This is a genomic window from Paeniglutamicibacter sp. ZC-3, assembly GCF_025847175.2.
GTDB lineage: Bacteria > Actinomycetota > Actinomycetes > Actinomycetales > Micrococcaceae > Paeniglutamicibacter > Paeniglutamicibacter sulfureus.
Genome location: NZ_JAOYTG010000027.1, coordinates 1 through 49150, shown reverse-complemented (window position 1 = coordinate 49150; position 49150 = coordinate 1). Strand labels below are relative to the sequence as shown.

50 protein-coding genes and 4 pseudogenes are annotated in these 49150 nt (G+C 62.9%); 30 read left to right on the top strand and 24 right to left on the bottom strand.

What is annotated here, in order from left to right; translation table 11 throughout:
- A pseudogene (locus tag OIU93_RS19225) lies at positions 1-399 on the top strand (TerC family protein); the annotation flags it as partial.
- 101 nt (positions 400-500) lie between these two features.
- Positions 501-884 (top strand): hypothetical protein, encoded by a 384-nt coding sequence (locus OIU93_RS19220; protein ID WP_264271668.1) that lies wholly within the window; start codon positions 501-503, stop codon positions 882-884.
- Between the two features lie 61 nt (positions 885-945).
- Here the strand turns inward: OIU93_RS19220 and OIU93_RS19215 are convergent, their stop codons facing one another.
- Positions 946-2049, bottom strand: a complete 1104-nt coding sequence (locus tag OIU93_RS19215; RefSeq protein ID WP_264271667.1) for a zinc-binding dehydrogenase — start codon at positions 2047-2049, stop codon at positions 946-948.
- A 113-nt stretch (positions 2050-2162) separates the two neighbouring features.
- Complete coding sequence (locus OIU93_RS19210) at positions 2163-3485, bottom strand: MFS transporter (protein ID WP_264271666.1); 1323 nt, start codon at positions 3483-3485, stop codon at positions 2163-2165.
- 139 nt (positions 3486-3624) lie between these two features.
- Between OIU93_RS19210 and OIU93_RS19205 the strand changes: the two genes are divergently transcribed.
- Positions 3625-5103 carry an NAD-dependent succinate-semialdehyde dehydrogenase gene (locus tag OIU93_RS19205; protein ID WP_264271665.1) on the top strand — a complete coding sequence of 493 codons (1479 nt, stop codon included), beginning with the start codon at positions 3625-3627 and terminating at the stop codon, positions 5101-5103.
- A 19-nt stretch (positions 5104-5122) separates the two neighbouring features.
- Here OIU93_RS19205 and OIU93_RS19200 read toward each other — a convergent pair whose 3' ends face one another.
- A complete protein-coding gene (locus tag OIU93_RS19200; RefSeq protein WP_264271664.1) occupies positions 5123-5851 on the bottom strand; it encodes a GntR family transcriptional regulator in 729 nt (242 codons plus the stop codon).
- A 59-nt stretch (positions 5852-5910) separates the two neighbouring features.
- Here OIU93_RS19200 and lhgO point away from each other — a divergent pair, with 59 nt between their 5' ends.
- From lhgO to OIU93_RS19185, 3 genes and pseudogenes are all read left to right on the top strand, one after another.
- A complete protein-coding gene (gene lhgO / locus OIU93_RS19195; RefSeq protein ID WP_264271663.1) occupies positions 5911-7161 on the top strand; it encodes an L-2-hydroxyglutarate oxidase in 1251 nt (416 codons plus the stop codon).
- A gap of 387 nt (positions 7162-7548) precedes the next feature.
- Positions 7549-8966, top strand: a pseudogene (gene pyk / locus OIU93_RS19190) (pyruvate kinase).
- 466 nt (positions 8967-9432) lie between these two features.
- Positions 9433-9750, top strand: a complete 318-nt coding sequence (locus tag OIU93_RS19185) for a DUF6457 domain-containing protein (RefSeq protein WP_264271662.1) — start codon at positions 9433-9435, stop codon at positions 9748-9750.
- 55 nt (positions 9751-9805) lie between these two features.
- Here OIU93_RS19185 and OIU93_RS19180 read toward each other — a convergent pair whose 3' ends face one another.
- The 3 genes from OIU93_RS19180 to OIU93_RS19170 form a co-directional block, all read right to left on the bottom strand.
- Positions 9806-12136, bottom strand: coding sequence for an FdhF/YdeP family oxidoreductase (locus OIU93_RS19180; protein ID WP_264271661.1), 2331 nt, complete (start codon positions 12134-12136; stop codon positions 9806-9808).
- Positions 12137-12558: 422 nt separating this feature from the next.
- The gene (gene crcB / locus OIU93_RS19175) at positions 12559-12957 is read right to left on the bottom strand and encodes a fluoride efflux transporter CrcB (RefSeq protein WP_264271660.1); all 399 of its coding nucleotides are present in this window, start codon (positions 12955-12957) and stop codon (positions 12559-12561) included.
- 1 nt (position 12958) lies between these two features.
- On the bottom strand, positions 12959-13465 hold the full coding sequence (locus OIU93_RS19170; RefSeq protein WP_264271659.1) for a CrcB family protein: 507 nt from the start codon (positions 13463-13465) through the stop codon (positions 12959-12961).
- A 309-nt stretch (positions 13466-13774) separates the two neighbouring features.
- On the opposite strand from OIU93_RS19170, the gene OIU93_RS19165 reads away from it, so the two are divergent.
- The 7 genes from OIU93_RS19165 (at position 13775) to OIU93_RS19135 (ending at position 18676) form a co-directional block, all read left to right on the top strand.
- Positions 13775-14413, top strand: a complete 639-nt coding sequence (locus tag OIU93_RS19165; protein WP_264271658.1) for an AmiS/UreI family transporter — start codon at positions 13775-13777, stop codon at positions 14411-14413.
- Positions 14414-14442: 29 nt separating this feature from the next.
- Entirely contained in the window at positions 14443-14727 is a 285-nt protein-coding gene (locus tag OIU93_RS19160; protein ID WP_264271657.1) for an FmdB family zinc ribbon protein, read from the top strand.
- Positions 14728-14778: 51 nt separating this feature from the next.
- Positions 14779-16035, top strand: a complete 1257-nt coding sequence (gene fmdA / locus OIU93_RS19155; RefSeq protein WP_264271656.1) for a formamidase — start codon at positions 14779-14781, stop codon at positions 16033-16035.
- Positions 16036-16456: 421 nt separating this feature from the next.
- The gene (locus tag OIU93_RS19150; RefSeq protein ID WP_264271655.1) at positions 16457-16705 is read left to right on the top strand and encodes a hypothetical protein; all 249 of its coding nucleotides are present in this window, start codon (positions 16457-16459) and stop codon (positions 16703-16705) included.
- A gap of 227 nt (positions 16706-16932) precedes the next feature.
- Complete coding sequence (locus OIU93_RS19145) at positions 16933-17664, top strand: GAF and ANTAR domain-containing protein (protein WP_264271654.1); 732 nt, start codon at positions 16933-16935, stop codon at positions 17662-17664.
- A 16-nt stretch (positions 17665-17680) separates the two neighbouring features.
- Positions 17681-17956, top strand: a complete 276-nt coding sequence (locus tag OIU93_RS19140; RefSeq protein WP_264271653.1) for a hypothetical protein — start codon at positions 17681-17683, stop codon at positions 17954-17956.
- Complete coding sequence (locus OIU93_RS19135) at positions 17957-18676, top strand: GAF and ANTAR domain-containing protein (protein WP_264271652.1); 720 nt, start codon at positions 17957-17959, stop codon at positions 18674-18676. It abuts the gene before it with no gap.
- A gap of 289 nt (positions 18677-18965) precedes the next feature.
- On the opposite strand, the gene OIU93_RS19130 is transcribed toward OIU93_RS19135, so the two are convergent.
- The 6 genes and pseudogenes from OIU93_RS19130 to OIU93_RS19105 form a co-directional block, all read right to left on the bottom strand.
- Positions 18966-19274, bottom strand: coding sequence for a hypothetical protein (locus tag OIU93_RS19130; protein WP_264271651.1), 309 nt, complete (start codon positions 19272-19274; stop codon positions 18966-18968).
- Positions 19275-19626: 352 nt separating this feature from the next.
- Positions 19627-20055 (bottom strand): Hsp20/alpha crystallin family protein, encoded by a 429-nt coding sequence (locus tag OIU93_RS19125; RefSeq protein ID WP_264271650.1) that lies wholly within the window; start codon positions 20053-20055, stop codon positions 19627-19629.
- Between the two features lie 685 nt (positions 20056-20740).
- A pseudogene (locus tag OIU93_RS19120) lies at positions 20741-21028 on the bottom strand (DUF4193 family protein); the annotation flags it as partial.
- 319 nt (positions 21029-21347) lie between these two features.
- Positions 21348-21536, bottom strand: coding sequence for a helix-turn-helix domain-containing protein (locus OIU93_RS19115; RefSeq protein WP_372342973.1), 189 nt, complete (start codon positions 21534-21536; stop codon positions 21348-21350).
- A gap of 355 nt (positions 21537-21891) precedes the next feature.
- The gene (locus OIU93_RS19110) at positions 21892-22185 is read right to left on the bottom strand and encodes a hypothetical protein (protein WP_264271648.1); all 294 of its coding nucleotides are present in this window, start codon (positions 22183-22185) and stop codon (positions 21892-21894) included.
- 14 nt (positions 22186-22199) lie between these two features.
- The gene (locus OIU93_RS19105) at positions 22200-22688 is read right to left on the bottom strand and encodes a DUF4383 domain-containing protein (protein WP_264271647.1); all 489 of its coding nucleotides are present in this window, start codon (positions 22686-22688) and stop codon (positions 22200-22202) included.
- A gap of 593 nt (positions 22689-23281) precedes the next feature.
- On the opposite strand from OIU93_RS19105, the gene OIU93_RS19100 reads away from it, so the two are divergent.
- A complete protein-coding gene (locus tag OIU93_RS19100; protein WP_264271646.1) occupies positions 23282-24013 on the top strand; it encodes a GAF and ANTAR domain-containing protein in 732 nt (243 codons plus the stop codon).
- A 258-nt stretch (positions 24014-24271) separates the two neighbouring features.
- On the opposite strand, the gene OIU93_RS19095 is transcribed toward OIU93_RS19100, so the two are convergent.
- Positions 24272-24493, bottom strand: a complete 222-nt coding sequence (locus tag OIU93_RS19095; protein WP_264271645.1) for a helix-turn-helix domain-containing protein — start codon at positions 24491-24493, stop codon at positions 24272-24274.
- Between the two features lie 553 nt (positions 24494-25046).
- Between OIU93_RS19095 and OIU93_RS19090 the strand changes: the two genes are divergently transcribed.
- Complete coding sequence (locus OIU93_RS19090) at positions 25047-25406, top strand: hypothetical protein (RefSeq protein WP_264271644.1); 360 nt, start codon at positions 25047-25049, stop codon at positions 25404-25406.
- Positions 25407-25487: 81 nt separating this feature from the next.
- Here OIU93_RS19090 and OIU93_RS19085 read toward each other — a convergent pair whose 3' ends face one another.
- Positions 25488-26366 (bottom strand): alpha/beta hydrolase fold domain-containing protein, encoded by an 879-nt coding sequence (locus OIU93_RS19085; protein WP_264271643.1) that lies wholly within the window; start codon positions 26364-26366, stop codon positions 25488-25490.
- Between the two features lie 458 nt (positions 26367-26824).
- Entirely contained in the window at positions 26825-27100 is a 276-nt protein-coding gene (locus tag OIU93_RS19080; RefSeq protein WP_372342972.1) for a MerR family transcriptional regulator, read from the bottom strand.
- Between the two features lie 179 nt (positions 27101-27279).
- Between OIU93_RS19080 and OIU93_RS19075 the strand changes: the two genes are divergently transcribed.
- From OIU93_RS19075 to OIU93_RS19055, 5 genes are all read left to right on the top strand, one after another.
- A complete protein-coding gene (locus OIU93_RS19075; RefSeq protein ID WP_264271641.1) occupies positions 27280-27702 on the top strand; it encodes an Hsp20/alpha crystallin family protein in 423 nt (140 codons plus the stop codon).
- A 141-nt stretch (positions 27703-27843) separates the two neighbouring features.
- Positions 27844-28335, top strand: a complete 492-nt coding sequence (locus OIU93_RS19070) for a J domain-containing protein (protein ID WP_372342971.1) — start codon at positions 27844-27846, stop codon at positions 28333-28335.
- Positions 28336-28707, top strand: a complete 372-nt coding sequence (locus OIU93_RS19065) for a hypothetical protein (RefSeq protein ID WP_264271640.1) — start codon at positions 28336-28338, stop codon at positions 28705-28707.
- 300 nt (positions 28708-29007) lie between these two features.
- Positions 29008-30129, top strand: coding sequence for a site-specific integrase (locus OIU93_RS19060; protein ID WP_264271639.1), 1122 nt, complete (start codon positions 29008-29010; stop codon positions 30127-30129).
- The gene (locus tag OIU93_RS19055) at positions 30126-30476 is read left to right on the top strand and encodes a helix-turn-helix transcriptional regulator (RefSeq protein ID WP_264271638.1); all 351 of its coding nucleotides are present in this window, start codon (positions 30126-30128) and stop codon (positions 30474-30476) included. The genes OIU93_RS19060 and OIU93_RS19055 overlap by 4 nt, the downstream gene beginning before the upstream one ends.
- 309 nt (positions 30477-30785) lie before the next feature.
- Here the strand turns inward: OIU93_RS19055 and OIU93_RS19050 are convergent, their stop codons facing one another.
- Positions 30786-31130 carry a hypothetical protein gene (locus OIU93_RS19050; RefSeq protein ID WP_264271637.1) on the bottom strand — a complete coding sequence of 115 codons (345 nt, stop codon included), beginning with the start codon at positions 31128-31130 and terminating at the stop codon, positions 30786-30788.
- A gap of 769 nt (positions 31131-31899) precedes the next feature.
- Between OIU93_RS19050 and OIU93_RS19045 the strand changes: the two genes are divergently transcribed.
- The 3 genes from OIU93_RS19045 to OIU93_RS19035 all read left to right on the top strand — a co-directional run bounded on the left by OIU93_RS19045 (position 31900) and on the right by OIU93_RS19035 (position 34921).
- Positions 31900-32952: a hypothetical protein gene (locus tag OIU93_RS19045; RefSeq protein ID WP_264271636.1), complete on the top strand. Its 1053-nt coding sequence runs from the start codon at positions 31900-31902 to the stop codon at positions 32950-32952.
- 396 nt (positions 32953-33348) lie between these two features.
- Complete coding sequence (locus tag OIU93_RS19040) at positions 33349-33669, top strand: PadR family transcriptional regulator (RefSeq protein ID WP_264271635.1); 321 nt, start codon at positions 33349-33351, stop codon at positions 33667-33669.
- Complete coding sequence (locus OIU93_RS19035) at positions 33662-34921, top strand: APC family permease (protein ID WP_264271634.1); 1260 nt, start codon at positions 33662-33664, stop codon at positions 34919-34921. Before OIU93_RS19040 ends, OIU93_RS19035 begins: the two co-directional genes overlap by 8 nt.
- A 94-nt stretch (positions 34922-35015) precedes the next feature.
- Here OIU93_RS19035 and pstS read toward each other — a convergent pair whose 3' ends face one another.
- From pstS to arsB, 4 genes are all read right to left on the bottom strand, one after another.
- A complete protein-coding gene (pstS, locus tag OIU93_RS19030) occupies positions 35016-36170 on the bottom strand; it encodes a phosphate ABC transporter substrate-binding protein PstS (RefSeq protein WP_264271633.1) in 1155 nt (384 codons plus the stop codon).
- A 120-nt stretch (positions 36171-36290) separates the two neighbouring features.
- Entirely contained in the window at positions 36291-37778 is a 1488-nt protein-coding gene (locus tag OIU93_RS19025; RefSeq protein WP_264271632.1) for an NAD(P)-binding domain-containing protein, read from the bottom strand.
- Between the two features lie 27 nt (positions 37779-37805).
- The gene (locus OIU93_RS19020; RefSeq protein ID WP_264271631.1) at positions 37806-38222 is read right to left on the bottom strand and encodes an arsenate reductase ArsC; all 417 of its coding nucleotides are present in this window, start codon (positions 38220-38222) and stop codon (positions 37806-37808) included.
- A complete protein-coding gene (arsB, locus tag OIU93_RS19015; protein WP_372342970.1) occupies positions 38219-39337 on the bottom strand; it encodes an ACR3 family arsenite efflux transporter in 1119 nt (372 codons plus the stop codon). Before arsB ends, OIU93_RS19020 begins: the two co-directional genes overlap by 4 nt.
- Positions 39338-39427: 90 nt before the next feature.
- Between arsB and OIU93_RS19010 the strand changes: the two genes are divergently transcribed.
- Genes OIU93_RS19010 through OIU93_RS18995 form a run of 4 tightly spaced genes read left to right on the top strand, consistent with a single transcriptional unit; the run spans position 39428 to position 42542 of the window.
- Positions 39428-39814 carry a metalloregulator ArsR/SmtB family transcription factor gene (locus tag OIU93_RS19010; protein ID WP_084636945.1) on the top strand — a complete coding sequence of 129 codons (387 nt, stop codon included), beginning with the start codon at positions 39428-39430 and terminating at the stop codon, positions 39812-39814.
- Between the two features lie 3 nt (positions 39815-39817).
- The gene (locus OIU93_RS19005) at positions 39818-40249 is read left to right on the top strand and encodes a low molecular weight phosphatase family protein (RefSeq protein ID WP_264271629.1); all 432 of its coding nucleotides are present in this window, start codon (positions 39818-39820) and stop codon (positions 40247-40249) included.
- A gap of 44 nt (positions 40250-40293) precedes the next feature.
- Positions 40294-41283 carry a thioredoxin-disulfide reductase gene (trxB, locus tag OIU93_RS19000; protein WP_264271628.1) on the top strand — a complete coding sequence of 330 codons (990 nt, stop codon included), beginning with the start codon at positions 40294-40296 and terminating at the stop codon, positions 41281-41283.
- Between the two features lie 2 nt (positions 41284-41285).
- A complete protein-coding gene (locus tag OIU93_RS18995) occupies positions 41286-42542 on the top strand; it encodes an MFS transporter (protein ID WP_264271627.1) in 1257 nt (418 codons plus the stop codon).
- Here the strand turns inward: OIU93_RS18995 and OIU93_RS18990 are convergent.
- The 4 genes from OIU93_RS18990 to OIU93_RS18975 form a co-directional block, all read right to left on the bottom strand.
- A complete protein-coding gene (locus OIU93_RS18990) occupies positions 42523-43128 on the bottom strand; it encodes a universal stress protein (protein ID WP_264271626.1) in 606 nt (201 codons plus the stop codon). The two genes, OIU93_RS18995 and OIU93_RS18990, sit on opposite strands and share 20 nt — an antisense overlap.
- 323 nt (positions 43129-43451) lie before the next feature.
- Positions 43452-44495, bottom strand: a complete 1044-nt coding sequence (gene glpX, locus OIU93_RS18985; RefSeq protein WP_264271625.1) for a class II fructose-bisphosphatase — start codon at positions 44493-44495, stop codon at positions 43452-43454.
- A gap of 140 nt (positions 44496-44635) precedes the next feature.
- On the bottom strand, positions 44636-45967 hold the full coding sequence (gene nhaA, locus OIU93_RS18980) for a Na+/H+ antiporter NhaA (protein ID WP_264271624.1): 1332 nt from the start codon (positions 45965-45967) through the stop codon (positions 44636-44638).
- An 86-nt stretch (positions 45968-46053) separates the two neighbouring features.
- Complete coding sequence (locus OIU93_RS18975; RefSeq protein ID WP_264271623.1) at positions 46054-47571, bottom strand: SulP family inorganic anion transporter; 1518 nt, start codon at positions 47569-47571, stop codon at positions 46054-46056.
- Positions 47572-47758: 187 nt separating this feature from the next.
- Here OIU93_RS18975 and OIU93_RS18970 point away from each other — a divergent pair, with 187 nt between their 5' ends.
- The 3 genes and pseudogenes from OIU93_RS18970 to OIU93_RS18960 all read left to right on the top strand — a co-directional run.
- Positions 47759-48151: a MerR family transcriptional regulator gene (locus OIU93_RS18970; protein WP_264271622.1), complete on the top strand. Its 393-nt coding sequence runs from the start codon at positions 47759-47761 to the stop codon at positions 48149-48151.
- A gap of 359 nt (positions 48152-48510) precedes the next feature.
- Positions 48511-48735 carry a hypothetical protein gene (locus OIU93_RS18965; protein WP_264271621.1) on the top strand — a complete coding sequence of 75 codons (225 nt, stop codon included), beginning with the start codon at positions 48511-48513 and terminating at the stop codon, positions 48733-48735.
- Positions 48736-48794: 59 nt separating this feature from the next.
- A pseudogene (locus tag OIU93_RS18960) lies at positions 48795-49150 on the top strand (hypothetical protein); the annotation flags it as partial.

The following is a 49150-nucleotide window of genomic DNA, read 5'->3' as shown; positions in this document are numbered from 1 at the left end:
GTCGACTCGATCCCCGCCATCTACGGGCTCACCGACCAGGCCTACATCGTCTTCACGGCGAACGTCTTTGCCTTGATGGGGCTACGCCAGCTGTTCTTTCTCATCGGCGGCTTGCTGGAACGACTGGTCTACCTCTCCCAAGGCCTTGCCGTCATCCTGGCGTTCATTGGCGTGAAGCTCGTCTTCCACGCACTGCACGTCAATGAGCTTGCCTTCATCAACGGCGGGCAGCCGCTGTTGTGGATTCCCGAAATCCCGATCTCCTTCTCCCTCATCTTTATTGCCGCCACGATCACCGTGGCCACCGTCGCGAGCCTGTTCAAGACCCGCGGCAACCAAAAGCGTCCCGCTGCACCCGCACCGAGCGACCCCTCCATCACGAAGGATGACTCCAAATGAGCATGTTCGCCAAACATACAGGCCTCTCCCAGTAAGCCCTGGACAAGTCCGGTACGACGAATCAGCCCAAGAACGCCGGCCAGAAAGACTGGTGTGCGATCGTGCGCACTGCAGCAGAAGCCGATACCCTGACCGGCGACGGACGCGCCACCGAGGCTTCTGCCGGCCGTCGGCCAGCTTCCCCCGAGACGTATCGTGCACAGCCGCACCGCTCCGATTCGCGTGTTCCATCCGGAGAGATCAGCAACGCCGACCGGGCGGCCATCGCGCGCTACGATTACCTCCTGGAAACCGCCAATCCGCACCAGATAGAGCAAATGCACCGCGAAGCCTTCGAACGCCTGACCCCGGCCCAGCGGGATCAAATCCAGCAGCGGATACGCACGGAACTTCCCACCAAGGACCATCCCCGAACCTCCGGTGCCGATGACCTGGCCCGAACCGCCATAGCCCTGCCGGCAGCGGCTCTGCTGGGGACAGAATGAGGGCGTTCGCACGTTGGCATGCGAACGCCCTCATTTCATTTTTCCCTGGCCCTACTTCTGGTTAGTTCCCTGTCTGAGGTCTTAGGGCGGCCTTTGTAACCGCGCCTGATGCTACATCGGCAAGTGCTTCGTTCACGTTCTCCAAGTCGTATACGGAGAGTATGGAAGCCAGATCGTGATTCTTGACCAGCTGCGGTAGTGATTTCACGTACTTGACGTAGTGTGCCGGCGAGAAGCCCCAGGATCCGAACACCTTGAGCTGCTTCTTGGTGATCAGGTGGGGGTTGATCGGAGTGGGGCCGTGATCCGTGTATTGCCCGAGCACCAGTACCTGGGCGTTTGGCCGCGCCAGGTCTATGGATTCGGCCACCGCGGATGGTATACCGGCGCATTCGATTACGACGTCTGCTCCCTGGCCGGCAATCTCGTGGAAAGCTGCAAGACGTGCTTCGGCGGTCGGGTAGGTATCCATATCGATCGCGATATCCGCAGCCCCTATCTTCAAAGCGACCTCAATACGCGAGGTTGGGCCACCCAGGATGATGACCTGGGCGGCGCCCATGGCCTTGGCGTACATGGCCGAAGCCAGACCCACCGGCCCGGCTCCCTGGACCGCGACGATCGAACCGGGTTCGATCGTAAGGTTTTCAACGACACCATGGATGGCGGTTGGTCCCGCGCAGCCTAGTGTGATTACCTCCTCGAAGCTGACGGTGTCCGGCAGCTTGATGATGGTCGTACCTGCTTCTAGGGATATGGTTTCTGCCCAGCCACCTTGAAGGTGTGGTGCATCCGAAGCTTTGCGGTTGATGCCGTAGATCTTGCGGTTGAGGCAGAGCGTAGGTTCTTTCAGCACAAGGCATTCGTAGCAGCTGCCGCAGGGAATGTTGTTGGCCCATACAACGCGGTCGCCCACCGACAGTGGTTGACCCTCAACGTCGGTGGTTAGTCCCTCGCCAAGTGCCCGGATATGGCCGACTCCTTCGTGTCCCATGGCCAGTGGCAGCGGCACGGAAAGGTGCCCGGTGCGCAGGTGGACATCGGTGCCACAGATTCCGCCGAGCGCAACATCCACCAGGGCGCCGCCGGGTGCTACGGAGGGCATTGGATACTCCTGCAACTCGACCGATTCATTGAATTCTTTCAACACAGCCACTTTGGGCATGGAACTACTCCATTCTTGGGGCCATTGACAGGTTTATTTTTTCCTGAAAGGCCCGCTGTCCATTAATTTGATTCTTGTAAGCGTATCGTCCGACGATTGCGCCTTCGCGACTGTTAGCCGGCCGAGACGGAAACGGCGTCGGCCTCCTGCGGGCTGCGGGGATCCTTGGCCCTGCGAGCCAGGGCAATGGCCACGAATCCAATGGCCGCGGCGACGGCAATGTACGTGGCTACGGCCATGGAAGAGCCGGTATTTTGCATCAGGTACGCGGCGATGAACGGAGCAGGAGCCGAGGTGATGATTCCACCGAGTTGATAAGCCAGAGAGCTACCAGTAAAACGAACTTCGGTCCGGAAAAGTTCAGGGATGAAGCTGGCTACAGCTGAATAGGCGGTTGCGTGCGCAATGGGCAGAGCCAGGATCATCGCAGCAAGAGCGCCCATCGGTTCCCCGGTGTTGACAAGCCAGAATACCGGGTAGATCAGAACAGCGACCAGGGCGGCACCGGCCAGCATGACGGTTTTCTTGCCGATCCGATCGGCGAGCATTGCGACCAGCGGGATGGTGAAGACCTGGATGCTGGCCGCGATGATCAGGGCAATAAAGACGGATTCACGGTTGAGTCCAACGTGAGCGGGACCGTAGCTGAGCAGGTAAACGGAAGAGATGTAGAAGATGATGTTCGGTGATGCCAGCGTCAGGGTGCCGAGGATTAGTGGCCACCATGCGGTGCGCAGCAACTCGAAGAGTGGAACTCGAACTTCACGCTTTTCCGACTTCATCTTGAGGAATTCCGGCGACTCCGTGATCCGCAAGCGGATGAACAATCCAACGAGGATCAAGAGGGCCGAAATCCAGAAGGGTACCCGCCATCCCCACGCATGGAAGGAGGCTTCGTCCATCTGCTGCATCAGCAAGAAGATGGTGGAGGAAAGAACCAATGCAGCAGGAACGCCCGACTGGGTCCAAGATGCGTAGAAGGCCTTCTTGTTCTTCGGCGCATGCTCCAGAGCCATAAGGACCGCGCCTCCCCATTCACCACCGACGGCCAATCCTTGGAGGAAACGGAGCACGACCAGGAGGATCGGGGCCCAGATGCCAATGGCATCGTAGTTAGGCAAGAAGCCGACGAGGAAAGTGGAGACACCCATCAGTATCAGGGACCACACGAGAATGGTCTTGCGGCTAACCTTGTCGCCGAAGTGGCCAAAGAGGATGCCACCAAAAGGGCGGGCGATAAAGGCGACGGCAAAGGTGGCGAGCGCTGCCAGGGTCCCGGCTGCAGGGGACAACTGGGGGAAGAACTGGTCATTCAGAACGAGGACCGCGGCAGTGCCGAAAATATAGTAGTCATACCATTCGATGGTGGTACCGATCATCGAGGCGGCTGCTACGCGTCTCGCCGGATGGCGATGCGTCTGCGCAACGTTGGGCATCTATTACTCCGCTCAGGTGGCTTCACAAAATATGTACTTTATGTCACAGCCATACTTCCTTGCATGTAACATGTATGTCAAGAACGCTGCTGAATTCAGTGTGAAAAATGTGCAATCTAGTATAGAAGGAAGATGTCATATGACTGATGCTCCATGGAAAAAGATTACCGGGAAGCTTGGAGAGATCGAGGTTCCGCTGGGGCTGTACGTCGATGGTGAATGGCGGGCAGCGGAGGGGGAAAGGGTCTTTTCCGTGCAGAACCCGGCAGATGAGACCGAGATTGCGGCTGTTTCCGATGCCAGCACAGACGATGCGCTCGATGCCCTGACCGCGGCGACCGGTGCCCAGGAGGCGTGGGGAAGCACCACGACGCGCCACCGTTCCAATATTCTTCGCAAGGTCTTCGAGCTGCTGGTCGAGCGCAAGGAGGAAATTGCTTGGGTGATGTCGGCTGAAATGGGCAAGCCGCTCACGGAGGCGCGTGGCGAAGTCCAGGTGTCGGCGGATTACTTCCAGTGGTTCTCGGAGCTGGTCACGCAACAGCAGGGCACCTACACAGAGTCGCCCACCGGCGGCTTCAAAATCATCACCACGCGCCAGCCGGTTGGCCCTTCCTACCTGGTAACCCCGTGGAACTTCCCGCTCTTCATGGGCGCGCGCAAGGCGGCTGCGGCCCTGGCCGCCGGGTGCACGATTATCATCAAGCCAGCTGCGCTGACACCGTTGGTGACCCACATGTTTGTGCAGGTCCTACACGAGGCCGGGCTTCCAAAGGGCGTGGTTAACCTTGTCACCACGAGTTCGTCGTCCAAGCAGTCGCAGGCCCTGATGTCGCGCACCGAACTGAAGAAGGTCAGCTTTACCGGCTCGACGGCAGTTGGCGTCACCCTGCTCAAGCAGGCGGCGGACAACGTGATGGCTACGTCGATGGAACTGGGCGGAAACGGCCCGTTTGTCGTTCTTTCCGATGCGGATGTGGAAGAGGCCGCCGCGGGTGCGGTGGTAGCGAAGTTCCGCAACGCCGGGCAGGTTTGCGTTGCCGCGAACCGCATCATCGTGGAGAAGTCCGTGGCTCCTGCCTTCCGGGAAAGCTTCTTGGCGAAGGTTGCCGAGCTCCGGGTCGGAGCAGGTACAGAAGACGGGGTTAATGTCGGACCTTTGGTCGATGAGAAGCAACGCAACAGCGTGCAGCGGCTCCTCAGCGACGCGGTGGCCGAAGGGGCGGAGATCATCTTCGGTGGCGACTCGACCGAGGGGCCAGGCTTCTTCATTAACCCCACGGTGGTCGCGAATGCTGGTCTGGACTCGACCATTGCCACGAGTGAGATTTTTGGTCCGGTTGCCTCCATCTACGAGGTCGAAGGCGACGACGCCGCGCTTGACTTGGCCAACCAAACGCCCTTCGGCCTGGTTTCCTATGTCTACACGCGGGACGTGAGCAAGGCGATCAAGGCCGCTGAGCGACTCGACAGCGGTATGGTCGGCGTCAACCGCGCAGTGGTGGCCGATCCGGCGGCACCGTTCGGTGGGATCAAGGCTTCTGGCTTTGGCAAGGAAGGTGGGCACGCGGGCATCGAAGAATACCAAATCGAAAAGTACATCGCGCTCAACATCTGACCTGCAAGGGGAGCCGGAGTCAGAGGGCACCTCTGCTTGGCTCGGACAACCAGGCGAATGAATGTTCGATGTCCGCCATAGCGAATTCGGGACGATTCTGGGTTTCCTGGTGAATCAGAATCCGTGCGGTATTCGTGATGTGTCTGAACACCGCACGTTCAACCGCCTGAGCATTGCCTTCTCGATAGCCGCTGATGATGTCGGCATGGTCATCGAAGCATTCCCTGGCAGAACGGGAGGTGGGGACGGTCCCGACGCCGGTGCTGAGAACAAAATCACGTTGTTCTTGAAGCATGATCAAGGCCTTTTCATTCCCTGAGCCGGCGAGCAAAGTTTGGTGAAAGTCTCTGTCCGCGCGCAGCACCGCGTCAGGATCACCTGACTCGGCAGCTGCCCGAAATTTTTCTACCGAGGATTCGAATTGAGCAGAAGAGAAATGGTTCTTTCGCATGGTTGCCAGCCGAGACAATGGCACTTCAAGCATCACCCTGATCTGGAAAACCTGGATCAAGGTCTCCACTGACGTATTGAGGACACGAAATCCTTTCTTGTCTTCGATACGTACCATGCCACGACGCGCGAGTTCCATGAGTGCCTCGCGGACCGGGGTGCGGGAAACGCCCAACTTAAGGGCGACCTCTGATCCCGTGTACAGCTGGCCGGGAATGAGTGAACCCTGGACGATTTCCAATCGGATTGAATCGACAGCTTGCTCAGTCAGGGTTGCGTTGCGATTGACGGATTCCATTTACCTATTATCCCAATTCAAGTAAGAGCCAAGACACATTCACAAGGAGAGACGTAGCAATGTCTACATATTCGTTCGGCGTCGTAGGCGCCGGAATAATCGGTGCGGCAGTGGCGAGAGAACTGACACTCCGCCACCCGGGCGCGCAGATCACCGTTATCGACAAGGCAAGCGAAGTCGCGTCCCACCAGACTAGCCACAATTCAGGGGTCGTCCACGCCGGTTTGTACTACCAGCCCGGAAGCCTCAAAGCCCGGCTGTGCAGGCGTGGCGTCGACCTACTGCGCGACTACGCAATTGCCAAGAACGTTCCCTACGAGGAGTGCGGAAAGCTCGTCGTAGCGCTCACCGCTGAGGAAGAGCGCAGGGTTCGAGATATCTACGCTAAGGCCATGGCCAACGGCGTACCTGATGTCGAGCTCATCGGACCCGAAAAGATCCGGGAAATTGAACCCAACGCCGTCGGACGCTTGGCACTGCATTCCCCGCACACCGCCATCATCGACTATGCGGCCGTTACGCGCGCACTGATCGACGACGTGACCAACGCGGGAGGGAAGCTCCTGCTGGACAGCGAGGTCACAGACATCTCCAATACCGGGGAAGAATGCACCGTGACCGTAGACCGCAATGGGCAGCTAACGAGGCACCGGTTTGATTACCTCGTTGTTTGCGCCGGCCTCCAGACTGACCGGGTCGCCCGTCTCGCGGGAGGGGCAACGTATCCCAAGATCGTTCCATTCTTCGGCCAGTACTCGATGCTTGCTTCGGAACACCGGAGCATCCTCAACGGACTCGTGTACCCGGTTCCTGACCCCGCATACCCTTTCCTCGGCGTACATCTCACCAAGCGAGTCGATGGCGAAATGCTGGTTGGCCCGAATGCGTTTCTTTCGTTTGGACGAGAGAACTACAAGGGCTGGGGCATCGGGATCAAGGACAGCCTCGACGTGGTGTTCAGCGTAGCCTTCTGGAGGTTTGCATCACGGAACATCAAGGCCGCCATCCATGAATTTGGCGCAGTGATTTCTCGCAAAAAGTTCCTTGCGGGCGCAGCCGCCTACGCCCCGAGCTTGGACGGAGCACAGTCCACCCCAATTACCCGCGGAATCCGCGCGCAGGCGATGGATGAAAACGGACAGTTGGTGGATGACTTCGTGATCGAGCAATTGGGTCGAGTCACCGCGCTGAGAAATGCTCCCTCTCCCGGTGCGACATCTGCGTTGGCCATTGCTGAGCATCTCGCCCAAAAAATCGATGAAACTTTGTCTAAAGTTACAGACGGCGTGCCGAAGAGCGACGCTCACTAACCTAGGGGTTTTACCGTGGCGCAGGAAACCGCTGATTTCCGTTCTTTGGGATTCAGCGGTTTCCTGATCTCTGGATCGTCGTTCACACCGTGGTCGCTGGTTTGAGTGCCGGGCTCCACACCTTTCGCTCGTTGTTCCCTTCTTGCGTCAGGCAGAAGGGCTGCCGATTCAAGCGGCAAGGGCGTCTGTGGCGCCATTGCCGCTTGAAGCATGTGAGGAGGGCTATGCCCGGCGTTTCATTTTCGTTGCTAAAGACGCTAAATGACATCCCCCGCCATGAAAACGACAGACTAAGAGAACAGACATCCCCTTCACCTTTCCCCGGAGCAGGCGATTGAACAAACAAATATCCGCCACCCTTACCCTGCACAAAGACAGCATCCATTCATGAGACGCGCCAAGATCGTTGCCACGATCGGTCCCGCCATCGGCAGCTACGCTGCCACACTCGCCGACCTGGAAGCGGGTGTCGACATTGCCCGGTTGAACATGAGCCACGGAGCGCACGACGTGCACGAGCAGACATACCTCAATGTGCGAAAGGCCGCAGAAGAATCGAACCGGTCCGTCGGGATCTTCGCCGACCTCCAGGGACCGAAGATCCGGGTCGGACGGTTCGCCAACGGGCCACACCACCTTGCCGCGGGACAGCGGTTCACCATCACCATCGACGACGTCGAAGGTGCCGCCCAGATCTGTTCCACCACCTTCAAGGGATTGCCCGGCGATGTGAGTCCCGGCGACATCCTGTTGGTTGACGACGGGAAAGTCGCGCTGCGCGCGACCTCGGTCACGGACACCGATGTGGTGACCGAGGTCGTGGTGGCGGGAACCGTCTCCAACAACAAGGGGATCAACCTTCCCGGGGTGGCCGTGAGCATCCCCGCCCTGGCCCCCAAGGACGAGGAGGATCTGCGTTGGGCGCTGCGCACCGGCGTCGACATGGTCGCTCTGTACTTCGTTCGGGATGCGGCCGACATCCTCCGGGTCCACGAAATCATGGACGAGGAAGGCAGACGCACGCCCGTCATAGACAAGATCGAAAAGCCCCAGGCCGTGGCCGCTCTGGAGGAAATCATCGACGCCTTCGACGCCATCATGGTTGCCCGCGGCGACCTTGGCGTGGAGCTACCCCTGGAAGAGGTGCCCCTGGTGCAAAAACGCGCCATCGAGCTGGCACGGCGACGGGCCAACCGGTCATCGTCGCCACCCAGGTGCTCGAGTCCATGATCGAGGCCCCCACACCCACCCGGGCCGAGGCATCAGACTGCGCCAACGCCGTGCTGGACGGTGCAGACGCGGTCATGCTTTCGGGTGAAACCAGCGTGGGCAAGTATCCGATCGAAACGATCCGCACCATGGCCAAAATCATTGAATCCACGGAGGACCACGGGCTCGAGCGCGTGCCCGCTCTGGGCACCATTCCGAAGACCCAAGGCGGTTCCATCACTAGGGCCGCGGTCGAGATCGCGAACCAGCTGGGCCCCACCTGCATTGCCACCATCACCCAGAGCGGCGATTCAGCACGCCGCCTCTCACGTCTGCGCCCCTCCAAGCCGGTATATGCGTTCACACCCTCCCTGGCCACCCTGAACGCCATGACGCTGACCTGGGGAATCCAACCGCGACAGGTCCCGATCGTGGAACACACCGACGACATGGTCGACCAAGTTGACCGGATGCTCCGCGAAAGCGGCCTGGCCTTGCCAGGGGACCTGGTCGTCATAGCCGCCGGATCGCCCGCGGGCACCGCCGGTTTCACCAACATTCTCAAGCTCCACCGCATCGTCGACAGGAATGACTGACGGATCAGTCCCCGGGAAACGCCGACTTCAATGCGGCACCCGACAACCCAGCCAGCGGCACCTGCACGCTGACTGAGCGCCGGCTCTCGTTGACGCCCACCGAACCGCTTCGACGACATCGGTAATATCGCGGGTGGCACCCTGCCGGAAGCGCGTTGTTCGAGCCAGGAAATGAGTCAGGGACGACGGGGCAAAGGTAATAACGACCTGGCCTCGGACATGTTTAGCTGCCGGCTATCCGGCGGGGAGTGTCGCGGTGAGCCATCGGCTTATGCGATTGGTTGTCAGTCGGCCACCCGGAACCGCGAAACAGATTTCTCGTGTTGCGATTCACGGCTCTGGAGGCCGGCGGGGCCCAGGCGAAATCGTTGCCACGGGCCGACGCAGCTGCTAAGCGTGGAGGGTTGGTGGATTGCCGGTCGGTTCCCCGGCCCGGGATCCACCTCCCGTAATAAAAGGAGCAGCCATGAGCGAACACGAGGATGAAAAGCGTGCCCTGGATCGTTGGAGCCACCGGCTTTCAAATGCCTTTAATATCCTGGACCTGCAGTCAGACAATGAATTGATCCTGGAATTGGCCGTGAAGTCGGCTCGCTCGGTGAGCCCGTCCGCCGGTCCGATCAGTGCGTTCTATGTCGGCTATGCCGCGGCTCTGGCGGCCACCAGTGGACACGTTGATGCCCAATCGGCGATGCGCTCCGCCGCGGAAAAGGCCATGAAGCTGTGCGAAGACGGCAAGGAGGCAGAGCCCGGCAATGGTGGTTGGTCGGAGACCGCCCAATAGCAACGCAGGGGACCGGCGTGCATTGTGGCGCCCGGCTCTCCTAGAACGCCGTTGACTAGTTGGTGGCCGGGGTTTTGGCCGTCGCGCCGTCATGGGCCGGTTCGAGGCGAACTATCGCCTGCTTGGACACCGGGGTGTTGCTTCCCTCCACCACGGATTCCAGCGGGATCAGTACGTTCGCCTCCGGGTAATACGCCGCAGCGCAGCCTCGGGCACTGGGGTAGGCCACCGCCCGGTAATTGCGCAACACGCGTTCCTTGCCATCGGCATGCTCCCCGTGGATGTCCACGTATTGGCCGTCGGCCAGCCCCAGTGCGGCCAGGTCCTCCGGGTTCACGAACACCACTTGGCGGCCCTTCTTGATCCCGCGGTAGCGGTCGTTGTACCCGTAGATCGTGGTGTTGAACTGGTCGTGGGACCGCAAGGTCTGCAGGATCAGCCGCCCCGGCGGGCACTGGACATGCTCCAGGTCGTTGACAGTGAACATGGCCTTGCCGGTGGCTGTGGGGAAGGTGCGTGAATCTCGCGGGCCGTTGGCCATCACAAAGCCGCCGTCCTGCCTTATCCGTTGGTTGTAGTTCTCGCAGCCTTCCACCACGCGGGAAATGTGGTCGCGGATGGTGTCGTAGTCATTCTCGAAACCGGACCAATCGACGTTGACCTTCTCGCGGAGGGTGGCCTGGGCCAGCCGCGACACGATGGCCACCTCGGAGAGGAGGTTCGCACCCACCGGCTCGACCTTCCCCCAGGACGGATGCACGGCACAGACGGTGTCTTCCACCGAGACGAATTGGATGCCGCCTGCCTGCCTGTCGATTTCCGTGCGGCCCATGGTGGGCAGGATCAGGGCTTCGTCGCCCACCACGGTGTGGGACCGGTTCAGCTTGGTGGAGATCTGGACGGACATCTCCAACTTCTCCATCGCGGCCTCGGCAGCGTGTGTGTCGGAGATCGCGGCCACCAGGTTTCCGCCCATCGCCACGAAGACCTTCAATTCGCCGTCGCGCATTTTCTCGATAGTTTGCACCGAATCAGTACCGTGCTCACGGGGCGGATTGAAGCCGAACTCCTTCTCTATCGCATCCAGGAAGGCAGGTGGCATCTGCTCCCAGATCCCCATGGTGCGATCCCCTTGGACATTGGAGTGCCCGCGAATTGGGGATGCGCCGGCACCAGGCTTGCCGATGTTGCCGCGTAGCAGCAGCAGGTTGACGATCTCCTTGATGGTTGCCACGCCCTTCTTCTGCTGCGTCAGCCCCATGGCCCACGTGATGATGACCTTCTCCGCCTTGAGGTAGCGTGCCGCCAGCTCGTCGATCTCGTCGGTGCGCAGGCCCGTGGCCTCGAGCACTTTGTCCCCATCGAGGTGGGACAGGTGAGCCTTGAGTTCCTCCAACCCCTCGCAGTGCTCTTGGATGAACCCGGCATCCAGCACCGTTCCCGGATGCGCTTCCTCGGCGTCCAGGACGCGTTTGCTCACGGCTTGGAGCAACGCCATGTCTCCGCCGAGTCGGATCTGCATGTATTGGTCGGCGATCTCGGTGCCGCGCCCGATGATGCCCTTGACCTCCTGCGGGTTCTTGTAGCGCCGCAGCCCGGCCTCGGGCAACGGATTGACGGCGACAATCTCGGCGCCGTTGTTCTTTGCTTCCTCAAGGGCGGTGAGCATCCGGGGGTGGTTGGTGCCCGGGTTCTGGCCCATGATGATGATCAGGTCGGATTTGCCGAAGTCGTCGTACGCGATGGTGCTCTTGCCGATACCCAGGGTCTGCCCCATGGCCCAGCCGGTGGACTCGTGGCACATATTGGAGCAATCCGGCAGGTTGTTGGTTCCGAATGCGCGGACGAACAGCTGGTAGATGAAGGCAGCCTCATTGGAGGTGCGTCCGCTGGTGTAGAAGGCCGCCTCGTCCGGGGTCGCCAGGCTGTTGAGCTTCTCGGCGATGATCGAGAAGGCCTTGCCCCAGCGCACGGGACGATAGTGGTCTTCTCCGGCAGCCTTGTACACCGGCTCGGTCAGCCTGCCCTGCTGGCCCAGCCAGTACTCGGACCGCTGGCGCAAATCGCTGACGGAGTGCTCCGCCCAGAAGCTTGAACCCACGGTGATTGGAGTCGCTTCCCAGTTCACGGCCTTTGCCCCGTTCTCGCAGTACTCAAAGGCCTTGCGATGATCTGGGTCCGGCCAAGCACAGCTCATGCAATCGAAGCCGTCCCTGTGGTTCATGGCCAACAGCGTCTTCCGGCTCCTGTTCACTCCCATGTCCCGAAGGGCAGGAGCCATGGAGTGCACGACCCCGGGAATCCCAGCCGCCCAGGACTTCGGTTTGCCGACCTCGATGTCTCCCTGGCTTGGCTCTTCCACGTCAGGAGGATTCTTGCGTGCCATGATGAGCTGCCCTTCGTTCGCCATTTTTGGGCACCGGCCATGAGGTGCCACCGTTCACGTCGCGCGCGTGTCTTAGGACTAACAGGTATTCTCTGCCTCCGCAAGCAAAGCGGGTGGTCCACACGGCGGGAATCCCCGCGGGGTGAGGGACACTGCCCTACGATCGGCAGACGGGCAGGGGGCGGCGTTGGGTGCCGAAAAAGACGGCCACTGGTTCGGTCCGGGCAAGAATTTCGGGAACAGTGGTGGATCGTCGCTGTGTGCTCTGTCCGCCTCGGGCCCCCGGGGCTGGGGCCGCAGGCTGGAGACAGGCCCTGCCGGATGCCGACACCCCGAATGGCTGGAACCCTAACTGGTCCAGGACCCGATTCTTCCCGGGAGGTCAATCCGACCGCTCCAGGAAACACAAGATGCTGGGTGACTCACAGCGGAAACGTGAAGGTTCCCATCAAGCCTCCGATCCAGAGGCCGAGCCCTGCCGCCGAGGTGGCGCAGACGAGTGTTCCGATGCCGTTGAGGGAGCCGGTGACCCATTTGCGGTCCTGGAGGAGGCGGACCGTTTCGAAGCTGGCGGTGGAAAAAGTCGTGTAGCCGCCGAGGAACCCGGTGCCGATGACCAGGTGCCAGGCTTCCGGAACGACGTGACCGGTAGCCAGGCCGGTGATTAGGCCCAGGATCAGGGACCCGCTGAGGTTGATCGTGATGGTGCCCCACGGCAGGATCCCGCTGATGCGCGTATTGATGAGGCCGTCCAGCAGGAGCCTGCAAGCGGCGCCGATCCCGCCCGCGACGGCGATCAGCGCGAAGAGCAGCGGAGTCATCTCAGTCCACCCCGCGTATCTTTCCGCGGGTGGCCATGCCCGCTGCGATCCCGCACCAGGTGGCCACGGCACCGGCCAAGACCGTGGCAAGCGCATAGGCAACACCGGCACCGGAAGCACCATTGCCGATCAGCGCGGCGCTGTCGGTGGCCAGGGCGCTGTAGGTGGTGAAACCACCCAAGAATCCGGTGCCCAGCAGCAACCGCAGCGTACGTCGGCGGCCGAGGTCCGGTTCCCGGCGGGAGAGTCCCTGCAGCAGGACGCCAAGCAGGAACGCCCCGAGGACGTTGATGCCAAAAATCGTGTAGGGGATCCCGTTCACCGGAGGCATGGCCAGGCTGAGCGCTTCCCGCGCGGCCGTGCCAAGGCTGCCGCCGATAAACACGATTCCCAAGCATGCGAAGCGCAGGTGGGCCGGGCGTGCGTCATCGTTGTTGGCCTGTGCAACTTCAAGATCGGGGTCCTTGGGCGGCTGGGTGTTGCCCGTGTCTGGTGTGGGGTCGTTCATGCGATTCCGTCAGGAAGGTTTGGATGGTCCGGTTCGATTACGGTGAGTCGATTGTACGTCGTGACATGTCCGCCCCGGGTGGGTCGCCGGCGGCGGAGCCTGCGGCACCGGGCAGGGCAGACCCCGGGGGAGTGCCCATGTGCCTTAGGACGAGTCCCGCGCGGGCTCAACGGTCGAGTGTCGCACTACCCCTCGAAACGCCTTGGTGTCGAAGCTAGTCTGTTGGCAACCGGGAGCCCTTGGGGGGGAGGCTGGCATGGTTGAACAGCATGTTTCTCCACGCCCCATCCCCCTACGGAAGGACACCTCATGGGTAGCGTTGGCTTACTCTACGTTGGTGCAGTTCTCTTCATAAATGGTCTAATGCTGCTGGGGCTGGTCCCGGGTAAATCAGCGGCCATTATGAATTTCTTTGTTGGGGTAATGCAAGTCGTTTTCCCCACGATTATCTTGATACAGGCAAACGGTGACCCCAATATCATTCTGGGCGCTTCGGGTCTATACCTCTTTGGGTTCACATACTTGTACGTCGGTTTCAACCGGTACTTCGACTTGCCGGGCGAGGGCCTGGGGTGGTTCTCGCTTTTCGTGGCGTTCGTTGCTGCGGTCTTCGGAATTCTGCAATTCACGCAAGCCAACGACCCGCTATTCGGCGTGATCTGGTTGCTTTGGGCCCTCCTGTGGACGCTGTTCTTCATCATCTTGGCACTGGGGAAGGAATCGTTCAGGGTCTTCACGGGTTGGTTCACCATCATTGTTGCCCACATCACCGGAACCATTCCGGCCCTCCTGCTGCTGACCGGGAACTACACCACCGGTCCGGGCGAGGCCGGGGTCCTTGCAGTGATCGGCGTCCTGGCAATCTTGGCCTCCTACGTCCTATCCCGCCGCAAGATGCTTGCCGGCACCGGCAATCCCGTCGCCCCCACAGCCTCCGCGGGCAACTAGTTTCAGGTACTAAACGAGAGGACTTTTCCATGCCGTTGTACGACTTCCGGTGTCCCGAAGGAACGGTGTTCGAATCCACATTCCCCATGGCCATGGTGCCGGATTCCATGGCATGCCCCGAGTGCCAGCAGCAGGCGAGACGACAGATGAGTCCGCCTCGCCTGTCGATCGCCGGCAGCGCAGAATTCAGGCTCATTGATTCGACGAAACGTAGCGCCCACGAACCGGAAGTGGTCACCGGTCGCACCGGAGCGGCCAGGCAGGCAACCCGCTACACCCACAACCCCCTGCACCAAAAGCTTCCGCGTCCCTAAAAGGTCGCGGATCCCCCCACCCATGTACGACGTCGTTTAAGGAGAAGGACCATGCCAGATGTGATATTTCCGCTCGATTCGACCAAAAAGTTCGAGGACCAGGAAAAGCTGGGCCACAACCGGTGGCACCCGGAAATCCCGCCGGTGGCCACGGTCAAGGCAGGCGATGTCTTCCGCGTCGATTGCCGGGAATGGTTCGACGGAGCCATCAAGAACGACGATTCCGCACAGGACATCCTCGACGCACCGCTGCTGACCGTTCACAAACTCTCCGGCCCGTTCGCCGTGGAGGGCGCCAAGCCCGGCGACCTCTTGGTTGTCGACATTCTTGACGTAGGTCCCATTCCGCAGGAAGACAGCGGACCATTGGCCGGCCAGGGCTGGGGCTACACCGGCATCTTCTCCCGAAACAACGGGGGCGGATTCCTGACCGACCAGTTCCCCGATGCCTACAAGGCCATTTGGGACTTCACCGGCCAGGTCGCGACTTCCCGGCACGTGCCGGAAGTATCCTTCGAGGGCCTCATCCACCCCGGGTTGATGGGCACCGCCCCGTCCGCCGCGCTGCTGGCCAAGTGGAACAAGCGGGAGGGCGACCTCATTGCCACCGACCCGCACCGCGTGCCACCGCTGGCACTGCCCCCCGAATCGGAGCATGCCGTGCTCGGCGGGGTGCCCCGAGACCAATGGGAGCGGGTCGGGGGAGAGGCCGCGCGGACCGCACCCCCACGCGAAAATGGCGGAAACCAGGACATCAAGAACCTCTCGAAGGGCACGCGGATCTTCTACCCGGTGTTCGTCGACGGCGCGAACCTGTCCCTGGGCGACCTGCACTTCTCCCAAGGAGACGGGGAAATCACGTTCTGCGGGGCCATCGAAATGGGCGGATTCATTGACCTGCGGGTGGACATCATCCGCGGCGGCATGGACACCTACGGGGTGTCCGAAAACGCCATCTTCATGCCGGGCCGCGTCGACCCGCAATTCAGCGAATGGATTGCCTTCTCCGGCACGTCGGTCACCTTGGACGGCGAGCAGCGCTACCTGGATTCGCACCTCTCATACCAGCGCGCCTGCCTCCACGCCATCGACTACCTCACGAAGTTCGGGTACTCCCCGGAGCAGGCCTACCTGCTCCTGGGTGCGGCACCGATCGAAGGCAGGCTCTCGGGGGTCGTCGACATCCCGAACTCCTGCTCGACCGTCTACCTGCCCACGGCGATGTTCCACTTCGACATCCGCCCCTCGTCCAACGGCCCGCACCAGGTCAACCCGGGCATGGGAGCGCCCATGGCCTCGAACCGGTAGTGATGGCTGCAAGTTGACGAGAGGGTGCCACTGATCCGAACGGGGCACCCTGCCCCTGCTTGGGCCTCCAATTCCGGAGGCAGCGACGAGCCATCCGAGTTCGGATGGCTCGTCGTCTACCGGCCGACGCCCATGCCCTATGTCTTCGCAGGAGGTCCAGGGGTCGGCTCGCGTGGGCGCTTTCCCCTGAGCGCTGCTGGAATGGGTCCAGGAAGCGTTTTAGTGGACATGCCAAACTCTGGGAATCATGGCGACCGGGTGCCGCAGGGGCCAGCGGCTTACGGGCCGCAAGATCTGCGCCGCCGATCCAGGGAAACGGCGAACAGGTTCGTGTCGTAGCGGCTTCCCCTTGAGGTCGCCCGGGTCTGCATCTATGGTGATCGTAACCACCTTCTTGCCGACATGCTGTGGGGGAACCTGGATGGTCGTCTACTACTTTAGCTCGCAGGGACGCTGGATCGCCTTCCGTGAGAACGAGACCGGCAAGAACCTGTTTGGCCCGCGCACGGAGTGGCTTGGCTGGCCTGTCTGGGATGGCCAGGATGTCTGTGGCGCTGCGACGAAGAGCTATCTGGGCACCTTGGTCGGGGATCGTTTGCTGAGGAAGGCCAGTGCACCGTCGCGGGTGGCTCCCTTCGCGCCGTTCGCCCCCTCGTGTTTGTCCCTCTAGCCCCGTTCATGAGGCCTGCGATTGTCATGCCCGCCGGCTACACGGATGTGCCCCGGTGATTACCGGTGCAGGGGTTGGCGGGAGCCTTGTGGATCGCGGCGGCCGGTGTCGGCCGGATCCGTGAGGTGTCCCTTGCAACGAGGTGCCGTTCCGGCGCTTTTGGGCCCGGAAATGGATAGGCTGGGAGCAGGACATTGCAGGTGTGTCCAGGACAGAAAGGCACGTTGATGGCCAGGATGGGGAAGTCGCTCCCGATTGCGGACGAGTTGGCCGCTGCGGCGGCGAACGCCGCCGGGTTGCTCATGTCCGAGGCCACCGTGGCCCAAACGCTGAGACTCATCACCGCTGCGGCGAAGGCCAGCGTTCCCTTCGCCCTCGGCGCCGGGGTGACGCTGATGGACGCCAATGCCCGCCCGACCAGCGCTGCCGCCTCGGACGAGGTCGTCGAGCAGGCCGATGGCCTGCAATACGATCTCGAACAGGGTCCATGCCTCTCGGCCTGGGCCACCGGGGAAACCATTGTTGTCCAGGACATTGCCGCCGACGATCGCTGGCCGGACTGGTCCCGGGCGGTGGCGCCCCTGGCCGTCGCCTCCTCCATCAGCGTTCCGCTGAAGTCCTCCTCCGAATCCTTTGGCGCGGTGAAGGTCTATGCCGCCGAGCCCCAGGCCTTCACCGAGCGCTCCCGCGCCGTCCTGGAGTTGCTGGCCAGGCAGGCTGCCGTGTTGCTGGAACATGCCATCACCGCGGAACAGGCCAAGAAGCTCAGTGACGAGTTGCGCAGCACCCTGCATTCGCGCGAAGTCATTGGCATGGCCAAGGGCATTGTCATGGAGCGCCACCGCGTTGCCGCCGACGACGCGGTGCGGCTGTTGATGAAGCAGGCCATCGCGGAGGGCTTGACCCTGGGCGAGCTCGCTGCCCGGCTGGTCGAGGCCGCCACCCCGCAAGGTGCCTAGCGACGGGGAACAGGCCATGGAGATTGATGACGATGATCTGCAGCTGAGGCAGCTGCGCCGGGCACTGCCGCTTGCGGGCCTGACGGTGGGCGAGCTGTGGCTGAGGTACTTCGGCCTTGGGGGTTCGGCGGGCCAATTCGAGATCGAGGCGTACCTCTTTGCCGCCCACGCGCTGCCGACGTTGGAGCGCGATCTGGTGGCCCACGCGATCAATGAACGTCTCATGGACCTCGACATGGAGCTCAGGGTCCCCTACTCCACGGACCTTGACCCGGGAACGGCGGAAAGCTAGATGGGCACGCCGGGCCACGACGCACGCAACCAGGATGAGTTGCAAGACTTGCTGCTGGACAGCGAGGGCTTCAGCGACTTCATGCTGGAGCTGGTGCTGATTGCCGCGGCGGGACTGGGAAGCGGCAAGCCGGTGCTGTGTTCCATCACGGTGGAGCGCGAGGGCTTCCCGCTCACGGTGGCCAGCAGCGAGCTCGATGCCATGATTCTGGATGAACGCCAGTACGCCTTTGACAACGGTCCCTGCCTGACCGCTTTGCGGCAGCAGCGCACGGTCTTCATCCCGGATCTGGACGAGTCGAGGAAGTGGGAGGGCTACGCGCGGGTGATCGCCTCCAGCGGGGTGCAGGCCATCCTCGCGGTCCCCGTGGAAGCCGGCAGCAGCACCCAGGCGGCGCTGAATTGCTACGCCCGCGATCTTGGAATGATGGATGCGGCCTTTGTCTCCGCGGTGGAGGCCTTCGCCGGATCGATCTCGCGCATCCTTCGCCTTGCCCTGAGATTCCACCTGCCTGCCCTGGCCGGTGCCGACCTGGGTCCGGAGTTGCGGGCCCGCGGGCTGGTTGACGCAGCCGTGGCGGTGATCATGGCCCGGGACAAGTGCAGCCGAGCCGAGGCCTTCACGCAATTGGGCCGCTCGGCATTCACGGGGAACATGCGCCTGGGCGAAAGGGCGATCGAGGTCCTGCGCGAGGCACGACGCGCCCAGGGGATGGAATAGGCCTTGGTCCCTTGCCCCGGATCATGACGGTATCTCCTGACGGCGATATCGCTCGCCGCGCGGCAGCAGGCGGCAGCGGGCCTGCAGCTGGGCACGAGGTGGTGCACGCCCATCGATGCGGCCATTGGTCGTGATCCCGGGACGGCAAGGCCGTTCCCAGGCGCGTTCAGGATCCGCGTTGCGGGCGGATTCCACCGGCAACTAAACCCGTGATCGTGGCCATCGAACTCGGGCAGACCCCGGCCGGGAACCACGTCAGGAACCACTTCGGGCGATTGCTGGCGGCCGGCTAGAGGTCGGTGCCGTATCCCCGCAGCAGGAGGGAGTGCGGCACCCCCGGCAGCCGGGTGGTGCGGATTCCCTGGAATTCCTCGCACCGGCCGCACCAGCATTCAACGTCCCAGGCCGAGGGCTCGGACCCACGCGGCGGCACCGGCCGGACCTGCTCAAAGACCAGATATTTGTCGCTGTGGCAGGTTCCGCATATGACCGGCGGCATGCTCTCCTGCGCCGATGGTGGGACCCGGGTGATCTTAGCGGCGGCCGCGGGCGGTGCGCTGCGACGTCGCGGGGTGGTGAGCAACTGCTGGGTGATCATGAGCCCTATCCTCGAAGTTCCGAAGTTCAAACAAACGGATGCCGTGGTTCCCGGGGTCTGGAGAACCACATGCGGCCGGCGGAAAACCCCGCCGACCGATCGATAAATCGACTATGCCCGTCATGTGTCGCCGAGCACAAGCGGGATTTCGCCTCTGGCACGGCCAGCCTGGTGTTCCGGGGGGACCGGCACGGGGCGGTCCCCGCACCGGGGTGCGGGGACCGCGGGGGAAGCGGCCTCGGGATCCGGCCTCGCGTTGCGCGTGCGGCGCCGTGGTGGGCCCGGCGGGGCTCTCACCCTTGTGCCCGGGCGGCCGGGAAGATGCCGTCCCCGTTTTGGGACACCGTCCTCCTTAGGCGTTGATGGAGTGCTGTTCCTGCGCGTTGGAAGTGATGGCGATCTTGCGCGGTTTGGCCTGTTCGGCCACCGGGATCCGCAACCGCAGCACGCCGGTGTCGTAGCTGGCCTCGATGTGCCCGGTGTCCAGGTTATCGCCCAGCACCAGTTGCCGGCTGAACACCCCGCGGGGGCGTTCGGCCGCAAGGATCTCCTTCGTGCCCTCACCGTCCAGGGCGCCGCGTTCGGCCTTGACCGTCACGACGTTGTTCTCCACGTCCAGGTCGATCGAGCCGCGGTCAACTCCCGGTAGGTCGAATTCGACGTGGAACACGTCCGCCTCGCGCCAGGCGTCCATGCTCATCGCTGCGGGCCGGGCCGTGGTTCCGAACACCTGCTCGGCGAGCCTGTCGAGGGCGCGGAACGGGTCGGTGCTCATCAACATGGTTCCTCTCCTTCATGGTCTTGCTTGCTGTCGGCCCCGCCGGATCTTCTTCAGCGGGTACAGATTTTTTATAGCACTGCGGATAGAATGCTGCAAGAGGGTAACCCGAAAAAAATTGGAAGCACGGTCATGGCCATCCCCGATCCCGGGACCCCCGTCCCGATGGCCATGGATGCGTTGGCGCGGGTGTCTACGGCATCTCGGTGGCGGCTGAGCTGGCCGGGACCGGGCAGCAGGACCTTGCGGTTCGATGAGCCCCGCGGGCTGACGGGGACCGCGCGGACCGCCGGCGGGACCCGGCAGTACAGCGAGTACGACCGGGGAACCCTGTGCCGGATATCCGCGCTGCCGAGGGTTGGGGTGAACCTCGCCGGCATCCGCCCTGCTGGGCCTGGAGGCCGAAAACCAGGTGCTCCGGGAAGAGCTCGCCCGCCGCGGCGGGTGACACCGCGGCAGGCGGGGACGGGAACCGGTGGGGACGCGAACCGGCGTGAGCACGGGCAACTAGCAAACCCGGAGCCGCACGGCATTCCAGACCGTTCCTCGGGTGCGGATCCGCGAACCCCGTCCCGGGTCCGTACCCCGGGTGCGGGACCCGCAGGGCCCGGTTCCCGAGCCCGATCCCCGCGTGTGTTCCCCGGGTTGCCGAATGATTGGGTCGTTTCGTCGCTTGGGGCCGGGGATGCTAGGGTTCCGCGCAATCGCGGCAGACCTTCACGCCATCGAACTCCCTGGCGACCTGGCTGCGGTGCCGGAGGGAGAAGCATTCCCCGCAGACCAACTCATCGGGTGCCTGGTGGACAACCTCGACCACGAGCTCCTCGAGCACGATCGCCCCGGGAAGCTCGCTGACCTCCGAAAGGTCCGCTTCCTCCAGGTCTTCCTGCCCGTCCCTGGCACCGGGAGCATTCAATTGCCGGACGGTTTTCAAGTCGCGTTCGGAAACTTCGGCCACCTCCGGGCGGGCCTCGTCGTAATCCTGGGCCCTGGTCTATCCTCCGGGCAAATCTGGGTGGTGTCGAGAGTGTAGACCTTGGGGGCGGGAGGGGCAACGGGCAGGCAGGACGGGATTCGGGACGGGCCGGATGCGGCGAATCGTCCGGCCGTTGAGCCCGCCGAGGCCCTCGATGGTCCATCGATCCCGTGCAGGTTCGGGACTCCACCTAATGGTTGGCATGCCCCCCCAGGGTCCTGCGCACAGACAAGACCGTGTTACGCAACCGGGCCCGGAAAATGCAGGATCCTGGCATGCACTCCATGGGCGGCGCGGCTCCGGCCAGGTGGTCGCGCGGCTAGGTGGTCGCGCGGCGGAGGGACGGGGCCGCCGCGTGTTGCTCGGCGACCAGGTACTCTTTCACGGCCTGTTCGGGAACCCGGTAGGACCGGCCGAAGCGCACCGCCGGCAGTTCCCCCTGGTGCGCCAAACGGTGGACGGTCATCTTTGAGACGCGCATCGCCAAGGCGACCTCGGCGACTGTCAGGTAGTGGCGTCCTCGAAGCTTTTCGAGTCAACCATTGCATTCCCTGTCATGGTGCCCGACTTCCCCCAGCGGACAGCTGATCCCACGTACACCTTCAACCCCTGGTGCAACGTGGGTCCCATCTCAGGACCAGGCAGCCCTTGGTGCCAGGGGTCGCACTTCAATTCCGTGCGCAGGTGTCCCCAGGGCGACCCAAGCGGCGGGTGTCAGCCGCGTGGGTCCAGGGAGAGGCATCCCCGGACCGTGGCAGAGGGCCAAGCCATCGGTTTTTTCGCTATCGTCGAGCTGGGGAAACCTGGCTGCGTCAGGTGTCGGCACGGTTCTCCTTGTCTTGCGGTGGATTGGCGGAGGCTTATTAGGTGCGGGACGGGCCTGGTTCGGTGATGCACACGACGGCATTGCCGGCAGGCATTCTTCGATCGGTGGTCGCAGCCAGGGACAGGGAATCCACGGCTTCCTCCAGGGTCCTGTGCACCCCGGCGAGGCGCCCGTTGCGGGTGACGGCCTCCATTCGATGGTCCTCGCAGAGGCGGATCGAACCCAGGTCCCGTCCCGTCCCCGCATGGTGGACCAGGTAGAGGAAGCGTCCCGAGGGGAGCACCTCGATCTCGTTGATCACCAGCGTCTTGAGTTCTTCCTGTGTGCTCATGGTTCGACCTCCAGTCAAAGGGTCCTTCTCCGGTTCGGGTGTGCGGTCCTGCGGGTGCCTCCCTCCCTGTCTCGGGTCAGCAGCACGGCGAGGGCAACCATGGCGAGGCCCAGGACCAGGTGCAGCCAGTTGTCGGCGTTGTTCACGGGCACGAAGTTTGCGTTGCTGTCGTGGTCGATGACCAGCCCGTAGATCCACAGCAGCAGGTAGATGACCCCGCCCCAGAGCAGGTAGCTCCGTGCAGCGCTCCGGGTCCTGGCCATGGCGATGCCCGCGACACCAAAGAGCAGGTGCACGATGTTGTGCAGGATGGACACCTGGAACACGCCCAGCAGCATCGCCTCGGAATGGTGGCTCGCGAAGGAGAGCTGGTCGTAGTTGGTGGTGATTCCGGGAATGAAGCCCAGGATGCCGACGAGCAGGAAAACTGCGCCGACGGCCAAGGCCGCCTTCTGGACGTGGGTGCGTTCGGTGGCGCTGTGTGCAGCAGCATTGCCGGTCATGGTGTTGTCCTTTCAGGGGTGGTTTTCCTGGTTGGCGTCCCCGATGCTCGGCCCTGCCGGACGGTGAAGCATTCCTTGGCGGGACGCCGGGAGACCGGTGGGTCCTCGTTACCGATGGCGGTCGGACCCGTGGGGTGTCCTGCCAGGGAAGATGCGGGGCCGCAGCCGGGCAGCAGGTCCCGGCCGGCGGACAGACCCGTGGAACCGGGGGGAGGATGCATGGGGGGTGAAGACCCAGGGTCTTGGGTCCCCGTCCACTGGCGGCAGCGGCACGACCGGGGACGGGGGTGGGGCGGTGGATACGACCATAGGGTCTCCGCGGGGAGCCGTCGGGGCCGGGGCCCCGGGTGGGAGGTCGGACGCTGCTTGCCGCCGATCCCCATTTTACGAAAGCTTCACCGCCAGGGGAAGACGCTCTCGTTCGTTCGGAGCTGCCAGGGCCGCTGTCCCGGGCGGGCGAGCATGCGCCGGACAGGGTTCGATGTTGGGGCCCTGCGGGCCTTCTACGGTGCCGGTCGCTGTGACAAGGTGGTGGGACACGGGCGCAGCGTGCTTTGTCCCGGCTGCGCGAACCCACAGACGGGGGATGAACGGTGGACGGGGATTCGTTTACCAGCGTCAGCGAGTACCTTTACGGCAAGGTCCTGGAAACCGAGGAGATCGAGGTATTCCTCAATGCCCTGGCACACATGGCCGTGCACGAGCTCTCCACGGAGCCGGAGCGGATGCTGTGCGGGATTACCTTGGTGCGTAGGAAACGAGCCGGGACCGTGGCCAGCAGCAGCCCGGAGGCCCAGGAGCTGGACGAGATCCAATACGACCTGCGCAACGGCCCGTGCCTGACAGCGGCCCGCAACCACGTCGTGGTCCAGGTCCCCGACCTGCACGTCGATGACCGCTGGCCGGGCTACGCCGAGCAGGTGCTCTCTCACGGCATCCGCTCCATCCTCGCCGTGCCGTTCGAGCTCGGGGACGGGGACGCTGCGGCCCTGAACCTCTACTCGACCCTCCCCTCGGCGTTCGGCCCCCAAGAGATCCAGACTGCCCAGGACTACGCGGCCAGAGCCTCCGGCGCGCTGGCCCTGGCCGTCAAGCTGGCCAAGCACCGCGAGCAGGCGGCGGACCTGCTGGAAGCGCTGAAGACCCGGACCACCATCGACCTGGCCGTGGGCATCATCATGGGGCAAAACCGGTGCAGCCCGGAGGATGCCTTCGGCATCCTGCGGTCCGCGTCCAACAGCCGCAACATCAAGCTGCGGGACGTGGCAGCGGGAGTCATCGGATCCACCGGCACCCAAACGCACTCCACCCACTTCGAAACCTAGTCCCCGCCCGTGCCGGATGGGGGGGAAGGACCGGGCGGATGGTGCGGCCTCCGGTCCCTTGCAGGGGCCATTGTCGGCGCCCTCGAAATTCCGTTCCCGCCCCGCTGGCAGTGACGTGTCCCGCCGGCCCCCGACGGCGTTCCCCGTTCGGGCCCTACCCGGTCGGGGAGGGGCGGCCCGGGATTTCGCCACGGCAAACCAGGGAGACAGTATTGCCGGCCACCATGGCGAACCTCCTGGGGTGCCTGCCGTCCTGTGCTAGATCGGCGCGTGCAGGTAAGCCGGTGCCGGGTGCCGGGCGGCGGCCAGGTACTCCTGCACGGCCTGGGCGGGAACCCGGTATGACTTGCCGAAGCTCACCACCGGCAGCTTGCCCTGGTGCACCAGTTCGTAGACGGTCATTCTTGGCACGTTCATCGCCGCGGCGGCCTCGGCCACTCTCAGGTAGTCGGTGTCCCCGGGGTCCTGTGGCTCGAGCATTTCATCCCTTAATCCATGTGGCCGTCTTCCCCCCGGCTGAACGGCTGTTTTCGACCGGGCCTCCGTCCCGGAAGCCCGGTGTGGATTCCCATGGTAGGTCCGGGTTCGGCGGCGTATCAAGGTTTTGCTCACCCGTCCGGCGGACCGCTTCCCCCCACGGCGGGCATGGGTTCACGGACACCGTGGACCACCTCGCCCCCGTTCGATCCCTGCACCGAAGGTACGGGCCCTCGTGGCGGGGGCCCCGTACCGTCGTTCGCAGGCCAGTGCGCATGCGCCTTTTTCCCCCGTCGGGGTGTTTGGGTAATGTGGAAACTTCGTCCGGAAGTGCCATTCCCAAGAGACCGTCGGACGGGATCAGAGGCCCTCGCGTCCGCGCCCGCCCCCCAGGCGTGCGGCCGTGGGGGTTTACCTTTGGCCTGTTGCAAACCCGGCGTCCACCGGCCGCGTGCGCACCACTGCCGGGTCGCATTCTTGGCGGGACGTTCCTTGACGCTGCATGGGATCACACGGGAAAATTTAGGGACACCAATCCTCCTGGAGGAGACGCGTCATGAAACGGAAACGGGGAAAAGCCAGCAAATACTATGTTCAGCCTTTCTCCATCGGGTTGGACGCGTGGCCTTTCACCTTCGAGGAAATCCTGCGCATGGCCAGGTATGTGGGCATCGCTGGTGGGGTCGCCTGGGTCGTGGTCCGTGAAATGTTTGCCTTTCTGGAGCCTGGCTCCGCCGCCGCGGGTTCCGTGCCGTTCTTCGTCTTCATGCTCTTGCTGGTGCCGGTCCTGCACGGGATTCGTCGGCTCCTCCGGCCTTCCGATATCGAAATCGCCCGGCGCTGGGACTATATCCTGTCGCATCCGGAGGAGTATCCGGGCGAGGCGTCCGTCCGCAGAACAGACCACCGGGACTGACGTGGCTGCAGGTCCCCGGGCCCGGTGACCTTGCCGCCGGTGCAAGAACCCCGCCACCCCGCCACCTGCTGGTGGCAGGGTCTAGTGCTGCTCGCCCAGGATCCGGGCCATGGTTCGTCGGGCGGCACGCCCCTCGGGGATGGGCAGCAGCGGGTAGACGTGGACCATGCCCGTTGCCTGGTGGAATTCGGTGTGCACCCCGGCCGCGCGGGCCTTGGACACCAGGAGTTCGCAATCCGGGTGGGTGATGTCGCGGGTGCCGGCAAACACGGTGAGCGGGCCGAGGCCGGCCATCTGTCCGAACAGGGGGCTCACGATAGGGTCTTCCCACCGGAGCCCATCGCGCCAAAGATCCGCAGCGGCATGCAGGCCGGGTCGGACCAGCCACTTCTCCTGTGCTTCCAGGACGTCGATGGCCGGATTGCGAAGGCTCAGATCAAGTGCCGGGGAGATGAGCACCGTGTGGGCTAGGGCCACCCCGAGGTCGCGCAGCAGCAGTGCGGCGGAGAGGGCGATCTGGCCGCCGGCCGAATCGCCGACCACCGATACGTGGCCGGCGCCGTGGGTGGCGGCAAGGCGCCGGAGCAGGTCGGCAACCTGCGGGACCACGCTCGCCGCGGTGCCTCGCGGAGCCAGGGGGTAGATGGGGACCAGGACCCGGGACCCGGTGTCTGCGGCGAGCCTGAGGATCAGTTGCCAATGGAGTGGGGATATTTGGTTGATCCACGAACCCCCGTGGAGATAGACGATGCGCGGTTGTCCAGGGCCTGCGGAGGCTCGCACCTCATACAGGGGCCAGCCGCCCTCCTCATCGACCTCGATGTCCACGCCGCGGGGCAGCAGGCGAGGTGGCCCGTACGCGCGGGGGCGCAAGCGGCGCGCCGCCACGAGGTCCGCGGTGGCCTGGGGGCTGGCAAACCGGTGCCGGTACCCCAGTGCCGTCAAAAGAGGCGGCACCATCCGGCTGGCCAGGCTGGGTACAGAAACCCCCGGGGACGAAGGGATGGCGGTGTCCACGATCCCCGCGGCCACCGGGCCGGCGGCGCCGGGGTAAATGCCGGCGGATTCACGCTGGTGTCCCGGCGGCCCCCCTTCCCGAGGGTGCCGGATCCGCGTCCTCCTCGCTGCCCGGAGCCGCTTCGGGACCTGGAGTCTCGCCGGGACCCGGGTCCTGCCCGGTTGCGCCCGCCCGCCGGTCCTCCACCACCACGAGCCGCTGGCCGTCCTGAACCCTTTCGGGATCGGGGGCACCCACCGCCGGGCATCCCCTGGACTCATCGTCTCTTGGGCAAGGGCCTGGGCATCGACGGGATCCAGTGGTTCGAAGACTTCACCCATGTTCGTCCTCCTACGTACCGTGAATCAACTCCTTGGGGGGAAACCAAGATAGGGCCTGCACGGCACCGGCTCAAGGGACCTCAAGAGCCCTTGCCGGAGCCGGCCCGGCTGCGGGAGATTTCCCTTCGCAGGGATTCGTTTTCCGCTTCCAGCTCCAGGACCAGTCCGATGCCCGCAACGTTCAGCCCCAGCGCCAGGAGTTCGGCGATCCGTCGCAGCCTGGCCACATCGGCATCGCTATACAGCCGGGTGCCGCCTTCGGTGCGTCCCGGTTCCAGCAGCCCCTTGCGCTCATACATCCGGAGGTTTTGCTGACCCGTTCCCACCAGCTCCGCGGCCACTGAAATCGCATACACACCCCTCGCCTTCGCATCCTTGGTAGACATCACGAATCCCTTCCAATTTCCTGCCGCATGCTTCTTGCACGGGCGACCTGCCTGTGTTATAAAAATTGTATATCCGTCGATACAGATATCGAGGGATAGGCAACAACCAGAGATGGCTCGAAACGACACGGAAAAGGAGTGCAATAGCCATGTTGATGCGTACAGACCCGTTCCGCGACCTCGACCGGCTTGCCGAGCAGGTTTTCGGGACCCCGACCCGTCCGGCGGCCATGGCCATGGATGCATGGCGCGACGGGGACAAGTTTGAGGTGGAATTCGATTTGCCCGGCATCGACCCGGATTCGATCGACCTGGATGTGGAACGCAACGTGGTGACCATCAAGGCCGAACGGCCGGCACTGGACAAGGACCTGGACCTGCTTGCCTCCGAGCGGCCCCGGGGCGTGTTCAGCCGACAGCTGGTCCTGGGCGAAAACCTCGATACGGAGAACATTGAGGCCGCCTACGACGCAGGGGTGCTTCGCCTGCACATCCCGGTGGCCGAGAAGGCAAAGCCACGCAAGATCGAAATCACTTCCGCAAGCACCGATCGCCAAGCGCTGGACGCCTAGGCGACCGGGGCGCGGGAGATGCCCCTGGCATCCCCCGCCACGCCGGAAGCGTCCGGAGGCTGCCCACCTGTTGGGAAATGGGCGTGAGCCGCTGGGCCCGCCATTGCGCCGGAAGGCGCGAACAAGGACGGCCCCCACGGAATGTTTTCGGCACCGTTGCTCCCGGGCCGTGCCGCCCGGGAGCAACGGCTTTCACCCGTGGGCACCAGAACAGGGCCCGGCATTGCCGGAGCCCGTAGCGACGAGACGAAAGTGCGACATACGGTGAGCGGTTTTCCTGATTACTATTCGGTGTTGGGTCTGGATCCCCATGCCTCACCGGGGGACATTGCCCGGGCTTATCGGTCCCAGCTGCGCCACCACCACCCCGACACGCGCCATCCTCCGGCATCGGTGGAGGACGCGGGCCGGCACGGTGTGCTGCTTCAACGAGCCATGGAGGCCCATGCAGTCTTGGCCGATCCAATACGGCGTGCCCGCTATGACCGGGAACACCTGGTGCCTCCCCCCATCGCCCAGCCTTCCGCTACCGGGTTCCCTCGGGTCTCCACCCCGGGCTCGAGATCGGGTGGCGGAGAATACCTGGGTGTTTCCCCGTTGCGGTGGGATCCACCGACCAGGAGGCGCATCTAGATGAGTGCATGGCGACGCTACGATTCGCCGCTGCTGCCGGCTTTCCACGAACGCTTCGAGGAACGCTGGGGCAAGGGGAGCGCACCTTTCTTGGACCCGGAAGTCCAGGACCAGCCCATGCCTCGGGCCCAGTGGATCAACATCGATACCGGGGCTGCGCTGGCGGTGGTTCCGATCTGGGCAGACGATGACGCCCACCGGACCTTCGCCATGTTCTACCTGCCCCCGGCCGGGGGCATCTGGTTGCTGCGCCCCGGTGTCACCGGATATGTCGAATCCCACCACCTGGAGGACATCGCCCTGCGCAACGACGCGTTCACCAAGGCCGTTGGCCATGCCAGGGCCTTCATCGCAGGCACCGTCGATCGCTGATCCCGGTTCCCGCCAACATGGGCGGGGACCGGGACCACGGGACCGATGACCCCCATGAAACTCTTTGCACCGGCGCGTGGGCCATGGGCGCGCAGCGGGAGTATGTTTAGGTCGACGGGAAGGGTTGAGTACACAGCCCGTAGGCGGTGCTATTCCGTTAAACGGGAGATTACCGACCGCACAAGGGGTGTTATTGCCATTGTTGTCTAACATTGACCCGATGAAAAGGGCGGAACGCTCTGGACATCGAGAAAAATCTCCCGTCTAATGCAGGAATAGTGTATTAGACGGGAGATTATTGTGGCTGATCGGGGAGTACCGCCGGGCTCTGCCTCGCTGTCGCTTTTGCCGGGTGTCTCCTTCCTGAACGAAGCAGAATCGGTTTTCACTGCCATGCTGGAGGGCTGGCAGATGCGCCAGCGTGGCGGACGGAACCTGAAGGAATCCTCGGTGCGAGGCACGGTGAGCCAGATTTCGCAGTTTCAGGCGTTTACCAATGACTGGCCTTGGAACTGGAGCGCCGGCGATTTTGACGAGTGGATGATGCATCTGGTGGCCGTCAAGCAACTGGCTCCCTCGACGATTCGCACCTACCAGTACGCGGTGAGGGAGTTTTGCAGCTACCTGTGTTCCGAGCACTATGGCTGGGTTGAAGAATGCTCCTCCCGCTTTGGAAACTACCCGTCCCAGGTGTGCCACGAATGGAACAGCGTGGCACACCTGCAGGAATATGAGGGCCGGCCCGGGCGCCGGCCCATGAGCCGAATGGAGATCCAACAACTCCTGGACCGGGCGGATGAAAAGGTCGAGGACTGCATCGCCGCACGACGCAAGGGAGCGGTGCCGGCATATCGTGATTCCACGATGCTGAAGGTGATCTACGGGTGGGGCCTTCGCATCAACGAAGCCGTGCAGCTGGACGTCAACGACTTCTACGCCAACCCGCACCACCCGGAATTCGGGCGCTTCGGCGTCTTGCAAGTCCGTCACGGCAAATCCTCGGCGGGCTCGGCCCCCAAACGACGCTCGGTCATGTCCCTGCACCCGTGGGCGGTTGATGCCGTACGCGACTATGTGGAGAACGTTTGGCCGCAAGTGCGCACCAAGGATTCCAATGCCCTGTGGGTCACCGAACGGGGAACCCGCACCAGCACACATGAACTGCGCAAAACCTTTGGACAACTACGTGACGGTCTGGGCCTGGAACAGGCCCTTTCGCCGCACTGCCTGCGGCACAGTTACGTGACCCACCTGATCGAATCGGGGATCGATCCGGTCTTCGTGCAGCAACAAGTCGGCCACGCCTACCAATCCACCACGGCGATCTACACCGCTGTCAGCGGTGACTTCGCCAACAAAATGATGCAACAGGCACTGGCCAAGCTCTTGCCGGAATCACCCAGCACGGAAGGCACAACATGAAAACGATCGGGTACGAATGGCGGTTGAGGGAACTCATGGCTGCCGCGGGAATGTTCACCACCACCAAGCTCAATCGTGAGCTAAAAGAACGCGGAATCGAATTGTCCTCAAGCCAGACCTACCGCCTTGCCACGGAGAAACCCGAACGATTGAACCTGCATGTCTTGGTGGCACTCATGGACATTTTCGATTGCAGCGCCGATGACCTGGTTCAACGCGTCGAACTCCGTCATCCATCTGCCAAGACCGGTACAGAGGATCAAGACACCGCGGGAACGGCGGATTTCCTGCGGAAAGAAGGGTTCCGTCCCAAGCGTGCCAACATTGTTCCCGGCCATGAAGCGTGAGGACGCCCTTGACGACATTGCCGAACTTATTCATAGGGTAGAACCCAATCTTCCCCGGCTCCGGATTCTCCAAGTCGTGGCGCGGACCGTGGCAGCACGGCCCGCGGTCTCCAAACTGCTCTCGGTCTTGCAGAATGACATCGGGCTTCTGACCTCCGCGGACAATACGATGCCCTCAAGCTTGGGCACCATCATTAACCAACTGATTCAAGACGGAGCCACCACGCTCAAACACCCGCGATGCCACCGCTGCCACGAGGAACGGACGCTGCGGAACCGTTTAGGGGCGCACGGCATCTGCGCTGCGTGCTATTCACGAGACCGCCGCGTGCACATCGAGTGCTCGCGCTGCGGGCAACGGCGTAAGCGGCGCGCCGTGGTGGACGGGCAGGAATGGTGCGGCACTTGCTGGGAGGGGCAGCTGGGGCAGGTGGCGGCCGTGTTCAGATCCGCCGTGCTCGGCAGCGGATGCGGCATCACCGCACGCCAGTTCGAGGCCGTGGCCGCGACGGTGCACAGCACTTGGAAAGCAGGAGACATCCTCAGGCTTTCCCTGGAATTGAACACCCGGTCCGAGCAGTGGTTTGCCCAGCCTGCGGCGGGATCGGTGTTGTTCCTGAGATTCCACGCCGCGTTGGAGAAGGCCGGCGTCATGGTGACTCCCGTGGCCTGTGGGCGGTGCGGCCGGGAAGCGACCCTGGCCCATATCTTGGGAGGATTGCGTTGTTGCGCCAGGTGCTATTCCGCGAGCAAAAGGGAGGCCTGCTCCCAATGCGGGAGGGACCAGATACTGGTGCTGCACGCCGCTGACGGGACCGGAATCTGCCAAACGTGCATGAAGAAACTGCCTGACCGCATGGCCACATGCATCGAGTGTGGGCAACGGCGGTATGTGGCCTGGAACGGACCGGACGGACCGGTCTGTTCCAAATGTCGGCCCAAGCACCGCATCGACTACTGTCCCGGATGCAAGCGACAAAAACCGTGCTTGTTCGCCGGCACTTCCCGGGCACGGTGCCACGAGTGCTCACGCCAGAAGGAATCCTGCGCGCTTTGTGGCACACAAGACCGAGCCGCCACCCGCAATGACCAGGGAATAGCCATCTGTGGCCGGTGCTCGCGCAAACCCGAGCCATGCTCAGACTGTGGACGGCACCGGATTGTGGTGGGTCGGGCGCAGGGGAAACCTCTCTGCGACTACTGCTACCCCAAGGATCCGGTGTCGTTTCGCGACTGCGGTCGATGCGGACGCCACGAAAACCTCCAAGTGGCCGACTTATGTCAGCGCTGCGCCGCAAACGATGAACTCGAACGCTTGGTGCCCCTTGAAGTCAGGGCAAACAGCCCGGTGGCCCAAGCGATCCATGATCTTTGCCTGGATGCCAAGCCGCAGTCCGTCCTTGCCGCGAGGAGGAACTCATCGATGGGGCTACTTCGCAGCGTCATGGATTCGCAGGTCATACCTACCCATGAATTCCTCGATGATGCAGGAGCGGACCAAGCGACACGGGCCGTGCGCTCGCTCTTGGTTGATGCGGGCTTGCTGCCGTACCGCGACAACAACCTGGCGAGGTTCGAAGAATGGATCATCCGCACGGCACAGCGAATCACGGATCCACAACAGAGAGCGGCTTTTGTCCAGTTTGCCCGGTGGCGCCACGTGCGGGAGCTACGGAAGCGGACCTCCCCAGTCCATTCCAGCCTGACGACGAGCCGCCGACGGGAACTGCGCCTGGTCATGGAACTTCTCGAATGGTTGCAGCACCAGAATCGGGTACTGGTCTCCCTCACACAATCCGACGTGGATCGCTGGAGAGCCAGCGGGTCGGCGGAAAGGCACAGGGTCAAGCCCTTTCTCGCGTGGGCGCACGCCAATGGGATGGTCCGAAGCATCGAGATCCTCAGGAAACCCGGCAGCGCCCTTGACGTGGCCGGCACGCCAGTGGACGAACGGGTGCACCTGTTGCACGGAATCCTTGACCCCGGGTGTACCTTGCCGGTTGCGGTGCGCTTTGCCTCGGCTCTGGTGTTGCTCTTTGGCGCCGGGCCACAGCAAATCGTGGAGCTGCGCGTGTCCGACATCAGCGCAATCGACGAACGGGTCTACCTGAAATTGGGGAACGAGCCACTGCTGCTTCCTGATGCCCTGGTGGACCTGGCTATTGGAACCCAACAGAACCGGAAGGCACCACGATTGTTTGCGCCCACCCGCGACACCGATTGGCTTTTTCCCGGGATCAGGACCGGATATCCGCTCGCAGCATCCACGTTGATCGGAAGTATGAAGCTGCTGGGAGTCTCTGCTTCCCGTGGCAGGACCGGTGCCATGGCCGCGTTGGCCCAAGAACTGCCGCCCGCCATACTGGCGAGGTTGACGGGTAACTCCACGGCCACTGCGGTCCGTTGGTCCAATGCCGTGGCGGCGTCGAATGCCCGGTACGCGGCATTAGCCATGCCTGCCACTCCGCTGGGCTGACCTATCAACAGCCCTTCCATGACCGGAGGGAAGGCTCAGTGGGACGGTACGAGGTGGATACGGAGCGCCCACCCGATTGCTGAGGCGACTCGGTATCGGACTTTATCCGAGTTTCCCAAAGGGGCCCGCAGCGTCGAGAGGAATCAGCTCTGGCTTTCCAGTCATGATCAAGAAAGTTATCCCCACGAGCAGTACAGAAATGGCAAGGCCAAGTTGGGGTGTATCGGCTGATGTTGCAGCGCAGGAAATCATCCATGTCCTCAAACTGCCGCATGCAGCCGAGGCATGACACCGCCCAGATGAACAGTTCCCGAACAAACAACGCAGCGCCCCCTGCATGAGTGGAACCGCGAGTAATATCGGTTCTCGATATCAAAGAATTTGAACGAGGTGCAAATGCGTGAGCTAACGCGTGCAGCCGTCCGGCTGCACATCCTGCACCATGCTGTCGAGGAAGACATTCACGGCGCATGGATGTCGGAGGAACTCTCCAACCATGGATACTCAATTTCCCCGGGAACCCTGTATCCAACCCTCCACCGAATGCAAGAGCAGGGACTGCTCACCTCCCGCCCGGAAACCATTGACGGACGCCCCCGCCGCATCTACCGGGCCACACCAGAGGGCCTCGAAGCGTTGGCCGAAGGCCGCAAGGCCGTTGCTGAGCTGGCCGCAGAGGTACTCCCCGCACCACCAAAGGACCGTGACAATGAATAATCAGCCAACCCTGGCACGCCGGCTGGGCACCACCGACGCGGTGGTCATCGGGCTGGGATCGATGATCGGCGCGGGCGTCTTTGCCGCCTTCACTCCTGCCGCCGCGGCGGCAGGATCAGGCCTTTTGGTGGGCCTGGTGGTGGCGGCATTCGTCGCCTTCTGCAATGCCACATCCTCCGCCCAATTGGCAGCGGCCTACCCCACCTCGGGTGGAACCTACATTTACGGGCGTGAACGTCTGGGCCCCTGGTCGGGGTACCTGGCCGGGTGGGGTTTCATTGTCGGCAAGACCGCCAGTGCCGCAGCAATGGCCATGACGTTCGCCGCCTACGCGGCCCCGGCCGGGTGGGAACGACCCATAGCCATCGCCGTCGTGATCGGCCTCGCGGCCGTCAACTATCACGGAGTCACACGCACCGCACGGCTGACGCGAATCCTCGTTGTTTTCGTGCTGATTGCCCTGGCCATTGGCGTGGCCGCTGCCTGGGGAGGAAGCAAGCCTGCCTCTCTGAACCTCCTGGGCGAAGGCCTCCTGTCCCACGGGTGGTATGGGATCATGCAATCCGCGGGTCTGCTCTTCTTCGCATTCGCCGGGTACGCGCGAATCGCGACGATGGGCGAAGAAGTCCGTAACCCCCGGCAAACCATTCCGCGTGCCATCGGAATCTCCCTGCTCATCACGATCATGGTTTACGCCGTCATCGCCGTGACGTTGCTGGCAACCCTCGGGCCCGCTGAAATCGCGGCCTCCGCAACGCCCCTGGCCACTGTCGTAAGTTCAGGCACTTGGGCGTGGGCGGCACCGATCATCCGGGTGGGTGCCGCCGTCGCCGCGCTGGGCGCACTGCTCGCCTTGGTGGCCGGGTTGGGCCGCACCAGCCTGGCCATGGCCAGGGAACATGACCTGCCGAAATGGCTTGCCGCTGTCCACCCTCGCTACCAGGTCCCGCATCGTGCCGAGGTGGTCCTGGCCGTCGTCATCTGCGCCGTGATCGCCGTGGCAGATCTGCGTGGTGCCATCGGGTTCTCGTCTTTCGGTGTCCTCGTCTACTACCTGGTGGCAAACATCGCCGCATTCACACAACCCGACTCCGATCGGCGCTACCCCAAGGCACTGCAAGCCATTGGCGCCCTGGCATGCGTCGCACTGGTGGCGACGTTGCCACCGGCCTCGGTCCTGACCGGACTGGCCGTCTTTGCTGTCGGCATCCTGCTGAGGGCGCTTCGGCTACGCCAAACAAAAATGCGATAGATAGCCCTCACCGGGGCGTTAGCCGCTCGACAGATGGCAATCTTCAAACGAGGGGAAATAAGCCGAGATGGCGAGTGACAGGGGCGTGAACGAATCAGGGACGCAGCGAAATCGAATCGATTGCCCGTCGGGCTTCCTGCGCTAGTTGCTCGGGCATGGGTGCGCTCTTGGCCGAGTCGGAAGCAATCTGTTGCCCCTCGTCACTAACAACGTAGTGCCCGAAGGTCTTGACCAGGTTCAGAGTCGTGGGGTCGGTGTAGCCGCTGCAGACGATGAAGTAGGAGACCAGCACCAGCGGGTAGGCCCCGGGTTCGGTGGTGGTCCTGTCCAGCTCCAGGGCGATGTCGTTTTCGTGCCGTCCCCCCACACGCTCTGAAGCACCCACCGCGATGGACGCAGCCTCACCACTGACCTCTACGAAGGAATCCCCCACCCGGAGTTTGCCCTTGCCCAGCGTCTTGTCTACCAGGGAATCATCCGCATAGGTTAGGGCGCCGGGGGTGCGGGCCACGGTGGTGACGACCCCGGAGTTGCCTTGGGCCTGTTCGGTGGCCAGGCCCGAGGGCCAGCTGCCGTCGGGTTCGTGGGGCCACTGTTCGGCGGCGGCGGCATGCAGGTATTCGGTGAAGTTCTCGGTCGTCCCCGAATCATCGGATCGCGCGACCTCCGTCATCGGGATATCCGGTAGGGCCACGTCCGGGTTCAGGGCCTTGATGGCCGGATCCTGCCAGCTGGTGATGTTGCCGGCAAAGATCCCGGCAATCGTCTCCGCGTCAAAGTTCAGTTCCTTGATGCCGGGAAGGTTGAAGGCGATGCTGATCGGCGAGATATAGGCGGGGATGTTGATCGCTCCCTGCGGGCCACACGCATCTTGGGACTTGGCGACTTCTTCTTCCTTCAGGAAGGCATCGGACCCGGCAAATTGCGTGGCCCCGGCCAGCAGCCCCGCACGTCCCGCCCCGGAACCAACGGATGCATATTGCACCTGAACGCTTGGATGCAGGAAAGCGAACCCGTTAGTCCAGGCATTCATGGCCGAGTTCTGCGCCGTCGACCCACCTCCGGTGAGGGTTCCACTCAAGGCAGACGGATTCCGCTGCGCGGCTTCCTTCTGCGCCTCACCCAGGGGGTAGTCGGAACCGCATCCGGTGAGCAGCAACGTTATTCCAAGCGCCGAGGCGATCGAGCCCATGCGGATACCTGAACGGGCGCGCTTCGGGGCAAAGGAATGGTGCGGGCCACCATGCATGGCGTACTCCTGAGAATAAGAGGGGGTGAATAAAGCGGGATGGGGCTTCCCTGGGCGAAGTCTTGGGTAGCCGTGTGGTGTGCGGCTGCTTGGGGGCCACGGGCGGGACCCCCAAGCTCTTTAGCGTGAGGCCGGCTCGCCCAGCAGTTCGGTGTGGCCGTGCAGTGTCCCCGTGGCAAAGCCGATGGTCACCGGCTGCGGAGCGCAGCAGGAATCGGGGGCAGGTTCGTTTGCCTGTTCAGGAGTTGTGCAGCAGGAATCGGCTGCGGGTTCTGGTGTGCCGCAGGTAGCGGCCTGTTCGCCTACGGCCGGAGCGTCGCAAGACCCGCCCAAGTCGGTGGAGCAGACTCCGGTTTCGGGGAGCTCGAGCTCCACCAGGTCGGCGGCCGCGCGGTCACCGGCCAGGGAAGCGGCGATGGAGCGGACTTGTTCGTAGCCGGTGGCCATGAGGAAGGTCGGGGCGCGGCCGTAGCTCTTCATCCCCACGATGTAGAAGTTTTTCTCCGGGTGAGAGAGGACCCGTTCACCGTGTGCGGTGACGGTGCCGCAGCTGTGGAACTCCGGATCGATCAAGGGACCCAACTCGCGGGGTGCTTCAACGATCGCATCCAGGTCCAGGCGCAGCTCGGAGAGCATGCCAAGGTTGGGGCGGAACCCGGTGGCTGGAACTAGGAGGTCAACGACCTGGTTGCGCCCGTCAGCGATGTTCACTGTCAAGCGATCGTCTGATTCAAGTGAGGTGACCGAGAGGTTTTCTAGGATGGTGATGTCGCCGTTTTCGACGAAGCGGCGCAGGGACGTGCCCAGCTGTCCTCGGGCTGGCAACTCGTCGGCCGCCCCGCCGCCGTAGAGCTTGACCGGGTTCGCTACCCCGCGCAGGCCCCAGAGAATGGTGGTGTCGGGGTGCTGTTGACGGAGGTGGCCGAGGCTAATCAGGGTGTTGGCTGCCGAATGCCCGGCACCCAACACGAGGATGGTTTTCCCGGCGAAGATTTCTTGGTCCGTTCCCACCGGGTCGGGCAGCGACGAGGTAATGAAGCCTGCGCTGCGGGCTTGGGTTTCGCCGATGGCTTCGATGCCGGAGCGTCCCACCGGGTTGGGGGTGTTCCATGTTCCGGAGGCGTCGATGACGGCCCGGCCCAGCAGATCTTCGGTGCCCGTTGCGGTTTGGGTGCGCACCAGGAAAAGGGATTCATCGCGGCCGGCGCTGCGGGTCTTGTCCACGCTCTTGCCGTCGGCTTGGATGCGGGTGATGTTGGTGACGCGATGACCGTAGCTGATATTCGGGGCCAATGCCGGGTGTGCAGCCAGTGGTTCGAGGTATTCGCTGACCATGTCCGCACCCGAGGGCAGGCGGGTTTCGCGTGGTGCTTCCCAATCACCTGCGTAGGTGTCCGTCGGGGTTTCCAGTAGACGGCGGGAGGCGGCGTCGATGTTGTATTTCCAGGTGGAGAAGAGCTTGATGTGGCCCCAGTCTTGGATGGCTGCCCCGGCGTTGGTTCCGGATTCGAGGATGCGGACATCCTGGTGGCGTTCGATCAGGTGTGCGGCGGCGGCCAGCCCGATGGGGCCGGCACCGATGATGATCACTGGGTAATTCTGGTTCATGCTCTTCTCCTCCTGGTGTGCGTGGTGTTAAGCGGTGGCGGGTAGCAGTTCGGAAATCAAGGTCTCGATGCGGGCTCGGATCTCGTCACGAATCGGGCGAACCGCGTCCACGCCTTGGCCTGCCGGGTCATCGAGCTGCCAGTCCTCATAGCGCTTGCCCGGGAAGATCGGGCAGGTATCTCCACAGCCCATGGTGATGACCACGTCTGATTCCTTGACGGCTTCGGTGGTCAGGATCTGGGGGGTTTCGGCGGACATGTCGATGCCGACCTCGTTCATCGCAGCGACGGCAGCCGGGTTCACGGTGTCAGCTGGCTGCGAGCCTGCGGAGCGGACCTCGATCTGCCCGGCGGAGAGGTTACTCAGAAAGGCCGCTGCCATTTGGGAGCGTCCGGCGTTATGGACGCAGACGAAGAGGACGGAGGGCTTGACGGTGGTGTTCATGCGTTGACCTTTGCGGGGTTGAAGGAAGGGAAGAACTTGCGGGACCAGAGGGCGACGTAGACCAGTGCTACAAGCACCGGGACCTCGATGAGCGGTCCGACGACTCCGGCTAGGGCCTGGCCGCTGGTGACTCCGAAGGTGGCGATGGCGACGGCGATGGCCAGTTCGAAGTTGTTGCCCGCCGCGGTGAACGCCAAGGTGGTGGTGCGTGCATAGCCCATGCCCAGGGAGCGGCCAATGAGCATTGACGCGCCGAACACCACCGCGAAGTAGACCAGCAGCGGCAGCGCGATGCGTGCGACGTCCAGCGGCTTAGCGATGATCGCATCGCCCTGCAGTGCGAAGAGAACGACAATGGTGAACAGTAGCCCGTAGAGGGCCCAAGGGCCAATTTTAGGGAGGAACTTATCCTCGTACCATTCCCTGCCCTTGGCCTTTTCGCCGAAGGTGCGGGTGAGGAACCCTGCGATGAGTGGGATGCCTAGGAATACTAGGACCGAGAGCGTGATGGACCAGACGGAGAACTCGGCACTGGTGGTCGGTAGTCCCAACCATGTGGGCAGAACTTGGAGGTAGAACCAGCCCAGCGCGCCGAAGGCGAGAACCTGGAAGACGGAGTTGATGGCCACCAGCACGGCGGCGGCCTCGCGGTCCCCGCAGGCCAGATCGTTCCAGATGAAGACCATCGCGATGCAGCGGGCGAGTCCGACGATGATCAACCCGGTGCGGTATTCGGGAAGATCGGCCAGGAAGATCCAGGCTAGGACGAACATGAAGGCCGGGGCGAGGACCCAGTTGATCACCAGAGAGGTGATCATCAGTTTCTTATCGCTCAGCACGCGCCCGGTCTCGTTGTAGCGGACCTTGGCCATGACAGGGTAGATCATCACCAGCAGGCCCAGGGCGATGGGCAGGGAGACTCCGGCGACCTTGATGGAATCTAGGGCGTGGCCCAGACCTGGAATGAGTCGTCCTAGCCCGAGCCCGAGGGCCATGGCCGCCAGAATCCAGATGACCAGGTAGCGATCCAAAGTGGATAGCTTGGCGGTGATGTGCCCCGTGTCTGCGGGTGCGGGGGTGTGTGTCACGGCAAATTCTCTCCAAAAACTAGACATCGACGAACCTCGATGTATCGAGTATGCTTGCATATATCGACGATTGTCAATATCCCGTCCGGGAGACATATGGAAAGCGAGGCGAGGCACATGTCCACACCCGTTGCCACCCCAACCCGTCAGGAAACCCCCGCGGTTTCCGAACAGGAAATCGAAGCTCCGTGCTGCGTTCCCACACACGGCGAGGATTCCTTGCTGGCCATCGAGGCCGAGGCCCTGGCGGCGCGCTTCAAGGCACTGTCCGATCCGAACCGGCTACGCATCCTCTCGATCGTTTCTTCATCCCCGACGGCCGAAACCTGCGTCTGCGATTTGTCCGAGCCGCTAAACCTCGGCCAGCCCACCGTCTCGCATCACCTAAAGATCATGGTCGAAGCCGGATTGCTGAACCGCGAAAAGCGCGGAGTCTGGGCCTACTACTCCCTAGTTCCCGGCGCCCTGGATTCCTTGGCCGCAACCCTAATCCCGAAGGCCTAACCCATGAGCACCATTTCACCAGCAGCCCGTCCTGCCGTCTTGTTCGTCTGCGTGAAGAACGGTGGCAAGTCCCAGATGGCCGCCGGACTGATGAAGCATGAAGCCGGAAGCGAGATCACCGTCACCTCGGCCGGGACCAAGCCAGGAAAAGCCGTCAACGCTCTTTCTGCCGAGGTCCTGGCGGATCTGGGTATCGACATCAGCGCCGAAAAGACCAAGCTGTTAACCGAAGAGAACATGCGCGCCGCCGGACTCGTCGTCGTACTTGGCACCGAGGCCAACGTTCCCGACCTGGACGGCGTCCAGATTGAAGTATGGGAGACCGATGAACCATCCCTGCGCGGCATCGAGGGACGCGAACGCATGGAACTGGTTCGCGATGACATCCACGCACGCGTCAATGAGCTCAAGCACCGCCTCCTCGCCTCGCACTAAATCCTTCACTCATCGATTCTTACCCTGTTTTGAAAGGCTTCCCCATGAGCACTGGTCCCTCCGCGTCCATCCGCAACGTCATCATCATCGGCTCCGGCCCCGCCGGATACACCGCTGCGATTTACACCGCCCGCGCTGATCTGGCCCCGCTGGTCATTGCTGGTTCGGTCACCGCCGGCGGAGAACTTATGAACACCACCGAGGTGGAAAACTTCCCCGGCTTCACCGAAGGCATCATGGGCCCGGACCTGATGGAGAACATGCAGAAGCAGGCCGAACGCTTCGACGCCGAAATTCTCTTTGACGACGTCACTCACGTCGATTTGGCCGGTGACATCAAGAAGGTCACCGCTGGCAACGGCACCACCTATCTGGCACACACCGTCATCCTTTCCACCGGGTCGGCCTACCGCACCCTGGGGGTACCGAACGAAAAGCGCCTGACCGGGCACGGCGTATCCTCCTGTGCAACGTGCGACGGATTTTTCTTCCGCGGACAAGAGATTGCCGTGATCGGTGGCGGCGACTCCGCCATGGAAGAAGCACTCTTCCTGACCAAGTTCGCTTCCAAGGTCACCGTCGTCCACCGCCGCGAGAGCCTGCGCGCTTCGAAGATCATGGCCGACCGGGCCCTGGCTCACCCGAAGATCGAGTTCATCTGGAACAGCGCCGTCACCAATATCGAAGGCGAGGAGAAGACCACCGGCCTGCAGCTGGAAAACCTGCTCACCGGAAAAACCAGCACCCTTCCAGTGGCCGGGGTGTTCGTAGCCATCGGTAACGATCCACGCACCGACCTGGTCAACGACCAGATCGAACTCACTGCCGCCGGTACCATCGCCGTGAAGGACCGCACTTCCAAGACCTCCCTCCCGGGAGTCTTCGCCGCAGGGGACGTCATTGATGCGACCTACCGCCAGGCCATCACCGCCGCCGGATCCGGCTGCGTGGCAGCCCTGGATGTCACGCACTTCCTGGCAGCTGGCGAAGAGTCCGAAACTCTGAGGATCAGCAGCACCGCCGCGCTGGTCTAATCATGGCCCTTACCCAGAGGTTTTCGACCAAGCGAGGTTATGTCATCACCGGCCTGGGCATTGGGCAGATCCTCTCCTGGGGTTCGACCTTTTACCTGCTGGCGGTGCTGGCTGGACCCATCGCCGCCGATACCGGGTGGTCTACCTCATTGGTAGTCGCAGGCGTTTCGGTGGGCTTGGTCATCGCGGGTTTGGGCTCGCCTCGAGTAGGTACGCTCGTGGCCGGCAACCACGGGCGCACTGTCTTGATCGGCAGCGCTCTGCTGCTTACCTTGGGACTGACCGTCCTCGGGTTAGCCCCTAATCAGTGGTGGTACCTCGGAGCATGGGTGATCCTGGGACTGGGCATGAGCGGAGGACTCTACAGCGGGGCGTTCGCAGTACTGGGACACACTTACGGTGCCTCGGCGCGCTCGGCCATCACCCTCCTGACACTCTTTGGAGGGTTTGCCAGCAGCATCTGTTGGCCGCTGAGCACCCTGCTGGTCAACGAGATGGGGTGGCGGGGCACGGCACTAATCTACGCGGGAGCGCACCTGTTGGTGACCGCGCCCTTGTATGCGCTCACCATCCCGCGCCAACCGCATTCATCAACGCACGATCATGAACTCAACGGTCCGAGCAGCAATGTCCACCGGTCCGTGGCGCCTCGCTGGCCGCTGGTTGTCCTGGTGGCGACCATCTCCACCCTAGGAACCTCCATAGCGGCATTGATGTCGATGCACATGTTTACCCTGCTCGCCGGCATCGGCATCGCCGGCACCGCAGCCGTCGTGCTGGCCGCAACCATCGGCCCCTCGCAGGTGGGTGCCAGGTTCATTGAATTGGTCATCGGTCGAAAGCATCATCCGTTGTGGACGTTGCTGACCGCAAGCCTTGCCATGGCGATCGCCATCGGGTTCCTGGGCCTGGGGATCTTGGCACCCGCGATCCTCGTCATTGTGTACGGGGTCGGGATCGGCCTCAGTTCCATCGCCAACGGGACCGTGCCGTTGGCACTCTTCGGGCAGGAACACTACGCCCGGATCATGGGCCGCATCGCATTGCCCTCGCTCCTGGCTCAGGCGGCGGCGCCCATCATCGGTTCGGTGCTCATCCACAACCTGGGACACCAAAACACGTTGATCGTGCTGGGGCTGGTGGCGCTATTGGCCTTCGCTTTGGCCCTCTGGCTGATGCTCCTTCACGGCGGCAAGCAAAAGACCACGGATACATCGACAAAACCCGCGGAATCCAGCCTCAACGCTTTCCCCTCGTAGGGGCGGCCGGAACCACCAAGACCGGCAGGTGCTGGTGCGCGGTGAGATGAGAGGCGGTGGCCCCGCTGAGTAGTTGGGAGACGTGCGCGCCGAAGGTGGGCTCCCTGGTTCCGACAATAATCATCGATGCGTCGGTCTCCGACGCTAGGCGCGTTAGCGCCTTCCAAACCTCGCCCGCAAGGATTCGCAGGTTCCACGTTGCGGTGCTGCCGGCCATCTGGGTTTCTATATGAGAAAGGATCTCCGCGGCATCTGCACTGGTGTCCTCGTCGATGTCGCGTGGATGCAACGATTGGTCCCTGATGTCTTCCTTGAGATTCCATTCTGTTAGATAACTGTTGGGTTCCACATAGGCGAAGATGATGGTGCGATCCAACTGTTGTGCAAGCACCGACGCCTGGGCGATCACCTCAGGATGTTGATTGGGGATGACTCCCACAATCAGTGGACCCCACATGGTTGCATCGTTCGATGACATCGCTACCCCTGACTCCGTCGGAAGGCCCTGTGCTGTTCCGTTTTCAGAATGACCGAAAAAGTCGCCGGGCGGAAGTACCTGCACCTGCATCAAAACGTCGGCGGTCACCTGTCAGATATCGAACCCGAATAGGGGCCCATTGAGACACAACGGCCTTCATCTCAGTATCGAGCGTTTTCGCCACACTCTGGCCACTTCTTCAAAAAGTTCGCTTTATAATCCGATTTTTTATGTAAATCGCAGTGGAAATTGGCAAGTTTCTTATGTGTGTGGCACGTTGAAGGACCCCAATTGCGGTGGGCATGGATTAGGAGGATGGAAGTTGCGGGATGGGAAACCGGCAAGAGGAGGCCCCGACGATAGTGGGGCCTCTCCTTGCACACGATGGTTGGGTCGATGGGTACGGGCCTATCCTGGGCGGTTGCGGGTTCCTAGCTTGTCAGGCTGGTGTCCCACTTGGAGTTCCGGTGTTCGCCGTCGACTAGGCGGATGGTCCCGGACTTGGAGCGCATCACGATCGATTGGGTGGTGATGCGGCCTGCTTCGTGGCGCACCCCGCGTAGCAGGTCGCCGTCGGTGATGCCGGTGGCCGCGAAATAGCAGTTGTCGCCGGAGACCAGGTCGTTGGTTCCCAGAATCTGGTCTACATCTAGGCCCGCGTCGAGGGCCTTCTGCTTTTCCTCGTCATTGGTGGGCCACAACCTGCCCTGGATGATGCCGCCCAGAGCCTTGATGGCGCAGGCGGTGATGATGCCCTCGGGCGAACCACCAATGCCCATGACCGCGTCGATGCCGGTGCCTGCGCGGACCGCGGCAATGGCGCTGGCCACGTCCCCGTCCTGGATCAGGGAGGTGCGGGCACCGGCATCGCGGATTTCCTGGGCCAGCTGGCGGTGCCGGTCCCGGTCCAGGATGCTGACGTTGATCTGTCGGATGTCCAGGCCCTTGGCCTTGGCGATCAGTCGGAGGTTTTCCTTTACCGGCAGTCGCAGGTCCACGAGGTCCGCGGCTTCGGGTCCGGTGACGAGCTTTTCCATGTAGAACACCGTCGAGGCATCGAGCATGGTGCCGCGCTCGGCGACCGCCAGCACCGAGAGGGCGTTGTCCATGCCCAGGGCAGTCAGTCGGGTGCCGTCGATCGGATCGACCGCCACGTCGCAGGCCGGCCCGGTGCCGTACCCGACCTGTTCCCCGTTGAAGAGCATTGGGGCCTCGTCCTTTTCGCCTTCCCCGATGACGACGGTACCGTTGAAGCGCACGCTGGAAAGCACCGAGCGCATCGCGTCCACGGCGGCGCCGTCGGCCGCGAGCTTGTCGCCCAGGCCGGACCACCGGCCGCCGGCGATTGCCGCGGCCTCGGTGACGCGCACCAGTTCCATGGCCAGGTTCCGGTCCGGCTCGTCATCGGTCACCGCCAGGGATGAGGAAAGATTCGCGAAGAGGTTCTGCTGGTTTTCGTTACCGGTGTTGGTCATGTGGTTCCTCGTCGTTGAGTCGGTCGATGGTTATCGTTCCCGTGTCCTGGCCGATGGAGGCCTGGGTGTCGGGGGAAAGGTGTTGGAAGGAGTACCGTCGGTTGTCGGTATCCCGCCACGACTATGGGATCTTGAAAGTGTCACTGTTCTCGCTGGTAGACGTCCGGGATGCCGTCCTCATCTGCGTCGATGGCTTCCGCTGCCTGCAGTTTTTTGTATTGCCGGTTCCGGCTGCCGAGCAAGATCGAGGCGAGCACTGCGGCCAGAACGGAGGCAGCGAGGATGGCGACCTTTGCATGGTCGTTGGAGGGGTTTCCGAGTCCGAAGCTGAGTTCGGCCACCAACAGCGACACGGTGAAGCCGATGCCGGCCAGCAGGCTCACGCCCAGCAGGTCCACCCATTTGAGTTCGGGGTCAAGGGTGGCCTTGGTGAATTTGGCGGTAAGCCAGGTGGCGGCCAGGATACCGATAGGTTTTCCGAGAACGAGGGCCGCGATGATGCCGATGGCCACCGGGTCGGTGAGGGCTGAGCGCAGTCCCTCGGCCCCGCCGATGGCGACTCCGGCGGAGAAGAACGCGAAGAGGGGCACAGCGAATCCGGCAGAGAGGGGGCGGAAGCGGTGTTCGAAGATCTCGGCCAGTCCGGGGCCGTCGGTGTGGCGCCCGTGCTTGGTGCTGTGTAGGACGGGGATCATGAAGGCCAAGGCAACGCCGGCAACGGTGGCGTGGATGCCCGAGGCATGCAGCAGCGCCCAGGCCGCGAAGCCGATGGGCAGCAGGATGAACCAGGCCGCCGCTGGCTTCATCCCGAAGAAGCCCTGGTATTTCCGGGCCAGGAAGGCAAAGAGTGCCAGCGGGATGAGAGTGAGCAGCAGCGCCGGGGTGTTGATCGTCTCGGTGTAGAAGAAGGCGATGATGGTGATGGCCATGAGGTCATCGACCACGGCCAGGGTCAGCAGGAAGATGCGTAGCGGGGTGGGCAGGTGCGAGCCGATGACCGCCAGAACTGCCACGGCGAAGGCGATGTCCGTGGCGGTGGGAATGGCCCAGCCGGAAATGGTGTCTGGGTTTGACCAGTTGATGGCCGCATAGATCAGGGCCGGGACGATAACGCCGCCCACGGCCGCTGCCACCGGGACGATGGCTTTACTGATCTGGCGCAGGTCCCCGGCGACGATTTCGCGTTTGAGTTCCAGCCCGACGAGGAAGAAGAAGATTGCCAGCAGGCCATCGGCCGCCCAAGCGCCCAGGCTCAGCTCCAAGTGCCAGGGCTCAAAGCCGATCTTGAAGTCGCGCAGGGCGAAGTAGCTCTCGGAGGCCGGGGAGTTGGCCCAGATCAGGGCGATGACCGCGGCGATGACCAGCAGGGTGCCGCCGACGGTTTCCTTGTGCAGGATCTCACCGATCCGCAGGGCTTCAAGGTAGCTGCCGCGCCCGATCAAGGGACGTGGAGAAGGAGGGTTAGTGCTCATGGGAAAGAGGTCCTTACAGTGGGTTCGACAATTACATTGCCGACCAGACTTCCCGGCGCACCTGTCTTCCACCCTACGGCATATGGTTAGTGGCCTCCACCGAGTTTCCCGCCCAGGCGTTCGCGCATTTTCAGGCTGGCGGTGTTTAGGCCGATGATGTCGACGTGTTTTCCGTGCTGCTTGTATTTTTCGGTGATGGCGTCCAGGGCGGCGATGGTGGAGGCATCCCAGAGGTGGGAGGCGTGCATGTCGATGACCACGCGTTCTGGATCCAGGGCGTACTCGAATTGGGTGTAGAGGTCGTTGGAGGAGGCGAAGAACAACTCGCCGTTGACCACGTAGGCCGCGACTCCGCGTTCTTCGCTGACTGCCCGGGTGACGGTGACGAAGTGAGCGACGCGTTGGGCGAAGAGGACCATGGCAGTCAGTACGCCCACGCCCACGCCAATGGCCAGGTTGTGGGTGGCTACGGTGACGATGACGGTGACAAGCATGACGGTTGTTTCACTCTTGGGCATCATACGCAGCGTGGAGGGTTTGATGCTATGCCAGTCGAACGTAGCCACGGACACGAAGATCATCACGGCCACCAGCGCGGCCATTGGGATCAGCGCCACGATGTCGCCCAGCGCGACGACCAAGATGAGTAGGAAGACACCGGCTAGGAAGGTGGAGATGCGGGTCCTGGCACCGGAGGCCTTGACGTTGATCATGGTCTGCCCGATCATCGCGCAACCGCCCATGCCGCCGAAGAATCCGGTGATGATGTTCGCCGCGCCCTGGCCCCAGGACTCGCGGGTCTTGTTGGAACGGGTATCGGTAACGTCGTCGACAAGCTTGGCGGTCATCAGGGACTCGAGCAGGCCCACGAAGGCCATGGCCAGCGCGTAGGGGAAGAGGATCTGCAGGGTTTCGAAATTCAGCGGAACGTTCGGCATGAACAAGGACGGCAGGCTCTCGGGCATTTCCCCCTTGTCCCCGACGGTCGGCACGGCCAAGGAAGCCAGGACCGCGATGAGCGTGAGGACCACGATGGCGACCAATGGGGCCGGCACCGCGGTGGTGATCTTGGGTAGACCGAAGACGATCAACAGACCCAGGGCCGTGAGCGGGTAGACCAGCCACGGGACGCCGAGCAGCTCGGGGACCTGGGACATGAAGATCAGGATGGCCAAGGCGTTGACGAATCCGACCATAACCTGGCGGGGAACGAAGCGCATCAGCTTGGCCACGCCCAGCAGCGCGAGGATGATCTGGAAGATTCCCGCCAGGATGACGGCGGCAATGAAGTAGTCCACGCCGTGGCTTTTCACCAACGGGGCGATGACCAGAGCAATGGCCCCGGTTGCAGCCGATATCATGGCCGGCCTGCCGCCCAGGAACGCGATGGACACGGCCATGGTGAAGGATGCGAACAGCCCGAGGCGCGGATCGACCCCGGCAATGATGGAAAATGCGATGGCTTCGGGGATCAGAGCCAGGGCCACCACCAGCCCGGCGAGGACCTCGACCTTGAGCAGGCGGGGGGATTTGAGGGTGCGCAAGACGGACTGACGTTCCTCCGGGGTCAGGGCGGTGTGTCCTGACGTGGTTTTCGTGGCCATTGATGGTTCCGTTCAAAATGAAGTGGGCGCTCTCGGGCGCTCGGGTACATGAAATGATGTGGGGTCGGCACGTCCTTGTGTTGCACTGGTTGGCTGCGGCGGGCAATGGTCACAGCGACGCACCGAATAAAATCAACTCTACCCTAACGTGAAGGTAGAGTTGGAAGCCGAGGAAACAGGAGAACCCATGACTGACACGCCAACCCCAGCCGCCGATGCGCGGACCATGCACATCGGGGACCTGGCCGAAGCCACCGGCCTGTCCCAGCGAACCATCCGCCACTACGACGAAGTGGGTTTGCTTCCGGCAACCACGCGCAGCGAGGGTGGATTCCGGATCTATACGGAATCCGATTTGCAGCGCATGCTGGTGATTCGTTCCATGAAGCCGCTGGGATTCACCCTAGAGGAAATGGGTGAGCTGCTGGATACGGTTGATCTTCTTGCAACCGACCCGAACGATCCGGAAACAAGGGCCAGGCTGGCGGGGTTCATTGACCAAGCCAACGCGAAACGCGACAAGCTGGCACTGAACCTCAGCCGGGCCAATTCCTTCATCCGGGACCTGCAAGGTAAGTAGCGTCGTTAGCTGGAACCGAGCGACCATGGAAAAGTGCGTCAACCAGGATGCGTATAAGCATCTTCGTCAGCTCGGAAAACGAACCAGCCCTGTGTTTTATGCCGTTCGGGGGAGCCCGCGTCGGCCAGGACCAAGATATTGGGCTGCCCCGCTAAACGGGGTGGCCGGGAAATAGGGTAGCTGCGACCCCACCCGAAAATAAAACTAGAGGGAATAGTGCCACAACGCATAGCACCGGTTACCGATAGCATGTTTTCCAGACGACCTTCATGGGACCCGGTTGAGCTACACCTTTTGGCGTTCCCGGGGTCTTGTTCGTTTGAGGCAGGAAACCTGCACAAGGAAGCGGCAGCGACGCCATGACCGAGCAACACCACCGGGAAACCGGCAACCGGGACCTGCAGGGCATGATCCTGGAATCCAGCGAGATCGGCAGCTTCCTCGACGCCCTGACCCGCCTGGCGGTCCAGGAACTCTCCGAACCCGGCGAGGAAATCCTCTGCGGAATCACGTTGCTGCGGCACAAGCGCCCGGGCACCGTGGCCAGCAGCAGCCAAGCGGCCCAGGTCACGTCCCGGACCTGACCACCGAATACCGCTGGCCCGAATACTCCCGGGTCGTGCTCTCCCGCGGGATCCGCTCCGTGCTGGCCGTCCCCTTCGAACTGGAGCAAGGGGACCACGCCGCCTTGAACCTCTATGCCACCGTTCCCCACGGATTCACCGTCGACAAAACGCGCCTGGCGCGGGGCTACGCCCTGCAAGCCTCCCAGGCATTCGCGATCGCCTGCGTCGATTTGGAGGTTCATGGCGTAGGAACGGCGCAAGGAATGGATGTCAAGGCCCGGGGCGAAGCCGAGCTCCTCGATGAGTGCACAAAAATGACGGCGCAGATACGCCTGGTCAACCATGTTGCCCGTATCCGTGGGAAACAGGGGAGTGGCCCGGGGGAGCCCAAACCGGGGGCGCCCGACGCGTTCCCAATGCTCCAGCATCTCCG

Bases quoted from the DNA above. Each gene is read 5' to 3' on its own strand.
- OIU93_RS19215 (WP_264271667.1), bottom strand. From the start codon at position 2,049: ATGCCCAAAGTGGCTGTGTTGAAAGAATTCAATGAATCGGTCGAGTTG.
- OIU93_RS19210 (WP_264271666.1), bottom strand. From the start codon at position 3,485: ATGCCCAACGTTGCGCAGACGCATCGCCATCCGGCGAGACGCGTAGCA.
- OIU93_RS19205 (WP_264271665.1), top strand. From the start codon at position 3,625: ATGACTGATGCTCCATGGAAAAAGATTACCGGGAAGCTTGGAGAGATC.
- OIU93_RS19200 (WP_264271664.1), bottom strand. From the start codon at position 5,851: ATGGAATCCGTCAATCGCAACGCAACCCTGACTGAGCAAGCTGTCGAT.
- lhgO (WP_264271663.1), top strand. From the start codon at position 5,911: ATGTCTACATATTCGTTCGGCGTCGTAGGCGCCGGAATAATCGGTGCG.
- OIU93_RS19185 (WP_264271662.1), top strand. From the start codon at position 9,433: ATGAGCGAACACGAGGATGAAAAGCGTGCCCTGGATCGTTGGAGCCAC.
- OIU93_RS19180 (WP_264271661.1), bottom strand. From the start codon at position 12,136: ATGGCACGCAAGAATCCTCCTGACGTGGAAGAGCCAAGCCAGGGAGAC.
- crcB (WP_264271660.1), bottom strand. From the start codon at position 12,957: ATGACTCCGCTGCTCTTCGCGCTGATCGCCGTCGCGGGCGGGATCGGC.
- OIU93_RS19170 (WP_264271659.1), bottom strand. From the start codon at position 13,465: ATGAACGACCCCACACCAGACACGGGCAACACCCAGCCGCCCAAGGAC.
- OIU93_RS19165 (WP_264271658.1), top strand. From the start codon at position 13,775: ATGGGTAGCGTTGGCTTACTCTACGTTGGTGCAGTTCTCTTCATAAAT.
- OIU93_RS19160 (WP_264271657.1), top strand. From the start codon at position 14,443: ATGCCGTTGTACGACTTCCGGTGTCCCGAAGGAACGGTGTTCGAATCC.
- fmdA (WP_264271656.1), top strand. From the start codon at position 14,779: ATGCCAGATGTGATATTTCCGCTCGATTCGACCAAAAAGTTCGAGGAC.
- OIU93_RS19150 (WP_264271655.1), top strand. From the start codon at position 16,457: ATGGTCGTCTACTACTTTAGCTCGCAGGGACGCTGGATCGCCTTCCGT.
- OIU93_RS19145 (WP_264271654.1), top strand. From the start codon at position 16,933: ATGGCCAGGATGGGGAAGTCGCTCCCGATTGCGGACGAGTTGGCCGCT.
- OIU93_RS19140 (WP_264271653.1), top strand. From the start codon at position 17,681: ATGGAGATTGATGACGATGATCTGCAGCTGAGGCAGCTGCGCCGGGCA.
- OIU93_RS19135 (WP_264271652.1), top strand. From the start codon at position 17,957: ATGGGCACGCCGGGCCACGACGCACGCAACCAGGATGAGTTGCAAGAC.
- OIU93_RS19130 (WP_264271651.1), bottom strand. From the start codon at position 19,274: ATGATCACCCAGCAGTTGCTCACCACCCCGCGACGTCGCAGCGCACCG.
- OIU93_RS19125 (WP_264271650.1), bottom strand. From the start codon at position 20,055: ATGTTGATGAGCACCGACCCGTTCCGCGCCCTCGACAGGCTCGCCGAG.
- OIU93_RS19110 (WP_264271648.1), bottom strand. From the start codon at position 22,185: ATGAGCACACAGGAAGAACTCAAGACGCTGGTGATCAACGAGATCGAG.
- OIU93_RS19105 (WP_264271647.1), bottom strand. From the start codon at position 22,688: ATGACCGGCAATGCTGCTGCACACAGCGCCACCGAACGCACCCACGTC.
- OIU93_RS19095 (WP_264271645.1), bottom strand. From the start codon at position 24,493: ATGCTCGAGCCACAGGACCCCGGGGACACCGACTACCTGAGAGTGGCC.
- OIU93_RS19090 (WP_264271644.1), top strand. From the start codon at position 25,047: ATGAAACGGAAACGGGGAAAAGCCAGCAAATACTATGTTCAGCCTTTC.
- OIU93_RS19085 (WP_264271643.1), bottom strand. From the start codon at position 26,366: ATGGTGCCGCCTCTTTTGACGGCACTGGGGTACCGGCACCGGTTTGCC.
- OIU93_RS19075 (WP_264271641.1), top strand. From the start codon at position 27,280: ATGTTGATGCGTACAGACCCGTTCCGCGACCTCGACCGGCTTGCCGAG.
- OIU93_RS19070 (WP_372342971.1), top strand. From the start codon at position 27,844: ATGTTTTCGGCACCGTTGCTCCCGGGCCGTGCCGCCCGGGAGCAACGG.
- OIU93_RS19065 (WP_264271640.1), top strand. From the start codon at position 28,336: ATGAGTGCATGGCGACGCTACGATTCGCCGCTGCTGCCGGCTTTCCAC.
- OIU93_RS19055 (WP_264271638.1), top strand. From the start codon at position 30,126: ATGAAAACGATCGGGTACGAATGGCGGTTGAGGGAACTCATGGCTGCC.
- OIU93_RS19050 (WP_264271637.1), bottom strand. From the start codon at position 31,130: ATGACGCCGGCCTTCTCCAACGCGGCGTGGAATCTCAGGAACAACACC.
- OIU93_RS19045 (WP_264271636.1), top strand. From the start codon at position 31,900: ATGGGGCTACTTCGCAGCGTCATGGATTCGCAGGTCATACCTACCCAT.
- OIU93_RS19040 (WP_264271635.1), top strand. From the start codon at position 33,349: ATGCGTGAGCTAACGCGTGCAGCCGTCCGGCTGCACATCCTGCACCAT.
- OIU93_RS19035 (WP_264271634.1), top strand. From the start codon at position 33,662: ATGAATAATCAGCCAACCCTGGCACGCCGGCTGGGCACCACCGACGCG.
- pstS (WP_264271633.1), bottom strand. From the start codon at position 36,170: ATGCATGGTGGCCCGCACCATTCCTTTGCCCCGAAGCGCGCCCGTTCA.
- OIU93_RS19025 (WP_264271632.1), bottom strand. From the start codon at position 37,778: ATGAACCAGAATTACCCAGTGATCATCATCGGTGCCGGCCCCATCGGG.
- OIU93_RS19020 (WP_264271631.1), bottom strand. From the start codon at position 38,222: ATGAACACCACCGTCAAGCCCTCCGTCCTCTTCGTCTGCGTCCATAAC.
- arsB (WP_372342970.1), bottom strand. From the start codon at position 39,337: ATGTCTAGTTTTTGGAGAGAATTTGCCGTGACACACACCCCCGCACCC.
- OIU93_RS19010 (WP_084636945.1), top strand. From the start codon at position 39,428: ATGTCCACACCCGTTGCCACCCCAACCCGTCAGGAAACCCCCGCGGTT.
- OIU93_RS19005 (WP_264271629.1), top strand. From the start codon at position 39,818: ATGAGCACCATTTCACCAGCAGCCCGTCCTGCCGTCTTGTTCGTCTGC.
- trxB (WP_264271628.1), top strand. From the start codon at position 40,294: ATGAGCACTGGTCCCTCCGCGTCCATCCGCAACGTCATCATCATCGGC.
- OIU93_RS18995 (WP_264271627.1), top strand. From the start codon at position 41,286: ATGGCCCTTACCCAGAGGTTTTCGACCAAGCGAGGTTATGTCATCACC.
- glpX (WP_264271625.1), bottom strand. From the start codon at position 44,495: ATGACCAACACCGGTAACGAAAACCAGCAGAACCTCTTCGCGAATCTT.
- nhaA (WP_264271624.1), bottom strand. From the start codon at position 45,967: ATGAGCACTAACCCTCCTTCTCCACGTCCCTTGATCGGGCGCGGCAGC.
- OIU93_RS18975 (WP_264271623.1), bottom strand. From the start codon at position 47,571: ATGGCCACGAAAACCACGTCAGGACACACCGCCCTGACCCCGGAGGAA.
- OIU93_RS18970 (WP_264271622.1), top strand. From the start codon at position 47,759: ATGACTGACACGCCAACCCCAGCCGCCGATGCGCGGACCATGCACATC.
- OIU93_RS18965 (WP_264271621.1), top strand. From the start codon at position 48,511: ATGACCGAGCAACACCACCGGGAAACCGGCAACCGGGACCTGCAGGGC.